Source organism: Oerskovia douganii (assembly GCF_015142735.1).
Lineage (GTDB): Bacteria > Actinomycetota > Actinomycetes > Actinomycetales > Cellulomonadaceae > Oerskovia > Oerskovia douganii.
In genome coordinates this window covers 1-55,821 of sequence record NZ_JACSPN010000026.1, presented here as the reverse complement: position 1 = coordinate 55,821, position 55,821 = coordinate 1, and the positions used below count along the sequence as shown (strand labels likewise).

Annotated in this window: 47 protein-coding genes, 1 tRNA gene, 1 pseudogene and 1 riboswitch; of the genes and pseudogenes, 17 read left to right on the top strand and 32 right to left on the bottom strand. The window is 72.8% G+C overall.

The window, feature by feature from the left end:
- Positions 1-73: 73 nt before the first annotated feature.
- Positions 74-841, bottom strand: a complete 768-nt coding sequence (locus tag H9623_RS16360; protein WP_193721081.1) for an SDR family NAD(P)-dependent oxidoreductase — start codon at positions 839-841, stop codon at positions 74-76.
- 114 nt (positions 842-955) lie between these two features.
- On the opposite strand from H9623_RS16360, the gene H9623_RS16355 reads away from it, so the two are divergent.
- Positions 956-1,747 carry an exodeoxyribonuclease III gene (locus tag H9623_RS16355; protein ID WP_193721080.1) on the top strand — a complete coding sequence of 264 codons (792 nt, stop codon included), beginning with the start codon at positions 956-958 and terminating at the stop codon, positions 1,745-1,747.
- 129 nt (positions 1,748-1,876) lie between these two features.
- Here H9623_RS16355 and H9623_RS16350 read toward each other — a convergent pair whose 3' ends face one another.
- Positions 1,877-4,333 carry a GH36-type glycosyl hydrolase domain-containing protein gene (locus H9623_RS16350; protein WP_193721079.1) on the bottom strand — a complete coding sequence of 819 codons (2,457 nt, stop codon included), beginning with the start codon at positions 4,331-4,333 and terminating at the stop codon, positions 1,877-1,879.
- 57 nt (positions 4,334-4,390) lie between these two features.
- Positions 4,391-6,613 carry an NTP transferase domain-containing protein gene (locus tag H9623_RS16345; RefSeq protein ID WP_193721078.1) on the bottom strand — a complete coding sequence of 741 codons (2,223 nt, stop codon included), beginning with the start codon at positions 6,611-6,613 and terminating at the stop codon, positions 4,391-4,393.
- 294 nt (positions 6,614-6,907) lie between these two features.
- Here H9623_RS16345 and H9623_RS16340 point away from each other — a divergent pair, with 294 nt between their 5' ends.
- The 3 genes from H9623_RS16340 to H9623_RS16330 all read left to right on the top strand — a co-directional run bounded on the left by H9623_RS16340 (position 6,908) and on the right by H9623_RS16330 (position 10,611).
- Positions 6,908-7,537, top strand: a complete 630-nt coding sequence (locus tag H9623_RS16340) for a DUF4190 domain-containing protein (protein WP_193721077.1) — start codon at positions 6,908-6,910, stop codon at positions 7,535-7,537.
- Positions 7,534-8,193 carry a DUF4190 domain-containing protein gene (locus H9623_RS16335; RefSeq protein ID WP_321575491.1) on the top strand — a complete coding sequence of 220 codons (660 nt, stop codon included), beginning with the start codon at positions 7,534-7,536 and terminating at the stop codon, positions 8,191-8,193. Before H9623_RS16340 ends, H9623_RS16335 begins: the two co-directional genes overlap by 4 nt.
- A 99-nt stretch (positions 8,194-8,292) precedes the next feature.
- Positions 8,293-10,611 carry a glycoside hydrolase family 3 C-terminal domain-containing protein gene (locus tag H9623_RS16330; RefSeq protein ID WP_193721076.1) on the top strand — a complete coding sequence of 773 codons (2,319 nt, stop codon included), beginning with the start codon at positions 8,293-8,295 and terminating at the stop codon, positions 10,609-10,611.
- 119 nt (positions 10,612-10,730) lie between these two features.
- On the opposite strand, the gene H9623_RS16325 is transcribed toward H9623_RS16330, so the two are convergent.
- The gene (locus H9623_RS16325) at positions 10,731-11,468 is read right to left on the bottom strand and encodes a TetR/AcrR family transcriptional regulator (protein WP_193721075.1); all 738 of its coding nucleotides are present in this window, start codon (positions 11,466-11,468) and stop codon (positions 10,731-10,733) included.
- A gap of 222 nt (positions 11,469-11,690) precedes the next feature.
- Here H9623_RS16325 and H9623_RS16320 point away from each other — a divergent pair, with 222 nt between their 5' ends.
- The 4 genes from H9623_RS16320 (at position 11,691) to H9623_RS16305 (ending at position 15,514) form a co-directional block, all read left to right on the top strand.
- Positions 11,691-12,404: an ABC transporter ATP-binding protein gene (locus H9623_RS16320; protein ID WP_193721074.1), complete on the top strand. Its 714-nt coding sequence runs from the start codon at positions 11,691-11,693 to the stop codon at positions 12,402-12,404.
- The gene (locus H9623_RS16315) at positions 12,404-13,294 is read left to right on the top strand and encodes a hypothetical protein (protein WP_193721073.1); all 891 of its coding nucleotides are present in this window, start codon (positions 12,404-12,406) and stop codon (positions 13,292-13,294) included. Before H9623_RS16320 ends, H9623_RS16315 begins: the two co-directional genes overlap by 1 nt.
- 151 nt (positions 13,295-13,445) lie before the next feature.
- Positions 13,446-14,855 (top strand): sensor histidine kinase, encoded by a 1,410-nt coding sequence (locus H9623_RS20090; RefSeq protein ID WP_193721072.1) that lies wholly within the window; start codon positions 13,446-13,448, stop codon positions 14,853-14,855.
- Positions 14,852-15,514, top strand: coding sequence for a response regulator (locus tag H9623_RS16305; RefSeq protein ID WP_193721071.1), 663 nt, complete (start codon positions 14,852-14,854; stop codon positions 15,512-15,514). Before H9623_RS20090 ends, H9623_RS16305 begins: the two co-directional genes overlap by 4 nt.
- Positions 15,515-15,564: 50 nt before the next feature.
- On the opposite strand, the gene thiC is transcribed toward H9623_RS16305, so the two are convergent.
- The 10 genes from thiC to clpB all read right to left on the bottom strand — a co-directional run bounded on the left by thiC (position 15,565) and on the right by clpB (position 28,389).
- The gene (gene thiC / locus H9623_RS16300) at positions 15,565-17,241 is read right to left on the bottom strand and encodes a phosphomethylpyrimidine synthase ThiC (RefSeq protein ID WP_193721070.1); all 1,677 of its coding nucleotides are present in this window, start codon (positions 17,239-17,241) and stop codon (positions 15,565-15,567) included.
- Positions 17,234-17,343, bottom strand: a riboswitch (TPP riboswitch). It overlaps the preceding gene by 8 nt.
- Before the next feature lie 123 nt (positions 17,344-17,466).
- Entirely contained in the window at positions 17,467-18,750 is a 1,284-nt protein-coding gene (locus H9623_RS16295) for a hypothetical protein (protein ID WP_227748784.1), read from the bottom strand.
- Entirely contained in the window at positions 18,747-19,382 is a 636-nt protein-coding gene (locus H9623_RS16290; RefSeq protein WP_193721068.1) for an ABC transporter ATP-binding protein, read from the bottom strand. Before H9623_RS16290 ends, H9623_RS16295 begins: the two co-directional genes overlap by 4 nt.
- Positions 19,373-20,452, bottom strand: coding sequence for a peptidoglycan-binding domain-containing protein (locus tag H9623_RS20085; protein WP_193721067.1), 1,080 nt, complete (start codon positions 20,450-20,452; stop codon positions 19,373-19,375). Before H9623_RS20085 ends, H9623_RS16290 begins: the two co-directional genes overlap by 10 nt.
- Before the next feature lie 53 nt (positions 20,453-20,505).
- On the bottom strand, positions 20,506-21,156 hold the full coding sequence (locus H9623_RS16280) for a hypothetical protein (RefSeq protein ID WP_193721066.1): 651 nt from the start codon (positions 21,154-21,156) through the stop codon (positions 20,506-20,508).
- A gap of 149 nt (positions 21,157-21,305) precedes the next feature.
- The gene (locus tag H9623_RS16275) at positions 21,306-21,848 is read right to left on the bottom strand and encodes a hypothetical protein (RefSeq protein ID WP_193721065.1); all 543 of its coding nucleotides are present in this window, start codon (positions 21,846-21,848) and stop codon (positions 21,306-21,308) included.
- Between the two features lie 629 nt (positions 21,849-22,477).
- Entirely contained in the window at positions 22,478-23,458 is a 981-nt protein-coding gene (locus H9623_RS16270; protein ID WP_193721064.1) for a diacylglycerol/lipid kinase family protein, read from the bottom strand.
- 68 nt (positions 23,459-23,526) lie between these two features.
- Positions 23,527-24,495, bottom strand: a complete 969-nt coding sequence (locus tag H9623_RS16265; RefSeq protein ID WP_193721063.1) for a CAP domain-containing protein — start codon at positions 24,493-24,495, stop codon at positions 23,527-23,529.
- Positions 24,496-24,864: 369 nt separating this feature from the next.
- Positions 24,865-25,443, bottom strand: coding sequence for a hypothetical protein (locus tag H9623_RS16260; protein WP_193721062.1), 579 nt, complete (start codon positions 25,441-25,443; stop codon positions 24,865-24,867).
- Positions 25,444-25,779: 336 nt separating this feature from the next.
- Entirely contained in the window at positions 25,780-28,389 is a 2,610-nt protein-coding gene (clpB, locus tag H9623_RS16255; protein WP_193721061.1) for an ATP-dependent chaperone ClpB, read from the bottom strand.
- Between the two features lie 324 nt (positions 28,390-28,713).
- On the opposite strand from clpB, the gene H9623_RS16250 reads away from it, so the two are divergent.
- Entirely contained in the window at positions 28,714-29,784 is a 1,071-nt protein-coding gene (locus tag H9623_RS16250; protein ID WP_193721060.1) for an alpha/beta hydrolase, read from the top strand.
- Positions 29,785-29,792: 8 nt separating this feature from the next.
- On the opposite strand, the gene H9623_RS16245 is transcribed toward H9623_RS16250, so the two are convergent.
- The 11 genes from H9623_RS16245 to H9623_RS16195 form a co-directional block, all read right to left on the bottom strand.
- Positions 29,793-30,794: a cation diffusion facilitator family transporter gene (locus tag H9623_RS16245; RefSeq protein WP_193721059.1), complete on the bottom strand. Its 1,002-nt coding sequence runs from the start codon at positions 30,792-30,794 to the stop codon at positions 29,793-29,795.
- A 62-nt stretch (positions 30,795-30,856) separates the two neighbouring features.
- On the bottom strand, positions 30,857-31,303 hold the full coding sequence (gene mnhG, locus H9623_RS16240) for a monovalent cation/H(+) antiporter subunit G (protein WP_193721058.1): 447 nt from the start codon (positions 31,301-31,303) through the stop codon (positions 30,857-30,859).
- Positions 31,300-31,755 (bottom strand): monovalent cation/H+ antiporter complex subunit F, encoded by a 456-nt coding sequence (locus tag H9623_RS16235; protein WP_193721057.1) that lies wholly within the window; start codon positions 31,753-31,755, stop codon positions 31,300-31,302. The genes mnhG and H9623_RS16235 overlap by 4 nt, the downstream gene beginning before the upstream one ends.
- A complete protein-coding gene (locus tag H9623_RS16230; RefSeq protein ID WP_193721056.1) occupies positions 31,752-32,453 on the bottom strand; it encodes a Na+/H+ antiporter subunit E in 702 nt (233 codons plus the stop codon). The genes H9623_RS16235 and H9623_RS16230 overlap by 4 nt, the downstream gene beginning before the upstream one ends.
- A complete protein-coding gene (locus tag H9623_RS16225) occupies positions 32,450-34,021 on the bottom strand; it encodes a Na+/H+ antiporter subunit D (protein ID WP_193721055.1) in 1,572 nt (523 codons plus the stop codon). The genes H9623_RS16230 and H9623_RS16225 overlap by 4 nt, the downstream gene beginning before the upstream one ends.
- Positions 34,018-34,566 carry a Na(+)/H(+) antiporter subunit C gene (locus H9623_RS16220; RefSeq protein WP_193721082.1) on the bottom strand — a complete coding sequence of 183 codons (549 nt, stop codon included), beginning with the start codon at positions 34,564-34,566 and terminating at the stop codon, positions 34,018-34,020. Before H9623_RS16220 ends, H9623_RS16225 begins: the two co-directional genes overlap by 4 nt.
- A gap of 89 nt (positions 34,567-34,655) precedes the next feature.
- Positions 34,656-37,715, bottom strand: coding sequence for a Na+/H+ antiporter subunit A (locus tag H9623_RS16215; RefSeq protein ID WP_407671954.1), 3,060 nt, complete (start codon positions 37,713-37,715; stop codon positions 34,656-34,658).
- A gap of 295 nt (positions 37,716-38,010) precedes the next feature.
- Positions 38,011-38,643 carry a PadR family transcriptional regulator gene (locus H9623_RS16210; RefSeq protein WP_193721053.1) on the bottom strand — a complete coding sequence of 211 codons (633 nt, stop codon included), beginning with the start codon at positions 38,641-38,643 and terminating at the stop codon, positions 38,011-38,013.
- A 79-nt stretch (positions 38,644-38,722) separates the two neighbouring features.
- On the bottom strand, positions 38,723-39,814 hold the full coding sequence (locus H9623_RS16205; protein ID WP_193721052.1) for a hypothetical protein: 1,092 nt from the start codon (positions 39,812-39,814) through the stop codon (positions 38,723-38,725).
- A gap of 65 nt (positions 39,815-39,879) precedes the next feature.
- The gene (gene dcd / locus H9623_RS16200) at positions 39,880-40,455 is read right to left on the bottom strand and encodes a dCTP deaminase (protein ID WP_193721051.1); all 576 of its coding nucleotides are present in this window, start codon (positions 40,453-40,455) and stop codon (positions 39,880-39,882) included.
- 146 nt (positions 40,456-40,601) lie between these two features.
- The gene (locus tag H9623_RS16195) at positions 40,602-41,207 is read right to left on the bottom strand and encodes a TM2 domain-containing protein (RefSeq protein WP_193721050.1); all 606 of its coding nucleotides are present in this window, start codon (positions 41,205-41,207) and stop codon (positions 40,602-40,604) included.
- A 137-nt stretch (positions 41,208-41,344) separates the two neighbouring features.
- On the opposite strand from H9623_RS16195, the gene H9623_RS16190 reads away from it, so the two are divergent.
- A tRNA-Gly gene (locus H9623_RS16190) sits at positions 41,345-41,418 on the top strand.
- A 118-nt stretch (positions 41,419-41,536) separates the two neighbouring features.
- Here the strand turns inward: H9623_RS16190 and H9623_RS16185 are convergent.
- Positions 41,537-41,731: a hypothetical protein gene (locus tag H9623_RS16185; protein WP_193721049.1), complete on the bottom strand. Its 195-nt coding sequence runs from the start codon at positions 41,729-41,731 to the stop codon at positions 41,537-41,539.
- A 153-nt stretch (positions 41,732-41,884) separates the two neighbouring features.
- On the opposite strand from H9623_RS16185, the gene H9623_RS16180 reads away from it, so the two are divergent.
- From H9623_RS16180 to H9623_RS19650, 4 genes and pseudogenes are all read left to right on the top strand, one after another.
- Positions 41,885-42,289 (top strand): TOBE domain-containing protein, encoded by a 405-nt coding sequence (locus tag H9623_RS16180; protein WP_193721048.1) that lies wholly within the window; start codon positions 41,885-41,887, stop codon positions 42,287-42,289.
- Positions 42,286-43,128: a molybdate ABC transporter substrate-binding protein gene (modA, locus tag H9623_RS16175; protein WP_193721047.1), complete on the top strand. Its 843-nt coding sequence runs from the start codon at positions 42,286-42,288 to the stop codon at positions 43,126-43,128. The genes H9623_RS16180 and modA overlap by 4 nt, the downstream gene beginning before the upstream one ends.
- A gap of 82 nt (positions 43,129-43,210) precedes the next feature.
- A pseudogene (locus H9623_RS19655) lies at positions 43,211-44,041 on the top strand (ABC transporter permease); the annotation flags it as partial.
- 162 nt (positions 44,042-44,203) lie between these two features.
- Positions 44,204-45,406 carry a sulfate/molybdate ABC transporter ATP-binding protein gene (locus H9623_RS19650; protein WP_407671957.1) on the top strand — a complete coding sequence of 401 codons (1,203 nt, stop codon included), beginning with the start codon at positions 44,204-44,206 and terminating at the stop codon, positions 45,404-45,406.
- On the opposite strand, the gene H9623_RS16165 is transcribed toward H9623_RS19650, so the two are convergent.
- The 5 genes from H9623_RS16165 to H9623_RS16145 form a co-directional block, all read right to left on the bottom strand.
- A complete protein-coding gene (locus H9623_RS16165) occupies positions 45,391-46,632 on the bottom strand; it encodes an AGE family epimerase/isomerase (protein ID WP_193721045.1) in 1,242 nt (413 codons plus the stop codon). The genes H9623_RS19650 and H9623_RS16165 overlap by 16 nt on opposite strands.
- A gap of 115 nt (positions 46,633-46,747) precedes the next feature.
- Positions 46,748-47,677, bottom strand: a complete 930-nt coding sequence (locus H9623_RS16160) for a carbohydrate ABC transporter permease (protein ID WP_193721044.1) — start codon at positions 47,675-47,677, stop codon at positions 46,748-46,750.
- Positions 47,674-48,579, bottom strand: a complete 906-nt coding sequence (locus H9623_RS16155) for a carbohydrate ABC transporter permease (protein WP_193721043.1) — start codon at positions 48,577-48,579, stop codon at positions 47,674-47,676. Before H9623_RS16155 ends, H9623_RS16160 begins: the two co-directional genes overlap by 4 nt.
- 200 nt (positions 48,580-48,779) lie before the next feature.
- Entirely contained in the window at positions 48,780-50,069 is a 1,290-nt protein-coding gene (locus tag H9623_RS16150; RefSeq protein ID WP_193721042.1) for an ABC transporter substrate-binding protein, read from the bottom strand.
- Between the two features lie 253 nt (positions 50,070-50,322).
- On the bottom strand, positions 50,323-51,396 hold the full coding sequence (locus tag H9623_RS16145; RefSeq protein WP_321575490.1) for a LacI family DNA-binding transcriptional regulator: 1,074 nt from the start codon (positions 51,394-51,396) through the stop codon (positions 50,323-50,325).
- A gap of 381 nt (positions 51,397-51,777) precedes the next feature.
- Between H9623_RS16145 and H9623_RS16140 the strand changes: the two genes are divergently transcribed.
- The gene (locus H9623_RS16140; RefSeq protein WP_193721040.1) at positions 51,778-53,385 is read left to right on the top strand and encodes a GmrSD restriction endonuclease domain-containing protein; all 1,608 of its coding nucleotides are present in this window, start codon (positions 51,778-51,780) and stop codon (positions 53,383-53,385) included.
- Positions 53,386-53,452: 67 nt separating this feature from the next.
- Here the strand turns inward: H9623_RS16140 and H9623_RS16135 are convergent, their stop codons facing one another.
- A complete protein-coding gene (locus tag H9623_RS16135) occupies positions 53,453-54,229 on the bottom strand; it encodes a class II aldolase/adducin family protein (protein ID WP_193721039.1) in 777 nt (258 codons plus the stop codon).
- A 2-nt stretch (positions 54,230-54,231) separates the two neighbouring features.
- On the opposite strand from H9623_RS16135, the gene H9623_RS16130 reads away from it, so the two are divergent.
- Both H9623_RS16130 and H9623_RS16125 read left to right on the top strand, forming a co-directional pair.
- Positions 54,232-54,927 carry an alpha-L-rhamnosidase C-terminal domain-containing protein gene (locus H9623_RS16130; RefSeq protein WP_193721038.1) on the top strand — a complete coding sequence of 232 codons (696 nt, stop codon included), beginning with the start codon at positions 54,232-54,234 and terminating at the stop codon, positions 54,925-54,927.
- A 317-nt stretch (positions 54,928-55,244) separates the two neighbouring features.
- Entirely contained in the window at positions 55,245-55,664 is a 420-nt protein-coding gene (locus tag H9623_RS16125) for a hypothetical protein (RefSeq protein WP_193721037.1), read from the top strand.
- Positions 55,665-55,821 lie beyond the last annotated feature (157 nt).

The window sequence follows — 55,821 nt, the reverse complement described above, 5'->3', positions numbered from 1 at the left end:
TGGAACGACCCCACCTCGGCATCGGCGGCCTACGACCCATCGACCGAATCAACAACGCAACGGGTCAGTACACCTAGCGCCCCTCGAACGCCCGTACGGCCGCGCGCGGCGCGACCTTCAGCAGGCCCGACGCCAGCCGGTACCGCAACGAGGGCGTCGAGATCACGATGCCGCGGCGTACGTCGGCGAGGGCCGCCGCGACCACGCGGTCGGCGTTGAGCCAGGCGACCTCGGGGAGCTGCGTGTAGTCGATCCCGGCCCGCTCGTGGAACTCGGTGTGCGTGAGGCCCGGGCACAGGGCCGTGGCCGTGACGCCCGTCCCGCGCAGCTCGACCGCGAGGCCCTCGGTGAACGTCCGCACCCACGCCTTGGCGGCCGAGTACGTGCCGCTCGCCGTGAGTGCCGCGACCGACGCGACGTTGAGGATCGCGCCGCGCCCGCGCTCGGTCATCTGGCCCGCCGCGGCGTGCGACAGTACCAGGACCGCGCGCACCATGACGTCCAGGGCCTTGACCTCGGCCTCGACGTCACCGCCCACGAAGCGCTGGTGCACGGCGTAGCCCGCGTTGTTGACGAGCAGGCCCACGGGCCGCTGCCCGGCCTCGTCCTCCTCCACGAGGGCGAGGCGTGCTGCGACGCGCGCGGCGTCGTCGGGCACCGAGAGGTCCGCCGGGAGGACCTGGACCCGCACGCCGGCCGCAGCGCGGATCTGCTGCGCGACGCGCTCGAGGCGTTCGGCGTCGCGCGCGACGAGGACCAGGTCGTGACGGGCCGTGGCCAGCTGCCACGCGAACTCGAGCCCCAGGCCGGCGCTGGCGCCGGTGATCAGTGCAGTCGCCATGGACCCAGCCTAGGGGGCCGGGGGCGGTCGGGTGACCCGCAGGCCCGACGGCGCCGCGCACCACCGCGCGTCGGGCTCGGCGGCGGCGTGGGTCGGCCGGGCTAGCCTGTCGCCATGCGTCTCGCCACCTGGAACATCAACTCGATCCGAGCCCGCGCCGAGCGCGCCGTGGCCTTCCTCGAACGCTCGGGCACCGACGTGCTCGCGCTGCAGGAGACCAAGTGCAAGGACGCCCAGTTCCCGCACGCGGTCTTCGAGGCCGCGGGGTACGAGGTCGCGCACTTCGGCCTGAGCCAGTGGAACGGGGTCGCGATCGTCTCGCGCGTCGGGATCGAGGACGTCGAGACGGGCTTCGCGACCCAGCCGCACTTCGGGGCCGAGCCGCACCTGGAGGCGCGCGCGATCGGGGCCACGTGCGGCGGCGTGCGCGTGTGGAGCCTGTACGTGCCGCACGGGCGCGCGCTCGACGACCCGCACTACCCGTACAAGCTCGAGTGGCTGCACAACCTGCGCACGCAGGCCGCGGGCTGGCTCGAGGCGGACCCCGCGGCGCAGGTAGCGCTCGTCGGTGACTGGAACGTCGCACCGCTCGACACCGACGTGTGGGACCCCGCGGTGTTCGCGGGGCACACGCACACATCGCCGGCCGAGCGCGAGGCCTTCGCGGCGTTCACGACAGCCGGGTACACCGAGGTCACGCGGGACTTCTTCCCCGAGGAGCACAAGTACACCTACTGGGACTACCAGCAGCTCCGGTTCCCCAAGAACCAGGGCATGCGGATCGACTACGCGTACCTCTCCCCCGCTCTGCGCGCGCGGGCGACGGGCGTGGAGATCGACCGTGACGAGCGCAAGGGCAAGGGCGCCTCGGACCACGTGCCGGTGATCGTGGACTTCTCGGACTGACGGCGCTGCCCGGCTGCCCGGCCCCCCCGGCTGCCCCCGGTGCCGGTGCCGGTGCCGAGAACGGGGTTGGGGTCGTTCTGGGACTCAGAACGACCCCAACCCCGTTTTCGGCAACAGAGGGTGGGTGACTCAGCCCAGCGTCACGACGACCTTGACCTCGGAGCCCTCCGGCTGGACCGGGATCGGCCGGGTCGGGTCGAGCTCGACGCCGTCGAGCGTCACCGACCGCACGCCCTTCGAGACGTGGTCGGGGTTGCGGACCTCGATCTCGTAGACCGCGCCACGCCACTCACGACGCACCTCGAAGCCGTCCCAGTCCTTGGGGATCGACGGGTCGACGACCAGGCCGTCGAGGGCCAGGCGGACACCGAGGATGTACTTGGTCGCAGCCGTGTACATCCAGCCCGCCGTGCCCGTGAGCCACGGGTTCTGCGCCTTGCCGAACCACTCGTGGTCGCGGCCGTACAGGAACTGCACGTAGGCGTAGGGCTCGGCCCCGCGGACCTCGATGTTGTCGTTCTGGTTGTACGGCAGGATCGCGTCGTAGAACTGCACGGCCTCGTCGCCGCGGCCCAGCATGGCCTCGGCGATGATGGGCCACGCGTTCGGGTGCGAGAAGATCGCCGCGTTCTCCTTGATGCCCGGGTACACGCGCGTCACGAACCCGACCGTGTCGTCGACCTTGGTGAACGCCGGCCAGTTCAGGTGGTTGCCGTACTCCGACCCCAGGAGCTCGCGCACCGAGTCCATCGACGCCTCGCCGCGCTCCTGGGTCGTGATGCCCGCGATGACGGGCCACGCCTGGTGCTCGAGGAAGATCTTGCCCTCGTCGTTGTCGTTCGAGCCGATCTTCACGCCGTCGCGCGTGTAGCCACGGATCCACCAGGCGCCGTCCCACAGCTGGGTGTCGGCGACCTTCGCGATGCGCTCGAGCTCGGCCTCGTACTTGGCAACGTCCGCTGCCGCGCTCTCGTCCCCGGCGGCCGCACGGTGCCGCGCGAGCTCCAGGAACGCCTGGATGGCCCAGGCGTGCAGGAACGTCACGAGGGAGGTCTCGCCGCCGCCCAGGTTCAGGCAGTCGTTCCAGTCCGCGCGCAGGCCCAGGGCCACGCCGTTCTGACCGATCTGCTCGCTCGAGAAGTCGAGCGCGCGCGTGAGGTGCTCGTACACCGTGGCGGGCGTGCCCTCGGCGAACGGGATCACCTCGTCGAGGAACTCCAGGCGACCGGTCTCCTTGACGAACTCGACGACCGACGGCACGAGCCACAGGTGGTCGTCCGAGCACGTGTCCTCGAGCCCGTGGATGAGGTCCTTGGGGTCGGGCGTCGGGACGATCGTCGGCGACGGGACGTCGGGCAGCTTGGGCGCGTCCGGGTCGAACGCCTTGGGCTCGAACAGGTGCAGGCCGTAGCCCGCCTCCGTCTGGGCCCGCAGCAGCTCCACGATGCGCTGGTGCGTCTTGGTCGGGTTGGTGTGGATGACGCTCATGACGTCCTGGGCCGTGTCGCGGAAGCCCAGGCCGCTGCGGCCGCCGACCTCGACGAACGACGCGAAGCGCGACCACACGACGCACGTCTCCGCCTGGAGCAGCGTCCACGAGTTGATCATGGTGTTCATGCCCTCGTGGGGCGTGCGGATGCGCAGCTTGTCCTGCTTGGCCTTCCAGTAGGCCGCCAGGCGGGCGCGCTCGGCGTCGACGGTCGCGACGTCCGCGTACTTGGCCTGCATCGCGCGGCCGGCCTCGGCGCGCGAGCCGTAGCCCAGCATGTAGACGAGGCGCTTGGTCTCGCCGGGCTGGAGTGTGACCTTGTGCTGGAGCGCACCGCAGTGGTTCTGCGTCGTCGCGCTCTCGTTGGAGCCGTGCCCGCGCTCGATCGCGATCGGGTTGGCCTCCGAGCGGTACGGGCCGATGAAGTTGTCGCGCAGCGAGTCGTACGACGACGGCGTCTCGCTCGACGCGAAGTAGTGGAACGTCCACGGCTCGTAGTACGCGTCGTACTCGATGATGCCGTCCTCGTAGGACGAGCCCGTCGAGTAGAGCGACATCTGCAGGTTCTGGTTGTCGATCGTGATGGTGTGGAAGCTGAACTCCACGTACGACCCGACGCTCAGCTCACGGACCTCGTCGGTCGTGTTCGTCAGGCGCACGTCCCAGATCTCGACGTCGTCGTCCAGGGGGATGAAGATCGTCTGCTGGGCGTCGATGCCCTTGTACCGGGCCTCGAACGTCGAGTAGCTCAGGCCGTGGCGGGTCGTCCAGCGACCCGCACCGCCCGCAGGGTCGATCGGGTCGCCGTCGGCCACGAGCGGCTTGCCCACCGGCTGCCACGAGACCGACCAGTAGTCGCCGTCGGCCTCGTCGCGCAGGTACACGTAGTGCCCCGGGCGGTCGAGGGGGACGCCGTTCTGGCGGAACCGCGAGATGCGGCCGGTCTGCGCCGACTTGTAGTACGAGTAGCCGCCGCCGTTGTGGGACAGGACGGTGCAGAAGTCCTTGGTGCCCAGATAGTTCGTCCACGAGACGGGGACGTCGGGGCGCTCGATGACGTACTCGTCGCGAGCTGTGTCGAAATGGCCGTAACGCATCGTCGGGTCGGTTCCTGTCGGTGAGAGGTGCGGGTGGGTGGGTGCGAGGGCTGAGGCTCAGACGCCCGCGGTGACGAAGCCCTTGAGCCAGTCGAGCAGCTCGGTGGCCTTCTCGGGCGAGTCCGCCTCGACGAACATGCGCAGGACCGGCTCGGTCCCGGAGAACCGCAGGAGCGCCCAGTTGTCGTTCTCGAGGACGATCTTGGTGCCGTCGAGGTGGGAGATGCTCACGACGGGGTACGGCCCGACGTGCGTGAGCGGGTCGGCCTCGAGGCGGCGCGGCACGGCGATCCGCATCTCGGGCGTGGAGTCCACGCCTGCCTCGAGAGTGTAGAGGCGTCCCGTGATCTCGTAGATCATCTCGCGCAGCTCGGAGATCTTCTTGCCCGTGCGGGCCAGCATCTCGACCACCAGGGCGCACGCGAAGATGCCGTCCTTGCCGAGGATCCAGCCGCGGACCGTGAGGCCGCCCGAGGACTCGCCGCCGAGCACGGCACCGATCTCCTCCATGCCGGCGGTGACGTGCTTGAAGCCGACCTTGACCTCGCGGGACTCCTCGCCGAAGTGCGCCGCGAGCCGGTCGAGCAGGTGCGTGGTCGCGAGGTTGCGCACGACGCCGCCCTTCTCGCCGCGGAACTCGTGCAGGTACCAGTAGAGGAGGAGCAGGAGGTCGTTGGTCGAGATGTACTCGCCTGTCTCGTCGACGATCCCGATACGGTCCGAGTCGCCGTCGGTCGCCATGCCCAGGTCGTAGCGGCCACCGCCCTGCTTGATCATCGAGATCAGCGTCGACAGGCGCTGGAGGTCCGGCGCGGGGGCGATCCCGCCGAACAGCGGGTTGTGGGCGGCGTGGATGAACTCCGAGCGCACGCGCATGTCGTTGAGGATGGTGCCGAGCGTGAGCTGGCTCGTGCCGTACATGGGGTCGACGATCACGCGCAGGTCCGAGCCGCGCACCGCCTCGACGTCGACGATCTTCTCGATCGCGTCGACGTAGGGCTCGGTGAGGACCTTGTCCACGACGAGGCCGGCCTTGCGGGCGACCGCGAGGTCGAGCGTGATGACGTCGTCGACGCTGAGCGCGTTGGCCTCGTCCTGGTAGCGGTCCGTCTCGTCGTCGAGGGGCAGCGAGCCGTCCTGGCGGAAGACCTTCATGCCGTTCCACTCGGGCGGGTTGTGGCTCGACGTGACGATGATGCCGTAGGCCGCGCCGAGGTACGGGGCGGCGAAGGTCACGAGGGGCGTGGGGACGTCGTCGGGCAGGAGCGTGACCGGGATGTTGTTGCCCGCGAAGACCTCTGCGGCCGCGATCGCGGACTCGCGCGAGAGGAAGCGGCGGTCCCCGCCGATCACGACCCCCAGGCCGTCGATGCCCTTGCGGACCGTCTCGTTCGCGATCGCCTGGCACAGGCGGCGCACGTTGGCGAGCGTGTAGCCCTCGCCGATGATGGCGCGCCACCCGCCCGTGCCGAACACGATCTTGGTGTCGGTGTTCTTCTTGGGCATGAAGAGCCGCTTGAGGAGGATGTCCGCGGCTTCCTGGAGCTCCTCGGGGGTGTTGATGCCCCGGACCTCGTCGGTGTCGTAGATCCGGTACGACGAGATGCTCTTCTGCTTGGCGATGACTCGGCGTGCGAGCTCGGTGAGCCGGTGCTCTCCCCCGGCGACCATGTCCTCGAGCTCGGTGAACAGCAGGTCGGGGGCCGCGACGTAGGCGCCCACGTTCACCTCGGTGGCGGTGCCGTCGGCGTCGGCGCCGCTCGGGCGGTCCTCCTCCTCGAGGATGGCCGTGATCTCACCGTCCTGGCGGACGATGCGCCCGTAGGTGGGCAGGTCCTCGGTCACGACGGCTGCGAGCAGCGAGAGGTCGGCCCCCTTGAGCGTGTGGCGGGTCAGGAGGCCCAGCAGGGACTCGGAGCGCAGGAGCGGGGTGTCGGCGTAGGCCACGAGGACCTCGCTCGCGGGCACGGGGAGCGAGGCGACCGCGGCCCGGGCCGCGAGCGTCGCGCCGCCCGTCCCGGGCAGGTCACGCTGCTCGACGTACCGGAACCCCTCGCCCAGCAGGCCCCGGACGGTCGTGTCCCCGGGGGCGATGACGACCACGATGCGGTCGTCGGGGACGACCTTGCGGACGTTCGCGACGGCGAGCTCGACGACGGTCGCGTCGCCGAGCGGGCGCGTGATGAGCTCGCGGGACGCGTCGTCGATGCCTGCAGCGAGGACCACCGCCGCTCGATCGTTCGTGGTGGCGGGAACCTGTGCGGCCTGTGGCAGGGTCATGACGTCCTCACTGCTCGGTGATGCGTCGCGCGAGGCCCGTGCAGGCCGCGCTCGGTGGGGCACCGGAGAGCCGAGCGAGAAAAGCACGACTCCTTCCAAATCCCTCCCAGGAGGGACCGCGAAAGCCCGGTACCACCACCGATCATAGACGCGCCGGGGACCGACCCGAGGGGCTCCGGAGCCATTTGGGGTGGAATCCTCACAAAATATTCGTCGGGGCGCCTCGGACGGCCACGGGTTCACCCGCCGCGGAGAGTCCCGACGGCCGGCGCTCGGCATGGCTACGGTTCTCCCATGACGTCATCTCCGCCGCCGGGGTCGGGCACCCCGGACCCGGATCCGCTGCCGCCGCAGCCGCACCCTCCGGCCTCCGGCGGGCCGGGCCGCCAACCTCCGCTGGTGCCGTACCGGCCTCCGGCCTGGGCGGACGACGCGCCCGTCGCGGCGGACCCGTACGCGCCTGCTCCGGTCGGCGACCCGACGGCGCCCCCTGCGCCCGGCGGTCAGGGCTACGGCCCGTACGGTCCGCCCGGGACCCCCGTCTACGGGACGCCGCCGGGGGCCTACGAGCCGAGCCCGTACGGGGGCCAGCACCCTTCGCACCCGGGCCCGCCGAACGGCTACGGGACCGGGTACGGGCCACCCCCGGGCCTGCCCGTGGCCCCGTCGTGGAACGCCTCGTTCGCGCCTCCGCCGCGACAGAACGGTCTGGCGCTCGCGTCGATGATCACGTCGCTCGCCGGGATCGCGTTCTGCCTGGTGCCGGGCGTCGTCGGGCTGGTCCTGGGGATCGTCGCGCTCCAGCAGATCTCGCGGGACGGGACGACGGGACGCGGGTTCGCGATCACGGGCGTGACGGTGGGCGCCGTCAGCACGCTGTTCATCGCGCTGTGGTTCCTCACGATCTGGAGCACGTACCCGTGACCGGCCCCGCTCAGCGGCCGGGCTACGACGAGAACGTGTACTACGCGCCGGGGTGGGAGCCCGCGGCCCCCCGGACCGAACCGCTGGCCGTCGCGGCGATCCCGACGGGCCTGCTGCTCGGTCCCGTCGGCGTCGGCGTCGGGGTGGCCGCGCTCGCGCGCATCCGCCGCGACGGTTCGCGGGGTACGGGGCTCGCGTGGGCGGGTATCGCACTGGGGGTCGCGGTGACGCTCACGGCCGTCGCGGTGGTCGTCGCCCTGCTCGTCGGGGCCGCCGCGACGCGCCCCCTGCCTGCCGAGGTGAGCGAGCCGCGGTCCGCGCACGCCCGTCAGCTCGTCCTGGGGAGCTGCCTCGCCGAGCTGCCGGACGACGGCCCCGTCGCCTCGGTGCGCGTGGTCCCGTGCGGGGACGCGCACGAGGCCCAGGTCGTGGCGCGGACGGACTTCCCCGCGGACGCGCGCTGGCCCGGGCAGGACGCGGCGGACGCTCGCGTGTCGCGGGTGTGCACGCCCGCGGTGCTGTCGGGCGACGCGCCTGCGGAGGGGATCGAGCTGGTGGTGTGGTCGCCGTCCGAGGCCTCGTGGGCGGAGGGGGATCGCACGGGGTTGTGCGTCGCGAGCACCGCGGCACCCACCGAGGGTTCGCTGATCGACTGATCGTCGCCGGAAACAGATACCTACCGCCCGGTAGGTATCTCCGCTACGCTCGACCGGACGATCAGAACGGCCTGGCCGCGAACCCTGAGGACGTGCACCGTGAACGACGAGACCCCTGCCACCCCGGAGACGACGAGCAGCGCCCGGCCGCTCGACGTCGAGCACCTCCTCCAGGAGCTCACGCTCGAGGAGAAGGCCTCGCTCGTGTCGGGGCTGGACTTCTGGCACACCCAGCCGGTCGAGCGCGCCGGGGCCGAGGTGCCCGCGGTCATGGTCACCGACGGGCCGCACGGGCTCCGCAAGCAGACCGGGTCCTCCGACCACCTGGGCCTCGCGAGCTCGGTCCCCGCGACGTGCTTCCCCACCGCCGCCGCGCTCGGTTCCACGTGGAACGTCGACCTGCTCCAGCGCGTGGGACAGGCGCTCGGACGGGAGACCCGCGCGAACGACGTCGCGGTCCTCCTCGGTCCGGGCATCAACATCAAGCGCTCGCCGCTGTGCGGTCGCAACTTCGAGTACTTCTCCGAGGACCCCGTGGTCTCGGGCGACCTGGGTGCGGCGCTGATCCAGGGCGTGCAGAGCCAGGGCGTGGGCACCTCGCTCAAGCACTTCGCCGCCAACAACCAGGAGACCGACCGCATGCGGGTCTCGGCGGACGTCGACGAGCGCACGCTGCGGGAGATCTACCTGACGGGCTTCGAGCGGGCCGTGCGGAAGGCCTCCCCGTGGACCGTCATGTGCTCGTACAACAAGATCAACGGCACGTACGCGTCGCAGGACCGCTGGTTGCTCACCGAGGTCCTGCGCGACGAGTGGGGCTACGACGGCGTCGTGGTCTCCGACTGGGGCGCGGTCTCGGACCGGGTGGCCTCCCTCGTCGCAGGCCTCGATCTCGAGATGCCCTCGACCGGCGGCCGCACCGACGCCGAGGTCGTCGCCGCGGTCCGTGCCGGCGAGGTCGACGAGGCGGTCCTCGACCAGGCGGTCCGTCGTCACCTCACGCTCCTGAACCGGACGCTGCCCGCGCTCACGGCACCGGGCTCGTTCGACGAGTCCGAGCACCACGCCCTCGCGCGCGAGGCCGCCGCGGAGGGCACGGTCCTCCTGCGCAACGAGGCCGTCGACGGCGCGCCCGTGCTCCCGCTCGACGCCACGGCCGTGGGGTCGCTCGTCGTGATCGGCGAGTTCGCGCGCACCCCGCGCTACCAGGGCGCGGGGTCGAGCCAGGTCACCCCGACGCGTCTCGACGACACCCTGACGGAGATCCGCGCGATCACGGGCTCCGAGGTCCCGTTCGCGCCCGGGTTCGGCCTCACGGGCGAGGAGGACGACGACGCGCTCCGCGCGGAGGCCGTCGGGCTCGCACGCACCGCCCGGACGGCGGTCCTCTTCCTGGGGCTGCCGGCGAGCCACGAGTCCGAGGGGTTCGACCGCGACCACATGGACCTGCCGCCGAGCCAGGTCGCGCTCCTCGAGGCCGTCGCGGCCGTGTGCTCGCGCGTCGTCGTGGTGCTCGCGAACGGCTCGGCCGTCACGATCGCACCGTGGCAGCACCATGCCGCCGCGATCCTCGAGGGCTGGCTGGGCGGCCAGGCGGGCGGAGGCGCGATCGCCGACCTCTTGTTCGGCGTCCGCAACCCGTCGGGCAAGCTGACCGAGACGGTCCCGGTCCGCCTCGAGGACAACGCGTCGTACGGGAACTTCCCGGGCGAGCTCGGGCACGTCCGCTACGGCGAGGGCGTGCTGGTGGGCTACCGCTACTACGACGCGAAGCGCATGGACGTCGCGTTCCCGTTCGGCCACGGCCTGTCGTACACGACGTTCGCGTACGAGGACCTGTCGGTGGTGGTCTCGGGCGAGGGCCCGACGGCGTCGCTCACCGTGGACGTGACGGTCACCAACACGGGGCCCGTCGCGGGCGCCGAGGTCGTGCAGGTGTACGTCGGCGACCCGCAGGCCGCGGTCGTGCGACCCGAGCGCGAGCTCAAGGCGTTCGGCAAGGTGTCGCTCGCGCCGGGCGGGACCCGCACCCTGACGTTCGAGCTCGGTGCGCGGGACCTGTCGTACTGGCACCCCGTCCTGCGGCGCTGGGTCGTCGAGGGCGGTGAGTTCGTGGTGTCCGTGGGTGCGTCGTCGCGCGACCTGCGCGGCTCGGCCACGGTGACCGTGGTCGGCGAGGACGTCACCCCGCCGCTGACCCCGTGGTCGACGCTGGGCGAGGCCCTGGCCCACCCCGTCGCAGGCAGGATCGTCCGTGACGCGATGGCTCGGGCCGGCGGCCCCGGTTCCACGCTCCTCGACGACGACATGATGGCCATGGCGGCCGGGATGCCGCTGCGCGTCATCGCGAGCTTCGACGGGATGCCGTTCGACGCGGCCCAGCTCGACCAGCTCCTCGCGGCGGCCGCGGCGGGCTGATGCGCGCGCCGAGGTGACGGGGCCCGGACCTCCGGTCCGGGCTCCTCGTCCCTCCTCCTCGGCGGCGGGGTCGCGGGACACTCGGGCATGCCGGTGCCCGGAGGCCCCGGCAGCCCCGGTCAGCCGCCCGTCGTGCCGCCCGGCCCGGTCGCCCCGTCGACGTGGATCTGCGCGAGGTACGAGCGCAGCCCCGCAGCCATGTCCACGGGCGGACGTGGCCCACCCCGCTCCAGGAGGAACTGCACCTGGAGGCCGTCCATGACGGCGACGAGCACGCGCGCCGAGACCGACACGTCGACGCCCTGACGCAGGAGCCCCTCGGCGGCGCGACGGGCGAGCTCCTGCCGGGTGCGCGCGATCACGCCGTCGTAGCGACGCTGGAAGTACGCGTGCGCCGGGTGGTCGGGCGACGTGGCCTCGGCCGACAGGATGCTGAAGAGCTCGACGATGCCGGGCCGGGACGCGTTGCGCTCGACGACCCGCGCGAGCGAGTCGAAGTAGTCGACACCGTCCCGGACGTCCTGGTCGAACACCGCGAAGTCCGCCTCGTCGCGACGCTCGAGCACCGCCTGGAGCAGCATCTCCTTGGTGGGGAAGTGGTGCAGCAGACCGGGGTGCGAGATCCCGACCCGCGAGGAGATCTCGCGGAGCGACGCCGAACGGTAGCCGACCTCGCCGAACAGTCCCGTGGCCGCCTCGATGATCTCGTCGCGCTTGGCGCGGCCCTTCGCGTAGCCGCGCGGCGCGGCCCCCGCACCCCGCCCGCGGTCCTCGTGCCGGGCCCCGTCGGCCGGACCGGGCCCCGCCGTCGGGCCTGCGTGGTCGCGTGCGTGCGTGTCTGTCGTCCTGCTGGGCATGCGCCCTCCCCCGTGAGTGTGTTCCCCGCGAGCCTAGCGCCGACGACGCGCGCGACCGGGCGTGATCCATCCCTGGCACCGGGTGACTGCGGCGCGGCTCCGCCGGAAGGCGCAACCCACCTTCCTCCCTCCGCCAGAAGCGCCCGCCACCGCCCGGAAGACAGGCTGGAGGCACGGCGCGCGGCACCCCGGTCGCGCCGCCGGAGGAGAAAGGACCCCCCGATGCCAGCCATCGAGATCGTGGGCCTGCGCAAGTCCTACGGGACGTTCGACGCCGTCCGCGACGTGAGCTTCGCCGTCGAGCCCGGGAGGGTCGTGGGGCTGCTCGGACCCAACGGCGCGGGCAAGACCACCACGCTCAACGTCCTGCTGGGGCTCGCGTCCGCGAGCGCCGGCACCGCGACGGTCCAGGGCAGCCCGTACGCGGACCTCGAGCACCCCGGCCGGGTCGTCGGCGCGCTGCTCGACGCGGGCGGGCTGCACCCGGGCCGCAGCGGTCGCGACCACCTGCGGGTCCTCGCGACCGCTGCCGGGATCGAGGGCCGCCGGGTCGACGAGGTGCTCGCGCTCGTCGGGATGGACCGGGCGGCCGATCGGCGCGTCCGCACCTACTCGCTCGGCATGCGTCAGCGCATCGGGCTGGCGGCGGCGCTCCTGGGCGACCCGCAGGTCCTCGTGCTCGACGAGCCCGCGAACGGCCTGGACCCCGCGGGCATGCGGTGGATGCGCGAGGTCCTGCGCTCGTTCGCGGACGGTGGTGGTGCGGTGCTGCTCGCGAGCCACGTCCTGGCCGAGGTCACGCAGGTGGCCGACGACCTGGTCGTGATCGGCCAGGGCCAGGTCATCGCCGACGGCCCTCTCGCGGACCTCGTCCGCGGCGAGTCCCTCGAGGACTTCTACCTCAACCTGACCGCAGAGACCGAAGGAGTGCGCTGATGTTCCGCGCCGAGCTGCTCAAGCTACGCACGACCCGCACGCCCTGGATCCTGGGGGTGGTCGCCCTCGCGGGCATGCTCCTGGTCCAGGGGCTGACGATCGCCCTGCCGCGCATCCTGGCCGGGGTCGAGGGCATGGGCGGCGCCACCGTGGGCCTCCAGGCCTCGCCCGAGATGACGGCCGACCTCGCCCCGGACCTGACCGGGCTGACCGACCTGGGGGCGGCGCCCGTGCAGCGCGCCATGCTGGACCTGCTGGGCAACGGCCCCGCGGGCTCGGGCTCGGCGGGCGTGTCGGTCATCTGCATGCTGCTGCTGGGCGTCCTCGCGGTCACGACCGACTTCCGCACGGGCGGGATCGTCCCCACGGCCCTCGTCGTCCCCTCGCGCTCTCGCGTCCTCGGGGGCAAGGCGGGCGCGGTCGCGGTCGTCGCGCTCCTGATCGGAGCGGCGCTCGCGGTGCTCACGGCCCTGGGCCTGTTCGTGGCGGTCGCCTCGACGCCCGGAGCGCAGCTCCTGGTCGGCGCGGGTGACGTCCTGGGAGTGTGGGGGCGTGGGCTCGTGGTCCTCGTGCTGTTCGCATGGCTCGGGCTGGGGGTCGGGACGCTGGTCCGCGGGCAGGTCGCCGCGATCCTGGTCGTCGTGGGCCTGGTGATCGTCGAGCCCCTGGTGCAGGCTGCGGTCCTGCTGATGTCGGGGGGCGAGTCGACGGCTGCGGCGTGGCTGCCGCTGGGTCTGGGGTCGCTCGCGTCGACCGGTCAGAGCGCGACGGCGGTCCTGGGCGGTCTCGCCCCCCTGGGCGTCGGGGCCGCGGTCCTGGGCCTGGTCGCGTGGGTCGCGGTCCTGCTCGGGGCGGGCGCGGTGACGTTCCGTCGCCGCGACCTCGTCTGACGGTCCCCTCGCGGCGGCGCCGTCGGGGCCGCGGCCACGTACCGTGGTGCCCGACGCCGCCGCTCACCCCGGTGCGCGGGTCGCCCCGTGCCGCGTCGCCTGCGGCGCCGACCGGCGCACGCTGACACCGACCGCACCGAGAGGAGCCCCCGTGCTCGACCTCCTGCACCGCCGGCTCGCCGCGCTGGGCGTCCGGACCCCGACGGGCCGGGACGTCCTGCTCGGCGCGGTGGTCGGTGTCCTGTCGGTCACCTTCCTGCTGGTGGTCGAGCGGCTCGCGCTGTCGGACCTGGGCCTCGTGGTCGACGGCGGGCAGGACTCGCTGGAGTTCTCGACGGCAGGGCGGGTCGCGGCGATCGGGATCGTCCTGGCACAGGCGATGGCGCTCGCGCTGCGTCGTCGGGCACCGCTGCTCGCTCTCGCGCTGACCGTCGTGGGCCAGGTCGCGCTCACCCCGGTGCTCCCGGCCCTCGTCTCGTTCCAGGCACCGGCGACCCTGGTCGCGGCCTACTCGGTCGGGGCGTACGCACCTCGACGCACGGCCCTGTGGGCGGCCGGCGGGGCCGCGGGCGTGCAGGTGCTGCTGGGCTTCGTGCTGGGCGGGCCCGTGCCGATCACGTCGGGGAGCCCCGTGCCCGTCGCGGTCCAGGTCTGGGGCGGGCTGGCGTCGGCGCTCCTCACGTACGTGGCAGCGGCGCTCGTGGGTGCGTACGTGGGGACGCGCCGCGAGCTGTTCGCCCAGCTCAAGGGCCGGGTGGCCCAGGCCGAGCGCGAGCGCGACATGCTCGCGGCGCAGGCCGTCCTGGAGGAGCGCGGTCGCATGGCCCGCGAGCTGCACGACGTCGCCGCGCACCACCTGTCGGGGATCGTCGTCCAGGCGGCGGCGGCCGAGCGGCTGGTCGACCGCGACCCCGAGCGCGCCAAGGAGTCGATGCGCTGGATCCGCACCCAGGGGCGCGAGACGCTCGACAACCTGCGCCTGGTCGTCGGCATCCTGCGCAGCTCGTCGCAGGCCGGCCCCGGCGAGCCGGGCGAGGAGGCGCCGGCCGCGCCGCAGCCCACGCTCGACGACGCGGGCGAGCTGCTCGACCTCGCGCGCGCCGCGGGCGCGGAGGTGCGCGACGTCCGCCACGGCGATCCGTTCGACCTCTCCCCCGCGGTGCAGCTCACCGTCTACCGCGTGCTCCAGGAGGCGCTGACCAACGCGCGCCGGCACGCCCCGGGCCGCACGATCGAGGTCGTGACCGACCACCAGCAGGCCGCGCTCGTCCTCACGGTGACCAACAGGCTCCCGGTCGAGGCGATCGGCGCGACCGGTCGGGGCAGGTCGTCCGACCCGTCGCCCGGCAGCCCGACCCCGCCCGGCCACGGGCTCATCGGCATGACCGAGCGTGCAGCCCTCGTGGGTGGCGCGCTCGAGGCCGGCCCGGTCCCCGGGAACGGCTGGCGGGTCCGGCTCACGGTTCCCCGGCCCGCACAGACCGCGTCCCCCACCCATTCCGAGCGCTCGGCGACGTCCACGGACGTGCCGGGCGCCGCCGTCGGGCAGGAGGCCCCATGACCAGAGTGGTGCTGGTCGACGACCAGGCCGTCGTCCGCGCAGGCTTCACCGTGATCCTCGAGAGCGAGGGCTTCGAGGTCGTGGGCGAGGCGGCGAACGGCACGGACGCCGTGCGCGTCGCGCGCCGGGAGCGCCCCGACGTCGTGTGCATGGACGTCCGCATGCCCGGCGGGGACGGCATCACGGCGACGCGCGCGCTCGCCGGACCGGGCGTCGTCGACCCCGTGCCGGTGCTCGTGGTGAGCACGTTCGACCTGGACGACTACGTGTTCGGCGCGCTGGAGGCCGGGGCGAGCGGGTTCCTGCTCAAGGACGCCGAGCCCGACGTGCTGGTCGACGCGGTGCGGCGCGTGGCGTCGGGCGAGGGTCTCGTCGACCAGACGCTCACGCGCCGCGTGATCGACGAGTTCGCCCGACGACGGTCCCCCGCCGCGCCGGACGAGACCGCCTCGGGACTGCTCACCGCGCGCGAGCACGACATCCTGGCGCTGCTGTGCCGGGGGCAGTCGAACGCCGAGATCGCCGCGACGCTGTTCCTCGAGGCGAGCACCGTGAAGTCGCACCTGAGCCGGATCATGACCAAGACGGGCATGCGCGACCGCGTGCAGCTCGTGGTGTGGGCGTACGAGCACGGGATCGCGGCGCCGATGCCACGGTGACCGTGCCCTGCCCCCGCTGAGTGCGTCGCGCAGGCGGTTGCGGCAGCGGATCAGCCGCCCGCGACCGGCAGGTACACCCGGCCGCCGGCGTCCGCGAACTCGCTCGACTTCTCCGCCATGCCGGCCTCGATCGCCTCGACCGACGTCAGCCCGTTCTTCTCCGCGTACTCGCGCACGTCCGCCGAGATCCGCATCGAGCAGAACTTGGGCCCGCACATCGAGCAGAAGTGCGCGGTCTTGGCGGGCTCGGCCGGCAGCGTCTCGTCGTGGAACGCGCGGGCCGTGTCGGGGTCGAGCGAGAGCGCGAACTGGTCGTGCCAGCGGAACTCGAACCGGGCCCGCGACAGCGCGTCGTCCCGGAGCTGTGCGCGCGGGTGCCCCTTGGCGAGGTCGGCCGAGTGCGCCGCGATCCGGTACGTGATGACCCCGGTCTTGACGTCGTCGCGGTCGGGCAGCCCCAAGTGCTCCTTGGGCGTGACGTAGCAGAGCATCGCGGTCCCGGCCTGGGCGATGATCGCGGCCCCGATCGCCGACGTGATGTGGTCGTACGCGGGCGCGATGTCGGTCGCGAGCGGGCCGAGCGTGTAGAACGGCGCCTCCTCGCACAGCTCCTCCTCGAGGCGCACGTTCTCGACGATCTTGTGCATCGGGACGTGCCCCGGGCCCTCGATCATGACCTGCACGCCGTAGGACTTCGCGACCTTGGTCAGCTCGCCCAGCGTGCGCAGCTCGGCGAACTGCGCCGCGTCGTTGGCGTCCGCGATCGAGCCCGGGCGCAGGCCGTCGCCCAGCGAGAACGTCACGTCGTAGTCGCGCAGGATCTCGCACAGCTCCGCGAAGTGCGTGTACAGGAACGACTCCTGGTGGTGCGCGAGGCACCACGCCGCCATGATCGAGCCGCCGCGGGACACGATGCCCGTGACGCGGCGCGCGGTCAGCGGGACGTACCGCAGCAGGACGCCCGCGTGCACGGTCATGTAGTCGACACCCTGCTCGGCCTGCTCGATCACGGTGTCGCGGTAGATCTCCCACGTGAGCCGCGCGGGGTCGCCCTTGACCTTCTCGAGCGCCTGGTAGAGCGGCACGGTCCCCACGGGGATCGGGGAGTTGCGCAGCACCCACTCCCGGGTCTCGTGGATGTCCTTGCCCGTCGAGAGGTCCATGAGGGTGTCCGCGCCCCAGCGCGCGGCCCACACCATCTTCTCGACCTCCTCCTCGATCGAGGACGTCACGGCCGAGTTCCCGATGTTCGCGTTGATCTTCACGCCGAACGCCTTGCCGATGATCATGGGCTCGATCTCGGGGTGGCGGCGGTTGGCCGGGATCACCGCCCGGCCGCGGGCCACCTCGTCGCGCACGAGCTCGACGTCGACGCCCTCACGGGCCGCGACGAACCGCATCTCGTCGGTCACGATCCCTGCCCGTGCCCAGGCGAGCTGCGTCCGGGCACCACCCGTGCCGCGCTCGGTGGGGACGGCGTCAGGCCGCAGCCAGTCCGCGCGCAGGGCCGGCAGCCCGGCCGCCAGGTCGAACGCCGCCGGGTCGTCGACCTCGGTGTACGGGCCCGAGGTGTCGTACAGGTCCAGGTGCTCGCCGTTGCTCAGGTGCACGCGGCGCTCGGGGACGCGCAGGTGCTCCGCGCCCGGGACCGGGTGGTGGACCTTGGCGGACCCTGCGATGGGGCCGGTCGTGATGGTGTGCGCAGGCACAGCGGTCTCGGAGCTCATTGCTCTCTCTCCCTACGTCGGCATGATCCGAACAGGTTCGAACGGTCGGCGGCGCTGAGCCGCCCTCTCAGCTCGCTGCTGCGAGCTCCCGTGGGTGTGTGGAGTTGTGGGTCCTGCTGGTGGTGCGGTGGTGCTGGGTGGTGCGGTCGTCACCGTAGCGCACGCGGCCCGACGGCGGCACGACCATCCCGCGATCGGTCCGTCTCTCCAGGGTTCCGGCCGACGTCACCTCTCCTTGAAGTACTTGAACAGGTGCTTCTCGCGGGTCGTGAGCGCCGCGGCCACGGCGCCGATGAGGACCGCCCCGGCGCCCGCCAGGACGGTCCGCATCCCCAGGATCCAGGTGCTGACCTGGTCGGTGGGAAGGCCGACGCCGGCGGCGAACCACCACAGCGCGGGGACGGCCACGATCACGGCGACCCCGCTCCAGACGGCGGTCTCGAGGAGCACCTGCCAGGTCAGGGCCGCGCGCGGGACGCGGGCGTGCAGGGCCGCGGCGAGCTCGAGGCGGCGCAGGCGGATCGCGACGAGACCCAGGGCGAGGCCCAGGACGACCGCGGCGACCGGAGCGGGCTTGGTCAGACGGTCCGCGAACTCGGCGCTCGCGTCGTACGTCGCACCGAGCCGGCCGTTGAGCTGCTTCTGGGTGGGCTGCGCCTCGGACGACGGGTCGGCGACGAGGGCCGTCCGCAGGAGGATCGCGGTCTCGGGGTCGACCGGCCAGATCTCGACCCAGCACGAGTCGAACAGCCCGGTGGCGGGCACGGGAGCGACGGCGGCGTAGCCGAGCGCGCGGTCGCGCCCGTCGTCCGGGTACGGGTACACCGCCCCCACCCGGGCGGGTCCCGCATTGGTCGCGATCGAGTCACCGGTCGTCACGCCGAGCGCCTCGGCCAGATCTGCGGACAGCCACAGACCGGCCCCGGCGACCCGGCCGCGATCGAGCGCGCCGAGCAGTCCGGGGGTCGCTTCGAGGCCGGTGAGCTCGCTCGACGGGAGGTTGAGCGCCCGGAGCGGGCTGCCGACCCGCAGGGCTCCGGCCGCGTTGATGCCGTCGACCCCGGTGAGGGCCTCGCAGCGTGCGCCGTCGACCTGACCGGGGGCCTCGAGGATCTGCACGCTCGCGCCCGCGTCGCGGTACTCGCGGGCCCCCTCGATGACGCCCACGACCGCGCGCACGTCGACCGCGGCCAACGACCCCACGACCACGACGAGCACGGCGGCGAACAGGGCCGCGCGTGTCGTGCCGGTCGCGACGTTGCGCCACGCCTCGGACACCACGGACGAGGCCCTCATGGCGCGCGCCCGCACGGGCGCGTCCCCCGGCCCGACGGCGCCGCTCGCCTCCGCGCGAGGGTCCGCTCCGTCGTCGGGCGGGGTCGAGGCGCCCGGGGCTGTGACCGGTCCGCGGGGTGGTGCCGTGCCGGGTCGGGGCGGACCGCCCGGGGGCGTCGCGAGGCCGGGGCGCGCTGCGCCGTCGGGCACAGGGCCATGCTCGGTGGCGGTCATGCCGCGACCTGAGCGGACTGGAAGTCGGCGAGGTCGATCACGCGGGTGCAGGCGTCGCGAGTGTGCGGGTCGTGCGTGGCGACCACGACGATCGAGTCGTCCTGCGCGATGCCCGCCAGGACCTCGTTGACGGTCGCGGCCGTGCGCAGGTCGAGCTGCGCGGTGGGCTCGTCGACGAGCAGCAGGTCCGGCGCCAGGGCCACGGCGCGCGCGAGCATGAGGCGCTGGGCCTCCCCGCCGGACAACGCCCGGAACGGGCGGTCGGCGACGGATGCCAGGTTGAAGCGTTCCATGATGTCGAGGGCGTGGGCCTGCGCGTCAGGGCGACGCAGGCCGCGCGCGAGCAGCGGCAGCACCACGTGGTCCAGGGCGGCGCGGCGCGCGACGCCGTGCGGGTTCTGGAAGACCCACCCGGTCGTGGCGACCCCGACGCGCTCGACCTGCCCCTGCGTGGGGCGCTCCCAGCCCGCGACGATGCTCAGCAACGTCGACTTGCCGCTCCCCGAAGGACCCACGAGCGCGACGACCTCGCCCGGCACGATCTCCAGGTCCAGCCCGGTGAACAGCAGGCCCGTCCCGGGGAACGCGTGCCCCAGGCCCGACCCGACCAGCCGCTTGCCCCCTACCGGCACGTCTGCCCCGCCTCCTGCGAGGTCAGCTCGACCTCGGTCGGCGCGCTTGCGGCGTCGAGCCCGTCGAACGTCACGAGGGTCTGCCCCAGGCTCGACGCGACGACCGTCACCGGGTGGGGCGTGCCGTCGGCCGAGACGCAGCCCGCCGAGCCGCTCAGCGCGAACAGCGCCCCCGGCGGTACGACCGACACGTCGAGCGGCGCGGCCAGGACGTACTCGAGAGTCAACGGTTCCGACCCCTCGGTGCGCTGCCAGCCCGCGAACTCCGCGCTGCCGCGCACGGCCTCGAGGAACGCCGGGTCCGTGACGACACCGCCCTCGCCGACCGGTGCGCTCGCCTCACCCAGCCGCAGCACCCGATCCCCGGGCGTGACGGTGGTGAGCGTGTCCGCGAGCCCGAGCGAGACCAGCGTCCCGGCCGTCGTCGCGAACGCCTCGGCGGACGTCGCGCTGCCCACGGGCACCTCGCACGCCTTCACGGTGACCGACGCCGCCGGGAGCCACAGCACCGACGCCGCCGGCAGGTCGCCGGTCGGCTTCACGACGCCCGCGGCCTTGAACAGCGCGGTCACGGCGGCCTTGGTCGCCTTGCCGTAGGTCCCGTCCGTGCTCACCCTGTACCCCAGGCGCGCGAGCTCGACCTGCAGGGCCTCGACATCGTCGCCCTTGGCCGTAGGAGCCATGTCCCGCCACAGCGGGATCGACGTCGCCAGCGCCAGGACCGGGCGGTCGTCGACCGTGACCGGGCTCGATCCCGACTCGATCACCGCCCCCGGGGCGCACTGCGAGCGCGTGACCTTGCCCGTATCCGTCACCTGGAGGGAGCCCTCCTCCGCGACGACCGGGGTGACCTTGACCCGGCGCGCATCGTCGAACACCTGACGCGACACCGGCACGGCTGCGGGCGGCGTCGCGCTGCGCACGCTCTGCGGCTCCGACTCGGGCGCCAACGCCATGCCCGCCGTCACTCCCCCCGCGAGGAGCACCGCCGCCGCGAGCGCGAGCGCGCCCGCCCGTGCGGCTCCGGATCCGGCGGGCCGAGGCCGGGCGGGACGTCGATCTCTGGTCACTGCTGCTCCTCAGGTGATGCCGGTGGTGTTCGCGTCGTGGTGCTGCCGGGGCGTCAGCTCGTGGGGTCCTGCTGGCAGGCCGTCATCTCAGGTGGCAGCTCCTGGCCGGAGAGGTCGCCCTCGACCTCGTACTCGGTGCCGTCGGCTGCGGCCTTGAGCGTGATGGAGTACCGCGCCAGCTCCTGCGAGTACGCCTCCTTGTCGTATCCCTCGTCGCGGTGCCCGCCGCGGACCATGCAGTCGGCGATGGCCTGGTTGAAGTCCACGTTCTCCGGATTCCGGCGGACCTCCCAGTAGAGGAGGGAGATGGGGCCCATGTCGAACTTCGCCCGACATTCCTTCTGCACCGCGTCGATCTCCGCGTTCATCGCATCGATCTCCTCCTGCGGGGAGTCCTCGGTCAGTCCCACGAGCTCGGTCGTGAGCCCGCCCTCGTCCTCGACCTTGACGACGAGGCCCTGGTCCCTCATGCACTGGACCGAGGCGTCCTCCACCTGCTGGTACTCCGCCGGAGTGATGACGTCGTCCTCGAGGATCTTCAGACCTGTCTCGGTCGTGGCCTCGTTGCGGGCGTTGGCGAACTCGGCCGCGTAGGGACTGCGCACCTCGGCCTCACGCGAGCAACCAGCCACCCCGACCGCCACCAGGGCGATCACCAGCGACGCTCCCAGCCCCCCGCCGTCGACCCTGTCGTCGAGCTTCAATCTGCATACGATCCCCTCCAGTTTGCACACTCCCTGCGACGGCGAGACCGCCCGCTGCCCTGAGCACCGACGACATCGCCGAAGGTTCCGTCACTCCTCGGGTCCGCCCGCGCCCTGGCGCCCCACCATCAACGTCCCGCAGCGGCCCATTACTGCGCGGCGCTGCTCACGCACTCGTCGATCGCGTCCGTTCGGGCCGCCAGCGGATCACCGGCATCAGTCCCGTCGACCGACAGGTACGTCCCAAGGTCCTCGACCGTGCTACCACGCGGGGCGACTTCCGCGTCGACCAGGCAGTCGATGATCGCCTGCTCGCGGTCGACGTTCTGAGGATTCGCCTCGATCGCGCGCTTGAGCGGCTCGATCTCCCTGATCGTGACAAGGCCGCACTCGTCGTACGCCGCGAACGCTGCTGCCCGGGCTTCTTCGAACGAGTCGTCCGGCGGAAGTCCCGTGTCGAACTCGTAGATCGGGTCGCCGTTGGGCGAAGCACGCACCACGAGCGAGTAGCCCTGATCCTCGACGCACGAGACATACCGCTGCTGCGCTTCCGCGTACTCCGCATCGGTGATGACTCCGTCGCCGAGCACCGACCGCTCGAAATCGGTGGTCACCCGGCCGAGCGCGGCGTCGAACTCCGCTCGATACGGACTGTCGAGGACCTCGACCTTTTCGCTGCAAGCGCTCGTCACGAGAACGATGGCACATACTGACAACACTGCGGACCGGCGCATCGAAGTACCCAACTAGACGGTGCCGCCAGCGACGCAAGCGCTTCGCGGGCGGCGCGGAAGACAAGCTCAGTCGACCGACTTGATCCAGGCCGACCAGGACGGTCCGAGCTGCGCCCGACCTCGGTTCCCGCGGTGCATGGAGGACGAATAGGTCGGCGACTGCGAGACGATCGTGTCCACGGGGCCGTCGCCTGAGCCGACCGTCCCGTTCGGAGTGATGAACTCGAACCGCGCCTGACTGTAGAGACAACGCCCGGTGAGGGTCTTCGTGTACGTGGACGATCCCATGTTCAGCCCTGTGGACCGACCGCCGCCTGTGCGGGCGCACCTACCATCACTGCGCCGCTGAATGCCACCCCGACTGCGGTCAGGACAGCCATGATCTTTCGCTTCATTGCGTTTCCCCTCTGCAGGCCTCCCCCCTTGGAGAGCCCCCGCGCCGCTCATGGTTGCAGATGCTCGGCCCGCCCACAAGAGGTAAGTAAGAGCCGCTCACTATTCGACCCGGACCGCGCAGCTGGCGCCCGGTGGGATCCGAGCCACACGTGAGACGGGACCGCCTCGAGCGAACGTCTCAAGGCACAGTGTCAGTCTCTCGTCAGGCGCTCCGAGACGGCGTCGGGCGTGTCCGGCTGGCGCACGCACACCCACAGCGCCCCGGCGCGGACGCTGACCTCGAGCTTCTTCGACGGTTCGATCACGTCGCCGTCGAGCTGGCGCGGCTGCGGCCGGTCGGAGATCACGGAGATCCGCGACCCGCGCAGCACCTCCATGTTGGGGACGCGCCTGCGCTTGGTGACAACCCCGACGAGGAGCTGGACCCAGTGGCCGAGGTTGCGGGGCGCGATGATCGCGACGTCCATCTGCCCGTTGTCGGGCTCGGCGTCGGGCAGCAGGTTGACGCCCGCCTGGAGGCGGCCGACGTTCCCCACGACCACGGTCCGTGCCCGACGGCGCAGCACCGGTCGGTCGTCGACCCGCACCTCGACCTTCATCTCGTCGTCCGCGAGGTGCTTGAACGCCGAGACGACGTAGGCGAGCGGGCCCGCCTTGGCCTTGAGCGCGGTGGGCGCGTCCTCCATCATCGCGGCGTCGAGCCCCATGCCGGCCATGACGGCGAAGGCCTGCCCGTCGACCTCGCCGATGTCCACGGCCCTGCGCCCGCGGTCGAGCGCGAGGCGGATCCCGTCCTCGGGCCGGGGCGGGATGCCGAGGTTGCCGGCCAGGAGGTTGCCCGTACCACCGGGGAGGACCGCGAGCGCCGCGTCGGTCCCGGCGAGGCCTTCGATGCAGGCGCGCACGGTGCCGTCGCCGCCGCTCACGAACACGACCTCGGCGCCGTCGGCGACGGCTTGGCGGGCCTGCCCGGTGCCGGGGTCCTCGGCGGTCGTCTCGAGCCAGGTGGGGGCGGGCCACCCGGCGTCGGCGAGCTGGGTCTCGATGGTCCGGCGGAGCTCGTCGAGCCCTTCGACGCGGTTCGGGTTGACGATCACGGCCGAGCGGAGCGGCGCGTGGTCGAGGCGTTGCTGGGCGGCGGGCTCGGGCGTGGCTTCCTGGGACGTGTTCACGCCCCGAGTATGTCGCGGGGGGCGCCCGCTCGCCCAGCAAGCGGACACCCCGGACACTCCGGACGGGTTCAGTACCCGAAGACCTGCACCCAGGTGGTGCCCGCGCGCCCCAGACCCATGGTCGTGAAGTCGCAGTTGAGGATGTTCGCGCGGTGGCCCTCGGAGCTCATCCAGGCGTCGACGACGCCCTGCACGCTCTGCTGCCCGGCGGCGATGTTCTCGCCACCGGGGCTGGCGTAGCCCTGGGCGAGGACACGTTCGCCGAACGTGCGACCGTCGAGGCTCGTGTGGCTGAAGTACCCCTGGGCCACCATGTCCTGCGCGTGCAGGGTCGCGGCGCGCACGAGCTGGTCGTCGGCGCGCAGCGCGGGGCAGCCTGCGGTCGCGCGGTGCGCGTTGACGAGCGCGAGGGCGGCGGTGGTGTCACCCGGGTCCGTCGTGTCCCCGGTGCCTCCCGTGCCCGACGGCGTCTCTCCCCCGGCCGGTCCGGTCGCCCCCTCGGCGGGGGTCGGGTCGGCGAGCAGGGCGGCTCGGGTAGCGGGGCCCGCGACCCCGTCGGGTTCGAGGCCCTGCTCGGTCTGGAAGGTGCGCAGGGCGCGGTCCGTGCCGGGGCCGAACTCGCCGTCTGCCAGCACCGTCGCCCCGTGGACCTGGAGGCGTTCCTGGATCTCCTGGACCTCGGGGCCGGTCGCTCCCTGCTGCGGCGGACCGGCGGGCGCGGACTCCTCGAGAGCGGGTTCGGGCTCCGGGGTAGCGTCGGTCGGCGCCTCCGGAGTCGCAGCGATGGGGTCCTCGGCGGCCGGTCCGGCGGGCTGCGGCTCGACCTCCTGGGTCGAGCGGCCAGCGCCGGCGGCGTCCTCACCCGCCGCGGCTGCGGTCAACGGGGCGCGTCCGTCGGTGCTCCGGCTGGCGCGGTCCTCCCCGCGGCCCAGTGCGGCGTCCCAGCGAGCCCCGAGAGGCTCGAGCCCTCGGCCCTCCCCGCCGATCTCCTGCGTGGCCGGGACCACGAGGAGCCCGCCGACGAGCCCGAGGGTCACGGCCGCGACCTGAGGCAGGACACGAGGGCCGCGCGCCGACGTCTGCGCGGGGCGCGTCGGGCGGGCCCGACGGACGGCCTCTGCGCGACGCTGCGACCGGGACGGCGACGAGGCCGCCTGCTCGGCGAGCCGACGCGCGGCGCGGGTCTGAGGAAGGTGATCGGGTGCGGGGAACTCCGACTGCACGAGCGACCTTCCGTCGGTGGAACCTGGGCTGATTGCCCAGTATGCCCTTTCCGCACCGGATAAAACCAGACACCTGGTCGGACGAGGAGCCTGAGGCGCTGCGCGGGGACGGCGTCGTTGCCGTCCTGCGCCTCACCCGTGCGACGACGGACCGGATCTCACGGCGGTGCCCCCGCACCCGCGCTACCCCGACAGCTGCGAGAGCGGATCGTTGATGCAGTCGTCGACACGTGGATCGTCCGTGTCGTACTGGGGATTCGAGAACGTCTCGTCGAACTCCTTGCCGTCGAAGTCCGGTCCCACGAGACCGGCCTTGCGCAAGCACTCGGCCGAAGCCTCGTCGAGGTCAAGTCTCTCGGGGTTCTTCCGGATGGCCCAGTAGAGCCCCTCGATGTTCCCAACGGTGACCGCCCCGCATTCGTCGACAGCGGCGGTCATTGCGGCCTCTTCGCCCGGCGAATAGGGGGTGGAAGTCCCGCCATCCGGTAGCAGCTCGAGCTCGAAGCCGCGTTCCGCGACGCACGACTTGTTCCGCTGGCGCGCCTCCTGGTACTCGGCGTCAGTGATCTGCTCGTCGGCGAGGATGTCGCGCTCGAAGTCGGTCGCCACGGCCTCCCTCGCCTCCTTGAACTCGCTCGCGTAGAGGCCGGTCTCCGTGCCGGCGTCTTCTGCGCAGCCCGCGACGAGGAGTGCAAGCCCGGCGACCCCCGCTCCCACGTGCAGCAGGACGGTGCCGGATCCGCCGTGCTTGCGATGCGACATCAGGCGCACTGCCACGATCCGCTGGAGGTGAGGTGCCTGACCTGGCCCTGTCGGGCCCTGATATCGCTTCATGTGCGTTCCCTCCTGCTGTCCCCCTGCGGGACGAACAGGACGATCGTGTCGGATGCCCGCACTACCCACAAGGAGGTTCGACAGGACTTCTCACGTCTTGGTATGGACGCACGTCCAGGAAGCACGCCCGGACGAGCGAGCATCCGACGTGCCGTCCCCATCGACGGGACCCGACTCCGCGGGCACGCTCTGCTTTTCCCCCGCTCCACGACGGGCCACCGTCGGGCCGAAGCTGCCTCCGGCCCGACGGGCGCGCCTGACCCCTCAGCTCTGGACGGTCAGCTCCAGGCCCTCGCCCTCGCTCTGCGAGCGGTCGACGACGATCGTGTCGCCGTCCGCGACCTCGCCCGCGAGGAGCTTGCGCGCCAGGCGGTCGCCGATCTCGCGCTGCACGAGGCGGCGCAGCGGACGCGCCCCGTACGCCGGGTCGAACCCTTCGAGCGCGAGCCACTCGCGCGCCGCGGGCGTGACGTCGAGCGTCAGGCGACGGTCTGCGAGCCGCTCCCCGAGCTTGTCGACCGCGATGTCCACGATCTTGCCCAGCTCGTCGAGGTTGAGCGGGTCGAAGATCACGACGTCGTCGAGCCGGTTGATGAACTCGGGCTTGAAGCTGGCCCGCACGGCGCCCATGACGGCCTCGCGCTTCGCGGCGTCGTCGAGCATGGGGTCCACGAGGAACTGCGAGCCCAGGTTCGACGTCAGCACCAGGATGACGTTGCGCAGGTCGACCGTGCGGCCCTGACCGTCGGTCAGGCGACCGTCGTCGAGGACCTGCAGCAGGATGTCGAAGACCTCCGGGTGCGCCTTCTCGACCTCGTCGAGCAGCACGACCGAGTACGGCCTGCGCCGCACGGCCTCGGTGAGCTGGCCGCCCTCCTCGTAGCCGACGTACCCCGGAGGGGCCCCGACCAGGCGCGCGACGCTGTGCTTCTCGCTGTACTCCGACATGTCGATGCGCACCATGGCGCGCTCGTCGTCGAACAGGAAGTCCGCGAGCGCCTTGGCGAGCTCTGTCTTGCCGACGCCGGTGGGGCCGAGGAACAGGAACGAGCCCGTGGGTCGGTCGGGGTCCGCGACGCCCGCACGGGAACGTCGTACGGCGTCCGAGACCGCCGCGACGGCCGCCTTCTGCCCGATCAGCCGCTTGCCGATGACCTCCTCCATGTGCAGGAGCTTCTCCGACTCGCCCTGCAGCATGCGGCCCGCGGGGATGCCGGTCCACGCGGACACGACCTCCGCGATCTCGTCGGCGCCGACCTTGTCGGCGATCATGGGCGCCTGCTCGGCGAGCGCGGCGTCGTCGGCGCTCGCCTCGGCCTGCTCGGCCTCCTGGAGCTGCTCCTGGAGCTGCGGGATCTCGCCGTACTGGATGCGGCCCGCGGTCTCGAGGTCGCCCTCACGGATGGCGCGCTCGACCTGGACGCGCAGCTCGTCGAGCCGGGCGCGCAGGTCGCCGACGCGGTTGTGCCCCGCCTTCTCGGCGTCCCAGCGCGCGGTCAGCGCGGACAGCTCCTCGCGACGGTCGGCGAGGTCGGCCCGCAGCTTCTCGAGGCGCTCGCGCGACGCGGGGTCGTCGGACTCGGAGAGCACGACCTCCTCCATCTCGAGGCGCGTCACGGCACGCTGGAGCTCGTCGATCTCGATGGGCGAGGAGTCGAGCTCCATGCGCAGGCGCGACGCGGCCTCGTCGACCAGGTCGATCGCCTTGTCGGGGAGCTGGCGGCCCGTGATGTAGCGGTCGGACAGCGCGGCCGCGGCCACGAGCGCCGAGTCCGCGATCGTCACCTTGTGGTGCGCCTCGTAGCGCTCCTTGAGCCCGCGCAGGATCGCGACCGTGTCCTCGACCGAGGGCTCGCCCACGAAGACCTGCTGGAAGCGGCGCTCGAGGGCGGGGTCCTTCTCGATGTGCTCGCGGTACTCGTCGAGGGTCGTCGCACCGACCAGGCGCAGCTCGCCGCGGGCCAGCATGGGCTTGAGCATGTTGCCCGCGTCCATGGCGCCCTCGCCGCCCGCGCCCGCACCGACCACGGTGTGGAGCTCGTCGATGAACGTCACGACCTCGCCGTCGGAGGACTTGATCTCCTCCAGGACGGCCTTGAGGCGCTCCTCGAACTCACCGCGGTACTTGGCACCCGCGACCATGGCCGCGAGGTCGAGCGAGATGAGCTTCTTGCCCTTGAGGGAGTCGGGGACGTCGCCCGCGACGATGCGCTGGGCCAGGCCCTCGACGACGGCCGTCTTGCCGACGCCGGGCTCGCCGATCAGGACCGGGTTGTTCTTGGTGCGGCGCGAGAGGACCTGCACGACGCGGCGGATCTCCGAGTCTCGCCCGATCACGGGGTCGAGCTTGCCCTCGGCCGCAGCCGCGGTGAGGTCCTGGCCGTACTGCTCGAGCGCCTTGTAGGTGCCCTCGGGGTTCGGGCTCGTGACGCGGCCCGAGCCGCGGACCGCGGGCAGCGCGGAGCGCAGCGCGTCGGCCGTGGCCCCGGCGTCGCCGAGGATCTGCGCGGCGGTCGAGGAGCCGGCGGCGATCCCGATGAGCAGGTGCTCGGTCGAGACGTACTCGTCCCCCATGCCCTGGGCCTCCTTCGAGGCCAGGTCGAGCGCGGCGGAGGTCGCGCGCGAGGCCGTCGGCTGGGCGACGGCAGAGCCGCTCGCGGTGGGCAGCGCGACGAGCGCCGCACGCACCCGCTGGCCGATGGCCTGGGCGTTCGCGCCCACGGCCTCGAGGAGCCCGACGGCGACGCCGCCCTCCTGCGTGAGGAGCGCGGCGAGGAGGTGGACGGGTTCGAGCTGGGGGTTGCCCGCGGCCGAGGCGGTCTGGATCGCCTCGCCGATGGCTTGCTGGGACATGGTGGTGAACTTGGTGTCCATGGGGTCTCCGGTATTTCAAGGGTCTGGGTCTACCTGAACAACACGGGGCTGACTTGAGCCTATTCCACTCAACTCTGTCCGTCATGTCACGATGCGCCCCGCCGTCGGGGTGTCGCGGGGCCGCAGGGCGCTGAGGACGCGACGTCTCGGACCTCCTGCCACCATCGCACCGGACCCCTCGGACCGCACCACGGCGCGGCGGGCCCCGCGCGCCGTCACGACGGCTCGACGTCCGGGCCGTGCTCGCCCTGACAGGCCCGCACGCGCGGTGGACAATGGCGGCACCGCGGCACCGCCCGAGTCCGCGACCGAGAGGCAGCACCCATGACGCACGGCTGGCAGCAGGACGTCCTCGGACCCGACTGGGTCGCCCGCACGCTCGACCTCCCCGACGGGGACACGGCGACCCTCGTCCGCAAGGCCGGCGCCCCCCTGCCCGACGGCGCCGCACCCGCAGGTGCACGGCCCGCCTCCGCGGCCCCCACGCCGGGCCAGGCACCGGCCACCCGCTCCCCGACGAGCCCGGCCACCGGCGCGGTGCCCGCCGAGGGCGAACGCCGCCGTCGGGCCGTGCTGTACGTCCACGGGTTCGTGGACTACTTCTTCCAGACGCACCTCGCCGACGCGTTCGAGGAGCACGGCTACACCTTCTACGCGATCGACCTGCGCGGCTACGGCCGCTCGCTCGCGCACTGGGCCGAGGCCGGCAAGGACCCCAACATGGTCACCGACCTGAGCCTGCACGCCCAGGACCTCGACGCCGCGGCCGCCGTCGTCCGCGACGAGGGGCACGACGAGCTCGTGGTCCTCGGCCACTCGACGGGCGGCCTCATCGCGAGCCTGTGGACCAACGCGCGGCCCGGGAAGGTCACGGCCCTCGTCCTCAACAGCCCGTGGTTCGACCTCAACTCGTCCTGGTTCGACCGCGTGGTCTCCACGCGGGTGATCGACGTCGTCGGGCGGTTCGCCCCCCGGCTCGTGGTCGGTTCGCTCGACGAGGCGTACGGGCGGGCCCTGCACACCGGGACGGGCGGTGAGTGGACCTACGAGCTCGGCTGGAAGCCGCACGAGGGCTTCCCCGTCCGGGCCGGCTGGCTGCGCGAGATCCGGCGCGGCCACGCGCAGGTCGCGCGCGGGCTGCACGTGCAGTGCCCCGTCCTCGTCCTGACCTCGACACGGTCCGGCCCGAACAAGGGGCACCACCCCGAGATCCTCACGACCGACAGCGTCCTGGACGTCCAGCACATCAAGGACCGCGCCCCGCGGCTGGGCGACGACGTGACCCTCGTCGAGATCGAGGGCGGCGCCCACGACCTCGTCCTGTCCCCCGAGCCGGCGCGCAGCGCGTTCCTCGACGAGGTGTTCACCTGGCTCGACGAACGGCTGCCCGGCTGAAGCCGCTGTCAGGGGCTCGGGTCGCCCGGCACCAGGGACGGCTCGCTCGCCGGTGACACCGAGACGACCGCACCGACGATCACGGCCGCCGACGTCGCGCGGCGCTCCAGGGCGTCGATGCGCTCGGCGACCAGGTGCTCGTCGTCGTCCCCGACGAGGTCGACGCTCGCGACCAGGTAGAGCGACCGCGGCCCGACGTACTCCAGGCGCAGGTACGTGACCCGGTCGACCTCGGGGTCCGCGAGCAGCTCGCGCAGCACCGCGTCCCGCGTCGCGGCCCCCGCGGTCTCCCCGACGAGGAAGCGACGGTTGCGGTCGATCAGGACCCACGAGATGACCCCGAGGATCAGGCCCACGACGATCGACCCGATCGCGTCCGGCACGGGCGAGCCCGTGACCTGGTGCAGCAGGATGCCGACGAACGCCACCACGAGTCCCATGAGGGCCGCGGCGTCCTCCGCGAACACGGCCCGCAGCGTCGGGTCGGACGTGACCAGGACGTGCTGGAGCAGGTCCTGCTCGGCCCGCTCCGCCTCCTTGCGGGCCTGCCGGTGCGCCTGCAGGAACGAGATCCCCTCGAGGACGAACGCCACGCCCAGCACGGCGTACGCGATCCCGAAGTCCTCGGCCGGCTCCGGGTGGACGAGCTCCTGGATGCCGTGCGTGACCGAGACCCCCGCCCCCACCGCGAACAGCCCGAGCGCCGCGAACATCGACCAGACGTAGGCCTCGCGCCCGAACCCCAGGGGGTGCTCGTGGTCCGCGGGCTTGCGCGAGCGCTTGTTCGCGAGCAGGAGGAACACCTCGTTGCCCGTGTCGGCCCACGAGTGCACGGCCTCGGCCACCATCGACGCCGAGCCCGTCAGCACCGCGGCGGCCGACTTGGCGACCGCGATGAGGAGGTTGGCGCCGAACGCGACGACCACCGTGAGCGTGCTCTCCGCGTGCTCCTCGGTCTTCACGACGCGTGGGCTGTCGGCCACGGGCTGCGTGGGGGGAGACGAGGTCATGTAGCGGGTCTACCACCGGACCTCGCGCGGCGCGCGGGGACGGTCGGCGCCCACGGCGGGCGTCACCCCCGCTGTGCGGGCCCGCCCCCGTCGTCGGCCGCGCGCGCCGTCGCCTCGCGGTCCGCCTCGTCCTTCTCGCGGTCCGCCTCGTCCTTCTCGCGGTCGGCGGCCTCCTGGTCCGCGGTGAGGTCGTCGAGGACCAGCAGGTCGGGTCGGACCTTCCCGGTCCGGTAGCCCGCCCGGCCGACCATGTGCGCCGCGACGGGCGACGTCATGAGCTGGAAGATCACGACGAGGACGAGCATGCCCACGGCGGACCAGCTCCGCAGCCGCAGCGCGAGCGCGACCAGGACGAGGATCAGGCCCAGCACCTGGGGCTTGGTCGCGGCGTGCATGCGCGCGAGCAGGTCGGGGAACCGGACGACGCCCACGCCCGCGGCGAACGCGAGGAACGCGCCGCACAGCAGGAAGATCGCGGCGACGACGTCGGCCACCAGGGTCCAGCTCATGAGCGTGCCTCCTCGGGTCCGGTCGAGCCGTCGACCTCGGGGGCCGCGGCGTCCTCGGCCTCGTGGAGCTCGTCGGGCTCGTGCCCGGCGCCGTGCTCCGGGTCGATGCCCTTCGCGTGCTCGGCCTCCTCCGCCGCGATCCGCTCGGCCTCCTCGGCCGCGATCTCCTCGCGGGTCCGGATGCGCCCCTCGCCCTCGGGCTCGACCGAGGCGAACCGGGCGATGGTCACGGACCCGACGAAGCCGACGAGGGAGAGGACGACCAGGATGGGGATGGTCTCGGTGCGTCGCGACCAGGCGGCCTCGAGCGCGATGGTGCCGACGAGCGTCGTGGTGAAGACGTCGAGCGCGATGGTGCGGTCGAGCATCGACGGGCCCTTCTCGGCCCGGACGACGGCGAGCGTCGCGGCCGAGGCGAGGAGCACGGCGCAGATCAGGACGACGACGATCATCGCGGCCCCTCCCCTCGGTCGGTCGGTCGGTCGGTCCGGCCGGCGGCCCCGTCGGTCCCGGGCGTCGTGCCGGTGCGGCCCCCCGTGCCCGACGGCGTCACGCCCGCGGGCTCGGCAGCCTCGCCCGGGTGGTCGTACAGGCCGGCGGCCTTGAGCTCGTCGTTCGACGCGAACGCGCGCAGCACCCGGGCCTCGAGGTCGAGCGTGTCCTGACGGATCTTGTCGGCTCCGCCCGCGGCGTCGAGGTCGAGCACGTGCAGGTAGACCATGCCCGTCAGGCGGTGCGCCTCGATGACGAGCGACCCGGGCACGAGCGAGCTGAGCTCGGACGTGATGGTCATGTAGATGTCCGAGGGGTTGCGCAGGCGCACGCCGACCACGGCCCCGTGCGGGGTGTGCCGGAACCGGAAGGCCTGGATGCTGACCTGGAACGACGCGACCACGAGGTCGGCGACGAACCGGGAGACCAGGACGAGCAGCGGCCAGGGGCGGACCGTGCCGCTCGTCGCGATGGACGGCAGGGGCATGAACGTGATGAGCAGGCTCGCGAGCAGGACGCCCGCGATGACGTTGCCCCAGGAGAGGTCGCCCCACAGCATGACCCACACGACGGTCAGCCAGACGACGGTGCGCCACTGCGCGGTCAGGCGGCCGAACCAGCCGCCCGACAGCCGGCCTCTACGAGGGTGCAGGCTCATGACTCCCCACCTTCCTGCTCCTCCTCGACGAGGTCGTTCGAGACCCCCTGGCCACGTCCGGAGTCACCGGGGAAGACCGCGTCGACGTACGTCTGGGGCTGCATGAGGTTCCCGGCGGCGCGTTCCGCGTAGGAGTAGAGCGGGCCTGCGGCGAACGTGAGGGCCAGTCCGAACGCGACGAGCGCCGTCGTCGGTCCGACCATGCCGCGCGGGGTGCTCGCGGCCGGGAGCTCGACCGGCGCGGTCTGCCAGAAGGCCTTGTTCCACGCCTTGACGATCGCGTACAGCGTCAGGAGCGAGGTCACGACGCTGCCCACGACGAGCGCCCACGTGAGCGGGGTGCCCTGGGCGACGCCCTCCTGGAGCAGCCCGACCTTGCCGAGGAAGCCCGACAGGGGCGGGATCCCCGCGAGGTTCATCGCGGGGATGAAGAACAGGATCGCGAGGCCGGGGGCGATCTTCGCGAGGCCGCCCAGCTTGTCGAGCGACGTCGACCCGCCGCGGCGCTCGATGAGCCCGACCACGAGGAACAGCGTCGTCTGGACCGTGATGTGGTGCACGACGTAGAAGATCGACGCCGCCATCCCCGCCTCGGACGCCATCGAGATGCCGAAGATCATGTACCCGATGTGGCTCACGAGCGTGAACGACAGGAGACGTTTGATGTCGTTCTGCGCCACGGCGCCCAGGATCCCGATCACCATGGTCAGCAGAGCGAGCCACATGAGGACCGTGTCGAGCCGGTTGTCGGGGAACAGGAGCGTCTGCGTGCGGATGATCGCGTAGACGCCGACCTTGGTCAGCAAGCCTGCGAACACGGCCGTGACGGGCGCGGGGGCGGTCGGGTAGGAGTCGGGGAGCCAGGCCGAGAGCGGGAAGATCGCGGCCTTGATCCCGAACGCGAGCAGCAGCAGGAGCTGGAGCGTCATCCGGACGCCGGGGTCGACGTCGGGCAGGCGCTCGGCGAGCTGGGCCAGGTTGACGGTGCCCGTCGCGGCGTAGGTGAGCGCGATCGCGACGAGGAAGATCACGGACGACAGCAGCGCGACGACGACGTAGATGGACCCGGCCCGGATGCGTTCGCCCGTCCCGCCGAGGGTCAGCAGGACGTACGAGGCCGCGAGCAGGATCTCGAAGCCCACGTACAGGTTGAACAGGTCGCCCGAGAGGAACGCGTTCGCGACGCCCGCGGCCAGGACCAGGTACGTCGGGTGGTAGATCGAGACGGGGGCCTTGTCGTGCCCGTCCGCGACGCCCTGCCCGAGCGAGTAGAGCAGGACGCACAGCAGCACGAAGCTCGACACCGTGAGCATGAGCGCCGAGAGCCTGTCCGCGACCAGGTCGATCCCGACCGGCGCGGCCCACTCCCCGACGTCGACCACGATGGGGCCGTTGTCCGCCCCGACGAGCAGACCGATGGAGGCCGCGAGCACCAGGGACAGCGCGGCGACCGAGATGATGTGCTGGGCGCGCTGGTGGCGCCACAGCGCGAGCGCGAGACCGGCCGCGAACAGCGGCAGGACCACGGGCAGGGGGACGAGGGTCGCGAACCCGTAGGTGAGGTTCATCGCTCCTCACCTCCCGGGGTGCCGGCACTGCCCGACGGCGGCGCGTCCTTCTCGCCCGGACGCTCGCCGCGGGTGTCGGTCGCCCCGTCCCCGTCGCCGTCGGTCTCGTCGTAGACCTGCGAGGCCTCGTCGTCCAGGGTCTCTCCGCTCTCCTCGGTGTCGGAGTCCTCGAAGGCCGGGGCGTTGCGCGCCGCGTGGCGCGCGACCCGGCGGTCCTCGAGGTCGTCCTGCACCTCGTCGTGACCGTGCAGCTGCCAGGACCGGTAGGCCATGGCGAGCACGAAGGCCGTGAGGCCCAGGGTGATGACGATGGCGGTCAGCACCATTGCCTGGACGAGCGGGTCGCTCATCTGGTCGGTGGGTGTCGTGCCGATGAGGGGCGCGCCACCGGCGCGCCCTCCGGCCACGAGGAACATGAGGTTCGCGCCGTTGCCGATGAGGATGAACCCGATCAGCACGCGGGTCAGGCTGCGCTCGAGGAGCAGGTAGACGCCGGTCGCGAACAGCACGCCGATCGCGAGCACGAGCACGAGGCTCGGGGTCATGTCGATGCTGTCGGTGGTCCGCGCCACGTCGGCGGGGTCGACGTCGGCGGCCCGCACGAGCAGGGGGGCGAGCAGGTGGTTCGTCGAGCTCATCGTCGCCCCCCTCCGATCTGGTCGGGTTCCATCGCTTCCATGGGCCCTGCGTCCTCCCGGGCCGAGGCCTCGGCCTGGCGGTCGATCTCCGCCCCGAGCGTGCGCAGGATGTCCAGCACCAGGCCCACGACCACGAGGAACACCCCGAGGTCGAAGAACAGTGACGTGACCAGGTGGACCGTGCCGACGAGCGGCAGGCTGATGTCGATCGCGGTGCTCAGCAGGACGCTCTTGCCCATGAACAGGCCGATCAGGCCGACGCCGACGGACAGGAAGAGCCCGGTCCCGAGCAGCAGGCCCGGGTGGACGGGCGCGGCCTCACCGAGCTCGTACCGCCCGCCGGCCAGGTACCGCACGATGAGCGCGACGCCCACGACGAGCCCGGCCGCGAACCCGCCGCCCGGTGCGTTGTGCCCCGAGAAGAGCAGGAAGATCGCGAACACGATCATCGAGTGGAAGAGCACGCGGGTGACGACCTCGAAGATGACCGAGCGTCGCTGCGGGGCGAGGGTCCGCCCTGCGCTCAGCCACACGAGCATGCGCGGCTGCTTGCCGGCCTCGGCCTCCTTGTCGACCCCGCGACGGCGCAGGGCCGCCCCCGGGTCGTCCTCGTTGGCCCAGATGCCCGGCGTGGCCGCGCCGGAGGACGTCGCGTCGCGCTCGCGCAGGATCTCGCCGCTGCGGGTCCGCAGGAACACGAGCGACGCGACGCCGGTCGCCGCGACCAGCAGGACGGAGATCTCGCCCATGGTGTCCCACGCGCGGATGTCGACGAGGGTCACGTTGACGATGTTCTTGCCGTAGCCGTGGATGTACGCCTCGGCCGGGAAGTCGAGCGAGATGGGGCTCGCGACCCGCGCGAGCGGGACCGTGAGGGCGAAGCCCATCATGACGACGCCCACCGCGACCCCGAGCCCCAGTCGCACCCACCGCGACGCGGCGAGCGGCCGGTTGGAGAAGTACGGAGGGAGGCGGCGCAGCACGAGCACCATGACGACGAGCGTGATGGTCTCGACGAGCACCTGGGTCAGCGCCAGGTCGGGGGCGCCGTGCAGCAGGAACAGCATCGCGTTGCCGTAGCCCGCGATGCCCACGAGGATCACGGCCTTGAGGCGGCGACGCGACCGGGCGGCGAGGATCGAGGCGACGCAGATCGCGACCACGGCAGCGAGCTGGGCGGGCCGGTCCCAGGCCTTGACCTGCTCGGGCCACTGCCCGCCGACGAGCATCAGGAGACCCGGCCCGGCGACCAGGACGACCAGGATCGCGCCCAGGTAGAACGGCAGCGAACCACGCTGGGTGACCGCGGTGACGTCGGCCGCCAGGTCGTCGAGCCGGCGCATGATCCGCCGGTAGGTGCGGTCCGCCTCCGGGCCGGTCCACAGGGAGGCCTGGAACCGCTCCACGGCGTTGCGCTGCCAGAAGAGCAGGGCCCCGACCCCGAGGATCAGCACGGTCAGGCCGAGCGCCGGGGTGAGCCCGGCCCACAGGACCAGGTGGCCCGGCTCCCCCACCGGGTAGGTGTCGGCGTAGGGCGCGAGGAGGTCCTCGCCGAAGTGCGGGACGAGGGCCGCCGCGAGGCCGAGCAGCGCGAGGACCAGGGCGGGCCCCACGAGGAGCAGGGGCTGCCGGTGGATGCGCGCCGGGTCGATCGGGGCGTCGTCGGGCAGGGGCGCCACCTGCTTGGCGGGCTCCTCACCGGTCGCGCCCTTGCCCGCCCGGGCCTTGGCCGCCGCGTCGGTGTGCACGTGCTCGTTGGCCCGCGCGAGGGCGGCCGCGACGTGCTTCTTGGTCGCGAACGCCCCCCAGAAGAAGCGGATGCCGTAGGCGACCGTGAACATCGAGCCGACGACCACGCCGATCAGCACCACGGCGTCGACCCAGCCCGGCCCCTCGCCGTGCAGGAGCGCCTCGAGGGCCGCCTCCTTGGCGACGTACCCGGCGAGCGGGGGCAGGCCGATCATGGACGCGGTCGCGAGACCTCCGGCGAGGGCCGTGAGCGGCAGCGCGCGCCCGACGCCCGTCAGCCGGCGCAGGTCGCGCGTGCCCGTCGCGGCGTCGACCACACCGACGACCAGGAAGAGCGAGGCCTTGAACATCGCGTGCGCGCCGATCATCGCGAGGCCCGCGAGCGCGGCCGACCGCGTCCCGAGGCCCACGAGCAGGATGATGAGCCCGAGCTGGCTCACGGTGCCGAACGCGAGGACGAGCTTGAGGTCGTGCTGGCGCAGCGCCCGGTACCCACCCACGAGCAGCGTGCCGACACCCAGGACGATGACGATCGTGCGCCACACCGTGGTGTCGGAGTAGGCGGGGGCGAACCGGGCCACGAGGTAGACCCCGGCCTTGACCATGGCCGCGGCGTGCAGGTAGGCGCTCACCGGGGTCGGCGCGGCCATGGCGGCGGGCAGCCAGAAGTGCAGCGGGATCAGGGCCGACTTGCTCGCGGCGCCCGCGAGGATGCAGACGATCGCGGCGGTCACGGCCCCGCCGGTCGGAGGCTCCGCGATGATCTCCGAGAGGCGGAACGTCCCGCCCTGGACCCCGAGGATCACGACGCCCACGAGCATCGCGAGCCCGCCGGCCGTCGTGACGACGATGGCCTGCATCGCGGCTCGTCGGCTCGCCTTGCGGTCCGCGTAGTGCCCGATCAGCAGGTAGGAGAAGACGGTCGTGAGCTCCCAGAAGACGAACAGGAGCAGCATGTCGTCGGCCGTGACGAGCCCGACCATGGCGCCCGCGAACGCCGTCAGGACGGCGCCGAAGCGCCCGAGCCCGGACGCCGTGGGCGAGAAGTAGGCCGAGCAGTACACGAGGACCAGCGCCCCGACGCCGCCGACGAGCAGCAGCATGAGCCACGACAGCGTGTCCATGCGGAAGGCCAGCTCGAGCCCGAGCCCGGGCACCCACTGGGTGACCTCGGTCGGGTGCGCGCCGTCCATGACGCGGGTCGTCCAGCTGAGGGCGTAGACAGCGGCGGAGGCGGGCGCGAGGGCCATCACCAAGAACGCCTTGCGGCCGAGCACCGACACGAGTGCGGGCGCGCCGAGTGCCATTGCCAGATGCGCAACGAGCAGATAGAGCACGTCCGCTCCGTCCTGGTCGGGGGCGGGTGGGCGAGTACGTGAACCCGGGCGCGCTGCCAGGACCGCTCCGACCGGCACGACGGCGCGCAGGCGAAGGAGGGCCCCGTGACACACCGGGTCCGGTAGGTATTTTACCGTTCAACGAGGCCTGCGAGACCACGCGACGCCCCGCGGACCGGTGTGTGATGTCACAGGTTCAGCGGGAATGCACCGAGAGGCCACGGATCGGCCACCGGTCGGCGCGAGCCGGGCCCACGGGTCCGGCCTAGGAGGGGACGTCCTCGAGCGGGCGGTCCCGCCAGGCCCCGAGGCCGTCGAGCGAGCCGTCGCCCAGGCGGTGGACGAGCGCCTCGACGTACCGGACCTCGGCCTGGAGCAGGGCGAGCTCGTACTCGGTCTCGGCCGTGAACGGGGCCGGGTCGGCCTCGGTCCGGCGTTCCAGGTCCTCCTCGATCCGCAGGGCGGCGACCCGCAGCGCCACGAGACGGGCGCGCAGGAGGGGCGCGGCGTCGTCGGGCCGCAGGACCTGCATGAAGCTGAGCGCCGCCATGAACTGCGGGTACTCCTTGACCGGGGTGCCCAGGAGGCAGCGCATCCAGTCGTCGACCTCGGCGCGCCCGTCGGCCGTCAGCCGGTAGACGGTGCGCTGCGGCCGGTTGCCGTCCTGCTCGGTGCCCGCGGTCTCGATGAGCCCGTCGCGCACCAGGGCCGTGATGACCGAGTACAGCGAGCCGTAGTTGAGTCGTACCGACTCGTCCTTGCGGCCCTCCTTGAGCACCCGGGCGATCTCGTAGGGGTGCATGGGCCGGTCGCCGAGCTGTGCGAGGACCGCGAGCGCCAACGGGTTGCCCCGGCGGCGGGCCGTGGCTGCCCCGCCGTCCGCTGCGCCCTTCGGCATGCCCACCTCGCCCTGTTCATCCCGTTCCCGCCCGGACGGTCGAGAGTATGCGGGGCACCGGTGAGAGCGCAACCAACTCCTAGACGTCCTGCGGGTCCACCAGGAAGTCGGCCTCGTCGGCGATCTCGCCGCCCACCGCCGCGTACAGCGCACGGGTCACGGTCGCGACGAGCTCGGCCGCACGCTTGCGCGCGATCTTCAGCTCGAACGACGGCGACTCCGACTGCGCCTCGACGAGGTCCCGCGGCTCCCAGCGCACGCGGTACGCGACCGCGCCCGCCGACGCCCACGGCAGGTTGCGCAGCAGGAGCGGCAGCTGCTCCTCGCCACCCACCTCGACCGCCACGAGCCCGTCGACGCCCATGTCGACCATGAGGCCGTACCCGTCGAGGACCTTGCCGCTCGTCAGGGCGGCGATGTCGATGTCGTCCGCCTGCGCGTGCAGCGCACGCCGCAGCTCCGGGTCCAGGGTCTCACCCCGGTACAGCGGCAGCTCGCCGATACCCTTGGGCGGCCCCTGGTACGGGCTGCCCTCGGTCGCGAGCACCACGCGCGGGTGCACCGCGCCGACCACGGCCAGCGCGGCCTGGGGGTCGAGCCACACGTCCGAGAACACCGACATGTCCACCGTGGCCCCCGGGTCCGGGGTCAGCACCACGGCCGGCGCGGCGGGGTTCGCGGCGTCGACCCGGATCGAGCCGCCCAGCCGTCGCGCGACCTCGACGAGCCACGCGATCACACGCTCCTCCTCGCGCGTCGGGAGCCCCGCCGGGAAGGCGCGGCCCACGCCGTCGCGGTCGCCACCACCGGGGATCGGGACGTCGCCCCGCTCGCGCGGGCACACGACGTCGAACACCTGGGCGGTCCCCGGCGGCAGGCCGGGGTTGACCCCGTCGGCGGACCACGGCGAGTACGGGCCGGTCAGCGTCGTGTGCCGCGAGGTGCGCAGCACTCCCGGCTCGCCCGGCTTGCCCGTGCGGGGAGCGGGGGTCAGGGGGTCCGTGCCCGACGGCGCCACGTCCCACCGCGCACCGGCGAACCTGGACAGCGCGAGGGTCTCGACCTCGTCGACCTCGACGTCCTCCGGCAGCGCGAGCAGGTGCCGCGCCTGGTGACCCTGCGCCGAGGACGCGGGGAACGGCTGGAGGGTCGAGCTGGACGGGTGCGACACGGTGAAGTCAGCCTCTCTGCGGTGAGGACGTCCGATCTGGCGGGCTCGCGCGAGCCGGCTGGGGATCACACGTCGGTTCGGTGGAAGTTCTGCCAGGAGCGCGAGGCCGTCGGGCCCCGCTGACCCTGGTACCGAGAACCATAGATCGACGAGCCGTACGGGTGCTCCGAGGCCGACGACAGCCGGAAGAAGCACAGCTGACCGATCTTCATGCCGGGCCACAGCGTGATGGGGAGCGTCGCGACGTTGCTCAGCTCGAGGGTCACGTGGCCGGAGAACCCGGGGTCGATGAACCCTGCCGTCGAGTGCGTGAGGAGCCCCAGGCGCCCCAGGCTCGACTTGCCCTCGAGGCGGGCCGCGACGTCGTCGGGCAGGGAGACCTGCTCGAACGTCGCCCCCAGGACGAACTCCCCCGGGTGCAGGATGAACGGCTCGCCGGGCTCGACCCCGACCAGCCGCGTCAGGTCCGGCTGGTCGGTCGACGGGTCGATGAACGGGTACTTGTGGTTGTCGAACAACCGGAAGAACTTGTCGAGCCGCACGTCGATGCTCGACGGCTGGAGCATCGCGGGGTCGTAGGGGTCCAGGCGGACCCGCTGGGCGTCGATCTCGGCAGTGATGTCGCGGTCGGAGAGGAGCACGGGGGCAACGGTACTCGCGACGCGAGGACCGACGGACCGGACGCCCCGTGGTCGCCTGACCCGGGTGCCGAACCCGAGGTTCGTCGGGCAACTCGGTGCGGCTGCCCGACGAACCTCGGGTTCGGCACCCGCGGGTACGCGCACCGTCAGCTGCGCAGCGGGCGTCCCGTCGAGTCGACCGCGTACTGGCCGCCCTTGGACGTCAGGTAGAGGATGCCCTCGACGAGGCCCCAGATGGCGACGGCCCAGCCCAGCATCCCGAACGACAGCACCGAGATGAGCAGCATCGTCACCCCGACGCCCGTGTACCCGAGGTAGAACCGGTGGATGCCGAACATGCCCAGGAAGATGCCGAGCAGGCCCGCTGCGAGCCGCGACTTCGCGTTCGGGTCCTCGTAGTAGCCGGGCTGCTGCGCACCGTACCCGCCGTACGGCTGCTGGTAGCCCTGCTGGTAGGGCTGCTGCGGGGCGCCGTACCCGTACCCCTGCTGCGCGTACGGGTCCGGGGCGCCGTAGGCAGGCTGCTGCTGCTCGCCGTACGCGGGCTGGGGCTGGGCGTAGGGGGCCGACGAGCCGTAGGCCGGCTGCTGCTGGGCGTAGGGGTCCGCACCGTACGCGGGCCCACCGTACGGCGCCGCGTTGTCACCGTAGGCAGGCGCCGCGGGCTGCTGCGGCGCTCCCCCGTACTGGCCGTACGGGTCCGCTCCAGCCGCAGGATCGGTGGGCTGCTGCTGGTACGGGTTCTCGGACAAGACGCCTCCTCAGGCACTGCGCGGACACCGGATGCTGGCATCGTGGCCCGACTTGGGTATGATCGTGGACGCACGCCGGTTCCTCACCGGCTCGCACCGGCCGGAGACGGCCCTGCGAGCTGCAGGTTCCACGTCACGCGGATGTAGTTCAATGGTAGAACTTCAGCTTCCCAAGCTGATAGCGCGGGTTCGATTCCCGTCATCCGCTCCACGACGAGAGGCCCCGCACCTGATGGTGCGGGGCCTCTCGCGTCGACAGCCCGGCGCGCGCGTCCACGGCGCCGAGCGGCGACGAGCCGGCGACGACGCCGGGGCGCCCCGGCGTCACCTCATGGCTCGTCGCGCGACCTCGCCCGGACGGCCGCGCTCACGAGACCCGCGGCGACCGCGAGCCCGCCGAGCACGACGACGAGGAGCGGCGACTGCGGGCCGTCGTCGCCGGTGAGGGCGGCTATCCCTCCGCCCACTGCCCAGACGGCGCCGATCACGACCAAGGCGAACGAGCTCCAGTACCGACGAAACACGAGTCCTCCTACCCGTCCAGGACGCAGCGAGCCGTGCGCACCGTGCGAGCATGCCACGGCCCCGGCGCCGAATCGGGCATATACCCCTGAATCGCCGCGAGGTTCGCCGATCCCGTCCGCGCTCTCCGCAGATGCGGCCCTATAGTCTTCCTCATGCCGCACTATCGGATCAGGGAAGCTGCCGACCTGCTCGGCGTCAGCGACGACACCGTCCGCCGCTGGGTCGACGCCGGCGAGCTCGACGCCACGCTCGACGACTCGGGCCGCAAGGTCGTCGACGGGGCCCGGCTCGCCGCCTACGCCGTCCGCACCGCCCAGGCGACCCCCGACCCCTCGGGCGTCGCCCGCTCGGCCCGGAACAGGTTCGTCGGGATCGTCACCGGCGTCGTCAGCGACACCGTCATGTCCCAGGTCGAGATGCTGTGCGGCGGGCAACGCGTCGTCTCCCTCATGAGCACGGAGGCCGTCCGAGAGCTGGGCCTCGAGCCGGGCAGCCTCGCCGTCGCCGTCGTCAAGGCCACCACCGTGATCGTCGAGACGCCGGGAGGCCTCGCATGAACCGCTCCGCCCGTCCTGCCCGCGCGAGCACCCCACGCCGCGGCCGACCCGCCCGGCGTGCGCTCGCCGTGGCGACCACCGCCCTGCTGACGGCCGCCCTCGCGGCGTGCGCGGCGCCGTCGGGCACCCCGGACGCGAGCACGCCCGGCCCGACCGCTCCCGTCGAGGAGCAGACTCTCACCGTGCTCGCCGCCGCGTCGCTGCGCGACGTGTTCGCGGACCTCGCGCAGGAGTTCGAGGCCGAGCACGACGGCGTGACCGTCGCCCTGTCGTTCGCCGGGTCGGCCGACCTCGCCGACCAGCTCCTCGCCGGGAGCCCCGGCGACGTGATCGCCTCGGCCGACACCACGAACATGGACCGCGTCGTCGAGGGCGGCGACGCGGCCGACCCCGTGGTCTTCGCGACCAACACCCTCACGGTCGTCGTGCCCCCGGGGAACCCGGGTGGTGTGACGTCGTTCGCGGACCTCGCGCGCGAGGACCTCAAGGTCGTCGTGTGCGCGGCCGAGGTGCCCTGCGGGTCCGCGACCGCGAAGGTCGAGGCCGCCGCCGGCACCACGGTCCACCGCGTGAGCGAGGAGGCCAGCGTGACCGACGTCCTCGCCAAGGTCACGGCCGGGGAGGCCGACGCCGGGCTCGTCTACGTGACCGACGCGACCCTCGCGGGCGACGACGTCGAGGTCGTCGACGTCCCCGAGACGACGACCGTCGTCAACCAGTACCCGATCGCCGTCACGACGGGGGCGGCCGACGCCGCGCTGGCGCAGGCGTGGGTCGCCCTCGTGACCGGACCCGCCGGCCAGGACGCGCTCGCGAAGGCGGGCTTCGGGGCACCGTGAGGCCAGGACGCGGGAGCAGGGCCGTTCCCGGGTCGAGCCGTGCCCGGGGTCGCCTCCCCCGGACGCCCCGGGCGGCCCTCTGATGCGCGGCCTCCCCCGCTGGGTCCTCGTCCCCGCGACGCTCGGCGCGCTGTTCGTCGTCGTGCCCGTGGTCGCGATGGTCGCGCGCCTCGACGTGTCCGGGGGCCTCGGCGGGATCTGGGACCTCCTCACCTCGCCCACCGCGACCGACGCCCTGTGGCTCTCGGTGCGGACGTCGTCCGTCGCGACCGTGTGCTGCGTCCTGCTGGGCGCGCCCATGGCGCTGGTCCTCGCGCGGACCACGTTCCCCGGGCAGCGCGTCGCCCGTGCGCTCGTGCTGCTGCCGCTCGTGCTGCCGCCCGTCGTGGGCGGCATCGCGCTGCTCCACACGTTCGGGCGGCGCGGGCTGATCGGCCAGCACCTGTCCGTGCTGGGGGTCGAGGTCGCGTTCACGACCACCGCGGTGGTCATGGCGCAGACGTTCGTCGCGCTGCCGTTCCTCGTGCTGAGCCTCGAGGGCTCGCTGCGGACGCACGACGCCCGCTACGAGGAGGTCGCCGCGACGCTCGGCGCCTCCCCCACGACCGTCCTGCGCCGCGTGACGCTCCCGCTCGTCCTGCCCGGGCTCGTGTCCGGGTCCGTGCTCGCGTTCGCCCGCGCCCTCGGGGAGTTCGGCGCGACCATCACGTTCGCCGGGTCGCTCCAGGGTGTCACGCAGACGCTGCCGCTCGAGATCTATCTCCAGCGCAGCGCCGACCCCGACGCAGCGGTCGCACTGTCCCTCCTGCTCGTGGTCGTGGCGCTCGTCGTGACGGCTGCGGTCCACGGCGGCCCGTTCGGGCGGGAGGAGCGCGGCGACCCGGCCCGGTCCGCCGACCCGGCCCGGTCCGCCGACCCGGCCCGGTCCGCCGACCCGGCCCGGTCCGCCGACCCGGCCCGCGAGCAACCCGTCGGCCCCGCGAGCGCCGGACGCGTCCGCGCACCCTCCGGCCCGACGACGCCGGACCCGGGTCCGTCCGTCCCGGCGCCCGGGTCCGCCCTCCCCGGCGCGCCCGTGCACGTGCGGGTGCGGCTCGCGGAGCGCGGCGTCGACGTCGACCTCTCCGTCCGGCCCGGCGAGGTCGTGGCGGTCCTCGGGCCCAACGGTGCGGGCAAGTCGACGCTCCTCCAGGCCCTCACGGGACTGCTCCCGCACCGCCGGTCCACCCGTGCCGAGGGGCCCCTGCCCGACGAGCTGCGCGTCACGATCGACGGTACGGTCCTCACCGACACCGTGCACGGGGTCGCCGTCCCGCCGCGCAGGCGCGGGGTCGGGTGGCTGACGCAGCGGCCGCTGCTGTTCGGGCACCTGGACGCGGTGGACAACGTCGCGTTCGGGCTCCGTGCCCGGGGGGCGCCCAGGCACCGGGCAAGGGCCGCGGCCCGCGAGCTGCTCGACGCCCTCGCCGCAGGCGACCTCGCCGCGCGGCGGCCCCACGAGATGTCGGGCGGTCAGGCGCAGCGCGTCTCGATCGTGCGCGCCCTCGCGACCGACCCCCGCGTCCTGCTGCTCGACGAGCCGCTGGCCTCGCTCGACGTCGGGGTCGCGCAGCAGGTGCGCCGGGCCCTGCACGACGCCCAGCGCGCCCACCCCCGCACGACCCTCCTGGTGACGCACGACCTGCTCGACGTCCTGCTGCTCGCCGACCGGGCGGTCGTCCTGGACGCGGGGCGGGTCGTCGAGGACGGACCGGCGCGCGAGGTCCTGACGCGTCCTCGGTCACGGTTCGCCGCCCGCCTCGCGGGCATCAACCTGCTCGCCGGGACCGCGACCGACGACGGCGGGCTGCGGCTCGGCGGGCACGACGGACCGGACGGCGGCGCGGGCAGCGCCGGGGCGACCGGGATCCCCGGCACGGCCACCCTCACGGGCACCGCCGCACAGGTCGTCGCGGGCGTCGTCGCCGACGAGGCGGGCCTCGTCCCGGGCGACCGGGCGGTCGCGATGTTCGAGCCGCGCGCGGTCGCGGTCCACCGGGACGCGCCGTCGGGCAGCCCGCGCAACGCGTTCGCGGTGACGATCACGTCGCTCGAGCCGCACGGCCAGCTCTTCCGGGCCTGGGGAGAGGTGACGGGGCCCCGCGAGGTGCGCGACGCCGTCGGGCACCTCGCGGCGGACCTGACGGCGCGGTCCGTCGCGGACCTGCGCCTGGCCCCGGGCGAGAGGGCGTGGTTCGCGGTCAAGGCGGCCGAGGTGGAGATCTACGGCACCCGCTGAGCCGCCGCGACCGACTCCGCGAGGCTCCCCGTGACCGGGACGTCGGCCAGGAGGAACGCCTGGCCGACGTGGTAGACGTCGGGCTTGCCGTCCCACACGGCCGACGACGGGCGGTTGCGGGCGTCGAGCTCGTGGCGCCACGACCCGCGCTCGGCGTCGACCAGGTGCGACCTGGCCCAGGCCCACCAGTCGGCCGCGAGCCGCGCGTACCGGGGCTCGCCGGTCACCCGGGCGAGGACCTCGGCGGCCGCGACGGCCTCGGTGGCCACCCAGTGGAAGCGTCGCCGCTCGACGGGCCGGCCGGACCAGTCGACCGTGTAGACGAACCCGCCCTCGACCGGGTCCCAGCCGTCCGCGAGGGCGCGGTCGAACAGCCGTCGCGCGGCGTCCAGCCGCGCGTCGGCGGCCCCGGCGCCCACGGCGGCCTGCGCCGCGTCGAGCTGGACCAGCAGGCGGGACCACTCGAACCCGTGCCCGGGCGTCGACCCGAAGGGCTTGAACGGGTCGTCGGGCCGCTCGGCGTTGAGGTCGGGCAGCGGACGCCACGTCTCGTCGAAGTGCTCGACGACGCGCCACTCCCGCTCGGCCGCCCAGCCGACGACGCGGTCCGCGATCGCGCTCGCGCGCTCGAGCCACCGCGGGTCGCCCGTGGCCGAGTGCGCCGCGAGCAGCGCCTCGACTCCGTGCATGTTCGCGTTCGCGCCCCGGTAGGGCGCGCACGTGGTCCAGGCGCGGTCCCACTCGTCCCGCAGCATGCCCTGGCCGGCGTCCCAGAACCTCTGGTCCAGGACGCGCAGCGCGTCGTCGAGGAGCTCGCGCGCACCGGGCCTGCCCGCGACCGTGGCGCTCGACGCCGCCAGGACGACGAACGCGTGCGCGTACGCGCTCTTGGTGGCGTCGACCGCGTCGCCCGGCCCGCGCGACGCGAACCAGCCGCCGTCCACGGGATCGGCCAGCGCGGTGCGCAACCCGTCGAGGGCCCGGTCCGCGAGCAGGTCCGTCCCGGGCAGCCCCAGCAGCGCACCGAGCGCGAACATGTGCGCCATGCGCGCCGTGATCCACGTGTGCACGGGCCTGCGCGGGTCGGGGGCGCCGTCGTCGTCGAGCCAGCGCGCCCCGCCGTCGGGCCCGATCGAGGCCTCCGCGAAGGCGAGCAGCCTGCGGAGCTCGCCGCGGCGCCACGCCGCCCCGTCTCCCGAGCGCGCGGGATGGTCGTCGGTCGTCATGCTTCCCCGTTCGTCGTCGGTGTCCACAGATCTTCCCCGCCCGGGCGCGTGCAGGGCGAACGCCCGACGGCGTCGCCCGCCTCCCGTGGCCGCGTGCCGCCGCGTCGTGCCCGCCTCACCCCTTGACCGACCCGGACATGAGCCCGCCCATGAAGTACTTGCCGAGCAGGATGTACACCACGAGGGTCGGGAGCGACGCGAACAGCGCGCCCGCCATCGAGACCCCGTAGTTCTGCAGCAGGGCGCCGTTCGCGAGGTTGTTGAGCGCGAGCGTGACCGGGCCGTTCTGGCTCGAGGAGAAGAACACCGCGAACAGGAAGTCGTTCCACGCCGAGGTGAACTGCCAGATCAGCACGACCACGAAGCTCGGGATCGAGATCGGCAGCACGATGGACCAGTACGTGCGCAGCATGCCCGCGCCGTCGACCCGCGCCGCCTCGATGAGCTCGTTCGGGACCGTCTGGTAGTAGTTGCGGAAGATCAGGGTCGTGATCGGCAGGCCGTAGATCACGTGAAGGACGATCAGCGTCGGGATGCCGCTCGGCAGGTTGAGGCTCAGGACGAGCTGGTTGAGCGGGATGATCACCGCCTGGTACGGGATGAACATGCCGAACAGGATGAGCGTGAAGACGAGGTTCGCGCCGCGGAACCGCCAGCGCGAGAGCACGAACCCGTTGAGCGAGCCGAGGAACGCCGAGATGAGCGCCGCCGGGACGACCATCTGGAGCGTGCGGCCGATCGCCGGCGCCAGCGCCGTCCACGCCGCCTGCCAGTTCTCGGTCGTCCACACCTGCGGCAGGTTCCACGCGCGGGTCGGCGCCGCGTCCCCCGGTCCCTTGAAGCTCGTGACGAACAGGACGTACACCGGCACGAGCACGATCAGCACGAAGAGGATCAGGAGCGCGTAGCGCAGCGTGCGGGCCACGGAGAACCGCTCGACGGGCTTCTTCTTCCGGCGGCCCGCCGCGCCGGCGCCGGGCCCGGAACCCGAGCCGGGGGACGCTCCGGGGACGGGCGCCTCGACGGGGCTGGTCACGGCGGTCATCGGATCTTCTCCTTGCGGTTCAGGGAGATCAGGTAGGGCACGATCACGAACGCGACGATGACGAGCAGGATCGCGCCCACCGCGGCGGCGTTCGCGTAGTCGAAGCTCGACTTGAAGACGTACATGTCGACCGCCGGGACCTTGGTCTGGTAGTTCGACGGCTTCGAGATCGACATGATGAGGTCGAACGCCTTGAGCGACATGTGGCCCACGATGATGAGCGCGGACAGCGCGATCGGCGTGAGCTGCGGGAAGAGCACGTAGCGGTACAGCTTCCACTCGCTCGCGCCGTCGATGCGGGCCGCCTCGCGCAGCTCCTCGGGGATGCCGCGGAACCCTGCGAGGAAGAGCGCCATGACGTAGCCGGAGAGCTGCCAGATCGCGGGGATCGCGATGGCCGCGATGCCGAACGTGATGTTGTTCCACCAGTTGTTCTGCAACGCGTCCAGGCCGATCATCTGGAACAGCCGGTTGAGGCCGCTCGCCTTCTCGTCCTGGTTCGAGTTGAGGAGCCAGCGCCACACGACGCCCGAGGCGATGAACGAGACCGCCATGGGGAACAGGTAGACGGCGCGGAAGAACCCCTCGCCCTTGAGGGGCTTGTCGAGGAGCCAGGCCCACACGAACCCGACGACCATGGTCCCCACCAGGAAGACCACGGTGTAGATCAGGAGGTTCAGCAACGAGTGCTGGAACTCCGGGCTCGCGAGCAGGTCGAGGTAGTTCTGGAGGCCGACCCGGGACACGGGAGCCTGGCCCGTGGACTGCGCGGCCTTGTGCATGTCCGTGGTCGAGGTCGAGAAGTTGATCGCGATGAGGCCGTAGACGAAGACCCCGACCAGGATCAGGGACGGGGCGACGAGAAGGAGCGGCGGGCCCCATCGTCGGGCGGAGTGGATCACCGGTGATCCTCCAGGGGTGCGGGCACGGCCCGGGGACGCTCGTCCGCACGAGGGTGCGACGACGGCCGCCGGGCGGGTGCGACGGGGAGTGCGGCGGGTGGTGCGGCGGGTGGTGCGGCGGGTCTCGGGTCCGGCGCGTGACCGGGCAGGGCCCGCCGCGGGGCTGCGCGAGCAGCTCCGCGGCGGGCTCGTCGCACGGCCTAGCCTGCGGCAGCGGCGGCCAGGTCGGCCTGGTACTGCGACAGGTCGGACGCGCCGGACGTGAACTTGCTCGTCGCGTCCGAGATGGCGTTGGACACCGTGACCGAGGCCGCCGCGCCGTGGGCGAGCGACGGCAGGATCGTGTCCTCGGCGAACGACGTGATCGCGGTCTGCTGGTACTCCGAGAAGTCGTCCGGGTTCGCGTCGGTCCGGGCCGGGATGGAGCCCTTGGCCTTGTTGAACGCGGTCTGCCCCTCGAGGCTCGAGACGGTCTCGATCCAAGCCTTGGCGCCGTCGGGGTTCTTGGCGCCCACGGGGAGCGTGAACGAGTCGGCGAGGAAGCCGAACATGCCGTCGGTGCCGGGCACCGGGAAGTAGACGAAGTCGGTCCCGGCGACCTTGTCGGCCCCCTCGAACGCCGCCACGGCCCAGTCGCCCATGACGTTGTAGGCGGCCTGCCCGTCCATGACGAGCTGCGTGGCCTCCGGCCAGTCCAGGCCGTCGCGGTCGGTGTTGGTGTAGCTCATGAGCTGCTCGAAGTCCTCGAGGGCGGCCGTGACCTCCGGGCTCTCCCAGTCGGTCGAGCCGTCCCACAGCCCGTTGTAGGCCTCGGCGCCCAGGTCGGCCATGAGGACCGTCTCGAGCAGGTTGACCTGCGTCCAGGTCTGGCCGACCGAGAGCGGCGTCTTGCCGGCGGCCTGGACCGCGTCGAGGGCCACGAACCAGTCGTCGAGGGTGTCGTACGTCGCCGTGGGGTCGAGGCCCGCCTCGGTCAGGACGGCGGGGTTGGCCCAGACCATGTTGGAGCGGTGGATGTTCGACGGCATCGAGTAGATCTTGCCGTCCACGGTGAGGAGGTCGATCAGGTCCTCCGGGAAGACGTCGGTCACCCCGTACTGGTCGTAGAGGTCGGAGATGTCCTCGATCTGGGCAGCGTCGATGTAGTCGGTGAGCTCGGCGCCCGCGTGGGCCTGGAACGTGTCCGGCGGGTCGTTGGCCTGGAGCCGGGTCTGGAGCAGGTCCTTGGCGGCCGATCCGGCACCGCCCGCGACCGCGCCGTTCACGAACGTGTAGTCGGGGTGCTGCTCGTCGAACACCGTGACGAGGGCGTCGAGGCCCGCCTTCTCGGAGCCGGAAGCCCACCAGGTGAAGACCTCGACGTCGCCGCCCGCGGCCTCTCCCGAGCCTCCGCTGGTGGAATCGCTACCAGAGTCGCCGCTGCAAGCCGCGAGGGCGAGGAGGGCCGCAGTGCCCACCAGTGCCCCGGCGACGCGTAATCCGTTACGCATGGGGTCCTACTTTCGTCGTTGACAGCGCTGTCAGGAACAGGTCGAACGTACGACCGCGCCTCCCCCCTGTCAAAGAGGTACGCACAATCGTTACCGCGGAGAGACCTCCGCAGGGGGCACAAGAGGACGACGGCGACAAAGCGGCGCGCGCGTGCGCCCGGTCGTCGTCACGGCGCAGCGGGCGCACGGACGGACCATCGCGTCCCGGCGGCGACCGCCGCACGGCGGGGCGGGCCACACCCCGGCGGGCGGGTCACCGACCGGCCGGCACCTCGAGCGTCCCGACCTTCGGCGCGATCTCGCCGGAGCCCCGGGGGACCAGGACGGTCGGGACCACGCGCCACCGTGCTGCCCCACCGGGCGCCGCGATGCGGTCCACCGCGAGCCGTGCGGCCTCCTGGCCCATCGCGGAGACCTCGTACCCGACGACCGTCACCCCGAGCACGTCGGCGAGCTCGAAGTCGTCGAACCCGACGAGCGCGACGCTCCGGCGGTCGTCGTGGGCCGCGCCGTCGGACGGGGCGTGGGCCGCGCCGTCGCCCCCGCCGTCGGACGGGGCGTGGGCCCTCGCGCGCAGCGCCCTGAGCGCGCCCTGCGTGATCTTGTTGTTGGCCGTGAGGATCGCGGTCGGGGGCTCGTCGAGCGCGAGGAGCTCCTCGACCGCGGCCCGGGCCGACTCCGCGTCGTGCAGGCCTTCGCGCACGTACCGCTCGGGGTCCTCGATGCCCGCGTCGCGCAGGGCGGCGACGAAGCCCTCGTGGCGTTCGCGGAACGTCCACAGGCGGGACAGGTCGCCCGCGAGCGCGATCCGGCGGTGCCCCTGGGCCAGGAGGTGACGCGTCGCCTCCTCGGCGCCCGCGCGGTTGTCGAGCACGACGGTGTCGGCCTCGATGCCGCCCGGTGGGCGGTCGAGGAAGACGACGGGCACCCCGGTCGCCAGCTCGGGGTGCAGGTAGGAGTGGTCGGTGCCCGTGGGGGCGATGAAGAGGGCGGCGACGCGTCGTTCGATCAGGGCGTCGATGAGCTCGCGCTCCTGGTCGGCGTCCTCGTCGGAGCTCGTGGTGATGAGCTGGAGCCCGTGCTTGCGCAGCTCGCGCTCGATCCCGGCGGCGAGGTCCGAGTAGAAGGGGTTGGCGATGTCGCCCGTGACGAACCCGACGAGGCGGGACACGCCGCCGCGCGCGAGGTCGGCGGCGACGGCGTTGCGACGGAAGCCCAGCTCGTCGGCGGCCGCGCGGACCTTGAGCCGGGTCGCCTCGGAGACGCTGGGTTCGTCGTTGAGCACGCGGGACGCCGTCTTGAGGCTGACTCCTGCGGCCTCGGCCACGGCGGCGAGGGTCGGTCGACGTCCCCCGCGTGCCGGTCGACCACCTGCGGCCATGTGCACCCACCCCCGCACGGATCTCTGGCGGGGCTAGTCGCGCCCCGGACCTGCTCCGCGCCGACGTGCCCCGACGACGCGTCACCGCGCGGCCGGGAGCCCTCGGCGCACCCTGGGGCGAGTAGACCGCGATTCTGACAGCGCTGTCAAGCATCGACCGGCCGCCGCGCCGGGCACGCCCGCGTGGAATCGCATCCACACCCGTCCTCGCACCGCTCCGGACGGATTCGTGACCTGCTCCCCCTCTCCGCTAGCCTTCGATCGCCCTGCCGGTCCAGGACGCCGCCGGCGGGTTGCCCGCAGGCGACCAGAGCAGCAGGAGGCGCCATGGGTCGCACCGCTCCGGGGTGGTATCCCGACCCCTCGGCCGCCGGCACGCAACGATGGTTCGACGGCGACCGCTGGTCCCAGCACACCCGTCCTGCGGCCGTGCCCGCCAGCACCCAGCGCCTCCCGCTCGGCGTCGGCACGCTCGGTGGCGACCCGCCACGGACGCCGCCCGCCGAGGGCGAGGAGACGCCGTTCGCCGCGGTGCGCCCCGGGGCCGAGGAGCAGCCAGGGTCCTACGCTCCCGCCGCGACGGTGCGGGCCCAGCCGCCCGTGCCACGACCGCCGTCAGGTCCGGGGTGGCCGGGCGGACAGGCCGGCGGCACGGGCACCGCGAGCCACGGCCCGACGGCGTCGCCGAGCTCCGCGCGCCGGTCGCCCGCGCAGCGTGGACGCCTGTCGGGGCCCTCCCTCTGGGTCGGGTGCGCGGTGCTGGTCCTCGCGCTCGCCGGGAGCGGCATCGCGCTCGCCGGCAAGCGCGCCCAGGACGGGCCGCCGGTCGCGTCCGCCTCCAAGACCGCGAGCGCCCCGAGCCCCGTCGTGGACCCGCCGGAGGACCGGACCCCCGACTACGTCGAGGTGGCCAACTCGGCCGTGCTCGACGTCGCGTCGCTCAAGGTCGACGCCGTCGTCGCCGCGGCGCCCTCCCAGTCGGCGCTGGCGACGGTCGCCCTGCTCGAGGTCGGGGACCGGGACGGCACGAGAAGGTTCGCGGTCGAGGCGTTCGGCAAGCGGTTCGCGGACACCGACGGCAACGGCTGCGACACGCGCAACGATGCCCTCGGCCGGTCGCTGTCCGGTGTCTCGTTCAAGCCGGGGACGGACGACTGCGTGGTCGTCACGGGTCTGCTCGCCGACCCGTACGGGGGCACGGACATCGCCTTCGAGCGCGGGCCGCTGTCGTCCGGCAAGGTCCAGCTGGACCACGTGGTCGCGCTGACCGACGCGTGGCACAAGGGCGCGTGGTCGTGGGACAGGACACGGCGGGAGGCGTTCGCCAACGATCCGCTCAACCTCCTCGTGGTCGACGGCGCGCTGAACCAGCAGAAGGGCGACGGCGACGCCTCGGCCTGGCTGCCGCCCGACGAGTCGTACCGCTGCGCCTACGTCGCCCGCCAGGTGGGCGTGAAGTACACGTACGGCCTGCGCGTGACCGGTGCGGAGAAGACCGCCATGGTCGCCGTCCTCTCCGCGTGTCCCGACGAGCCCCTGCCTGCGGGCAGCACGTCGCCCCCGCCGCGGGACCCCGTCGTCCCCCCGGTCGACAGGCCGCGCCCGACCCCCACCCCGACGCCCGAGGCGCCGTCCGTCGACGAGCCGTCGCCGTCGCCGTCTCCGACGTCCGGCCCGACGCCCGTGCCTCGCCCGACCCCTCGCCCGACCCCCCAGCCGACCGCGACTCCCGCCCCCGAGGAGCCGACGCCGACACCGACGCCCATCCCGGCGGACTGCCGGGTCAAGGGCCTCCACGTCCGCCAGGCGGACGGTGCGACGAACCTCTACTACCTCCGTGAGGACCGGTGGATCTTCAAGCGGATCGAGGGCGACGTGTGCTTCGAGGACTGGGAAGAGGCCGAGGCGGCCGGATTCTCGCGCGCCTGGTGGTAGACGTCCCCGCCTGACGGGTCGGAGCCCGTCGGGTGCGTCCGCCGCCCGACGGGCTCCCGCCCTGCCGTCAGAGCCAGGGCGACTCGATCGCGAAGGTGGTCGCGACCGACCGGATCTCGTCCCGGGTGAGACCCTCGGCGCGCCCTCCGACCATGAGGTCCATGTACTCGTACTTGGCGCCCGTCTCGGCGTACTCGATCCGGTCGACGGCCCGCACGACCGACAGGTCGGAGCGCGACATGACCCCGTGCTTGCTCCACAGGGTCACCTCGGCCTCGCGCAGGCCCTGGACGTTCGCCTCCATCATCTCGGGCGAGCCCGGGACGAAGAACGGCAGGACCTTGACGCCCTGGGGCAGCGAGACGATCGACTCGGGCTCCCAGCGCAGGATGCGCCGGTTCATCGTCGCGTCGTCCCGGTAGGCGGGGACGTGCGAGAGGTACGTCAGGTGCGGGGGCTGGGCGTGGACCACCGCGTGGAAGTCGAGCCCGCGTGCCGCGACCTGGTCCTCGTGCACGCCGAGGTGAGAGTTGAACTCGCTCGTGAGCCGCTCGAAGAGGCGTCGAGGGGACGTGAACAGGGTCGCCGTCGTCCCTCCCGGGTGCACCTTGAGCGCGCCGACGCACGCCTCGGGGTCGGCCGCGATCTGGCGCAGCCGCCGACCCGACCCGGTGACGAGGATCGTGCCGCCGACCAGGGAGGGGGCGGCCGCGGGCAGCTCGACCTCCTCCGTGAGGGGGAACCGTCGTCGGACCTCGACGTCCCAGCCGAGGAAGACGGAGATGTTCCCGGCCCCCGCCTCCGCGGCGTCGATGTCGCAGATGCGACGGCCTGCCTCGCCCATCGATGCGAGAACCTCGCCGAGCCCAGGACGGATCGCGCTGGGAGCGGCTCGCGGACCGCGTCCTCCAGGTCCTGCGCGCCGAGGGCTGGAGCGGCACCGACGGCGCCTGGCGCACCTACCTGGACGGGAGCAGCGCTCCGGACCCCTACGCGACCCTGCTCGCGGTCCACGCCGGGCTGTTCGACGGCGCGGTCCCCCGCGGCGCCGTCGACGTGATGACCGCCGCGACGTTCCGCACGCCGTTCATGAGGACGCTCGCGCTGCGGGCGCTGGGGTCTGCGGGGCACCGGCCCGACGCGGTCCGCGCGCTCGCCGCGGACTGGGGCCCCATGCTCGACGCGGGGTCGGTGACCTTCTGGGAGGAGTTCCCCCGTCCGGGGCACGACCCGCTGTCCATGTACGGCCGCCCGTACGGCAAGAGCCTGTGCCACGGGTGGGCGAGCGGACCTGCTGCCGCGCTCCCGGAGCTCGTCCTGGGCCTCGTCCCGCTCGAGCCCGGGTGGCGGACCTTCACGGTCGACCCCGACCTCGGCGACCTGGGCTGGGCGGCCGCGGTCGTGCCGCTCGGCGGTGGGGACCTCACGGTCGTCGCCGACCGGGACGGCCTCCTGACGGTCGACGTCCCGGCCGGGCACGCCCTGTCCTACGAGGGCTCCCTGCACCACGGCCCGGGCCGTCTCGAGATCCCGTGGGGGTGACCGCCCGGCGGGACCAGGACCGACCAAGGACGGGGACCTGCCCGACGGCGGCGCGCGGCCGACGGGGAGGATCGGCTGCACGGCGTCCTTGGAAGCAACCCCTCGGGCACGCCGGGACGCCCGCGCCGGTGTGACAGACTCCTGGCGTCCCGCCAGATGCACGTACCTGCCGGAAGGTCGGAATGCCTGTTTCACCGGAGAGTCCCCGGAACGACGCGCCGCCGTCGGCGTCGGCGTCAGAAGGGGCCTCGACGACGTTTCGTGAGACCAGGCACGCCTCGCGGGAGCTTCAGGTCGGGGTCGTCCTCCTCGGCCTGGTGATCACCTCGTTCATCGTCGCGACAGCCGTGCCCGACTCGCGATCCACCGCCGAGGCGGTCGGGTTCGTGCTGGTCGCGCTCGGATCCATGGCGCTGGTGCTGGGCGCGGCGCGGATGTCGTCCGTCGTGGAGGTGGACCCGGTCCGAGGCGTCTCCCTCGGCTTCCGCCTCGGCATCCCGGTGTGGCGGCGTGCCATCAGCCGGGACGAGATCTCCGAGGTGGCGGACGGGACGCTCTCGATGGCGGGCGCGGGCGGGCTGGGCCTCCGGTGGATCGGCCCTGGCCGGTGGGCACTCCTGGTCAGAGGCGGAAGTGTCGTCGTGATCAAGGTGCCGGACGGGCCGAAGGAGTACCTCGTCGGGACGGACCGGCCCGCCGAACTGATGGCGGCCCTTCGCGAGCTCGGTCAGGGCTGAGCGCTGCCGACCCTGACATCCCGCTCGGAGGGCGATGTCCTGAGACGCACGAAGGCCAGGAACCGTGACGGTTCCTGGCCTTCGCGTACTGTGCGCCCGGAGGGATTCGAACCCCCAACCTTCTGATCCGTAGTCAGAACTTATTGGAACTAGACTA

What these genes read in the sequence shown, in the direction of transcription:
- clpB (WP_193721061.1), bottom strand. Translation starts at nt 28,389, where the DNA reads ATGGACACCAAGTTCACCACCATGTCCCAGCAAGCCATCGGCGAGGCG.
- H9623_RS16210 (WP_193721053.1), bottom strand. Translation starts at nt 38,643, where the DNA reads ATGCCGAAGGGCGCAGCGGACGGCGGGGCAGCCACGGCCCGCCGCCGG.
- H9623_RS16215 (WP_407671954.1), bottom strand. Translation starts at nt 37,715, where the DNA reads ATGGCACTCGGCGCGCCCGCACTCGTGTCGGTGCTCGGCCGCAAGGCG.
- H9623_RS16130 (WP_193721038.1), top strand. Translation starts at nt 54,232, where the DNA reads ATGCGAGAACCTCGCCGAGCCCAGGACGGATCGCGCTGGGAGCGGCTC.
- mnhG (WP_193721058.1), bottom strand. Translation starts at nt 31,303, where the DNA reads ATGAGCTGGACCCTGGTGGCCGACGTCGTCGCCGCGATCTTCCTGCTG.
- thiC (WP_193721070.1), bottom strand. Translation starts at nt 17,241, where the DNA reads ATGAGCTCCGAGACCGCTGTGCCTGCGCACACCATCACGACCGGCCCC.
- modA (WP_193721047.1), top strand. Translation starts at nt 42,286, where the DNA reads ATGAACCGCTCCGCCCGTCCTGCCCGCGCGAGCACCCCACGCCGCGGC.
- H9623_RS16355 (WP_193721080.1), top strand. Translation starts at nt 956, where the DNA reads ATGCGTCTCGCCACCTGGAACATCAACTCGATCCGAGCCCGCGCCGAG.
- H9623_RS16165 (WP_193721045.1), bottom strand. Translation starts at nt 46,632, where the DNA reads ATGACGACCGACGACCATCCCGCGCGCTCGGGAGACGGGGCGGCGTGG.
- H9623_RS16315 (WP_193721073.1), top strand. Translation starts at nt 12,404, where the DNA reads ATGTTCCGCGCCGAGCTGCTCAAGCTACGCACGACCCGCACGCCCTGG.
- H9623_RS16220 (WP_193721082.1), bottom strand. Translation starts at nt 34,566, where the DNA reads ATGACCCCGAGCCTCGTGCTCGTGCTCGCGATCGGCGTGCTGTTCGCG.
- H9623_RS16260 (WP_193721062.1), bottom strand. Translation starts at nt 25,443, where the DNA reads ATGTCGCATCGCAAGCACGGCGGATCCGGCACCGTCCTGCTGCACGTG.
- H9623_RS16245 (WP_193721059.1), bottom strand. Translation starts at nt 30,794, where the DNA reads ATGACCTCGTCTCCCCCCACGCAGCCCGTGGCCGACAGCCCACGCGTC.
- H9623_RS16250 (WP_193721060.1), top strand. Translation starts at nt 28,714, where the DNA reads ATGACGCACGGCTGGCAGCAGGACGTCCTCGGACCCGACTGGGTCGCC.
- H9623_RS16150 (WP_193721042.1), bottom strand. Translation starts at nt 50,069, where the DNA reads ATGCGTAACGGATTACGCGTCGCCGGGGCACTGGTGGGCACTGCGGCC.
- H9623_RS16325 (WP_193721075.1), bottom strand. Translation starts at nt 11,468, where the DNA reads ATGCCCAGCAGGACGACAGACACGCACGCACGCGACCACGCAGGCCCG.
- H9623_RS16235 (WP_193721057.1), bottom strand. Translation starts at nt 31,755, where the DNA reads ATGATCGTCGTCGTCCTGATCTGCGCCGTGCTCCTCGCCTCGGCCGCG.
- H9623_RS16320 (WP_193721074.1), top strand. Translation starts at nt 11,691, where the DNA reads ATGCCAGCCATCGAGATCGTGGGCCTGCGCAAGTCCTACGGGACGTTC.
- H9623_RS16230 (WP_193721056.1), bottom strand. Translation starts at nt 32,453, where the DNA reads ATGAGCCTGCACCCTCGTAGAGGCCGGCTGTCGGGCGGCTGGTTCGGC.
- H9623_RS16160 (WP_193721044.1), bottom strand. Translation starts at nt 47,677, where the DNA reads ATGACCGCCGTGACCAGCCCCGTCGAGGCGCCCGTCCCCGGAGCGTCC.
- H9623_RS16135 (WP_193721039.1), bottom strand. Translation starts at nt 54,229, where the DNA reads ATGGGCGAGGCAGGCCGTCGCATCTGCGACATCGACGCCGCGGAGGCG.
- H9623_RS16295 (WP_227748784.1), bottom strand. Translation starts at nt 18,750, where the DNA reads ATGACCGCCACCGAGCATGGCCCTGTGCCCGACGGCGCAGCGCGCCCC.
- H9623_RS16340 (WP_193721077.1), top strand. Translation starts at nt 6,908, where the DNA reads ATGACGTCATCTCCGCCGCCGGGGTCGGGCACCCCGGACCCGGATCCG.
- H9623_RS16225 (WP_193721055.1), bottom strand. Translation starts at nt 34,021, where the DNA reads ATGAACCTCACCTACGGGTTCGCGACCCTCGTCCCCCTGCCCGTGGTC.
- H9623_RS16305 (WP_193721071.1), top strand. Translation starts at nt 14,852, where the DNA reads ATGACCAGAGTGGTGCTGGTCGACGACCAGGCCGTCGTCCGCGCAGGC.
- H9623_RS16140 (WP_193721040.1), top strand. Translation starts at nt 51,778, where the DNA reads ATGGGTCGCACCGCTCCGGGGTGGTATCCCGACCCCTCGGCCGCCGGC.
- H9623_RS16345 (WP_193721078.1), bottom strand. Translation starts at nt 6,613, where the DNA reads ATGACCCTGCCACAGGCCGCACAGGTTCCCGCCACCACGAACGATCGA.
- H9623_RS16350 (WP_193721079.1), bottom strand. Translation starts at nt 4,333, where the DNA reads ATGCGTTACGGCCATTTCGACACAGCTCGCGACGAGTACGTCATCGAG.
- H9623_RS16360 (WP_193721081.1), bottom strand. Translation starts at nt 841, where the DNA reads ATGGCGACTGCACTGATCACCGGCGCCAGCGCCGGCCTGGGGCTCGAG.
- H9623_RS16180 (WP_193721048.1), top strand. Translation starts at nt 41,885, where the DNA reads ATGCCGCACTATCGGATCAGGGAAGCTGCCGACCTGCTCGGCGTCAGC.